Raw genomic sequence first — 57,671 nt, forward strand, 5'->3', positions numbered from 1 at the left:
ATTTCGATGGAAGAATTGCAGAAGTTGCTCGAAGACGCCGTGAAAGAAGAAGATTTTGATACAGCTCTTGAAATTCAGGAGGAAATAAAAAGAAGAAAAAAGAAAATAGATTAAGAATTTTTACATAAAAGATGAATTTAAAATTACGTTTGACCATCCTCAGCTTTCTACAGTTCGGGGTTTGGGGAGCCTATCTTACTTCCATGGGAAATTATCTTGGTTCGGTAGGGTTGGGTTCAAAAATTGGACTTTTCTACGCAATGCAGGGAATTGTTTCGATTTTCATGCCTGCTATTATGGGGATTATTGCAGACCGTTGGATTCAGGCACAGAAACTTCTTGGGATTTGCCACTTTCTTGCCGCAGCATTCTTAATCTGGGCAGGTTATTACGGGATGTCAGCAGGTGAAAATGTTGAATTTTCCAAGCTTTTCCTTCTGTACAGCTTAAGTGTTGCTTTCTACATGCCAACTATTGCATTATCAAATTCAGTGGCTTACACGGTTTTGGTTAATAATAATTTTGATACCATTAAAGCATTTCCGCCCATTCGTACGTTAGGTACGGTAGGGTTTATTGTTGCAATGCTTTTCGTAAACTTTGCAGGAATTAAGGATGGAAGTTTCCAGTTTAATTTCTCAAATCAATCAGGTTTTCCGAGTTTTCAGAATAATTACAGCCAATTCTTTGTTTCTGGTGTTTTAGGAATTATTCTTTTCATTTATTCATTTACTTTACCGAAATGTGAAATTAATAAAAATGATGAAAAACGAACTTTATCTGATGCATTAGGTTTAAAAGCTTTTGCTTTATTTAAAGAGAAAAAGATGGCGATTTTCTTCATCTTCTCAATGTTTTTGGGCGTTTCACTACAGATTACCAACGGATATGCAAATCCTTTTATTACCAGTTTTAAAGAAATTCCCGAATTTGCCAATACCTGGGGTTCAAACAACGCAAATGCATTGATTTCGTTATCACAGGTTTCAGAAACACTTTGTATTTTATTGATTCCATTCTTTTTAAAACGATACGGAATCAAAAAAGTAATGCTGATGGCGATGTTTGCATGGGTTTTAAGATTCGGATTATTCGCAACAGGAAATCCTGGTGGCGGAGTTTGGATGTTCGTTCTTTCAATGATTGTCTATGGTATTGCATTCGATTTCTTCAATGTTTCAGGTTCATTATTCGTTGATAAAGAAACCGACAAAAGCATTCGTTCAAGCGCACAGGGAGTTTTCATGATGATGACGAATGGTTTCGGAGCAACAATCGGAATGTTGGGAGCTCAGGAAGTGGTAAATCACTACGTTTTCTCGCAAACTGATCCGGCACTGCAACTTGCAGGATGGCAGACTTCATGGTATATTTTTGCCGGCTATGCCTTGTTGGTGACGATTGCTTTCGCTATTGTTTTTAAACATAAACACGATCCAAATCAATTAAAAGAAGTAAAACACTAGATTTATTTCCATGATTAAAGAAATATTACATTGCACTTTTGAATAAAAAGTGCAATTTTTTTTATTTTTAAGGCAACCATTTTCAAAAACCTGTGTCTTTTACATAGAAACTAATTAATGAAGAATTTAGAAGAGAATTTTAAACTCGCCAAAAAGCAGGATCGGAAAGCTCAAAAAGCGCTTTACGATTTGTTTTCAGCTAAAATGCTGGCGGTTGCGAATTCTTACACTAATAATATTCATGATGCGGAAGATGTTTTGATGAATGCTTTTCTGAAATGTTTCAATAAAATTAATGACTGCAAAGAGTGGAAGAGTTTTCCGTTTTGGTTGAGGAAAATTGTAGTAAATGATTCAATAACTTTTATCAGGAAAAATAAAAATATTCTGTATTCAGATATTGAAGTTGCTGATGATTATTTCGAAGAGGATTCAGATGAAAATCTTTATAAAATCAATATCGAAGAGATTTTTTCTCAAATGCCGACGGGTTACCGATTGATCTTTAATCTTTATGTATTTGAAGACAAAAAACATCAGGAAATTGCTGAAATTCTGAATATCTCAGAAGGAACCAGCAAAAGCCAGCTCAGCAAAGCCAAAAAATGGATTGCAGATTATTTAAAAGTAAAAGAAAATGGACAAAAACATACTGAAACAGTTAAAAACTGATTACGAAGACCTCGAAATAAAGCCTTCTGTCAATCTTTGGAATCAGATTGAAGATGAATTAGAAAAAGGTTCTGAAACTGTACAAAAACCACTTTTTCATTGGTGGAAATATTCTGCGATGATTGCTCTTTTGATTTCTGTAGGAGGCTTATTTTATTTTAATTCTGATAAAAGTTCAAGGTTTAGAGAAACAGTTGCTGTAAAAGAACTAACCCACAAAAACACGAAAGGTAGTGAACAATTAAAGATTATTGATGAGGATGAAATTGATTTCATTATTAAAGAAAATCCAAAACCTCTAAAACAGCAATCATTAACGAAATCATCAACCTCAATTAAAACCAAAGAAGCAAAAATTAAAGGTGATATTTCGATTTCTAAACAGAATGAACCTCAGGAAATTTTTGGAGCTTCAAAAGTTATAGCCGGTGTAAATGAAAATCAAAATTTGAAAAAAGAGGTTGCTGAAAAAAAGAAAACATCATACATCAGCGCCGATGATTTGCTTTTAGGAAGAGAATTCGACAGAACCAGACAAGAAGCGAATAACAGTAAACAATTTGGTGTTTTAGATGCTTCAAAAATAAAAATCAGACGTCCGCATTCTCTCAAGATTTTTGGTGTTAAAGTCTTTTCCGACTCTACATCCGCTGAATAATTCCATTAAAATAAACAAAAAACTGAGCTGAAAACTGTTTGAAAAATTGAACAGTATTTTAAAATTATGCTTTAAAATTTCTAAACATGAAAAATAAAATCATCGTATTTTGTGCACTATTTTCTTCATTATTTGCCTTTGGCCAGAATCAAAAAAATATTCATACTGAAATGGATGGATATACCAAAAAAATCGACAGTATTATTATTTCTGAAAAAGCAAAGATGAATATTGAACTTGATAAGCTTGATCAGGAATTCAAAGGAAAAGCTGCGGCAGAAGAAAAGCAAAAAAAGAGAACTGAAATTGCTGAAAAATATCAAAATATTCTCAATGATAAAATCGAAAGCGAAAAAGGTATTCTGGAAGATTCTACAAAAGAAATGGTAAAAAATATTGTACTGAATCCTGATAAAAGATACAGTCTTACCGTAGATCCTCAAAATGGATTATTGGGGTTTCTCAACAAAAGAGTAAAGCTTCCTAAAGATTATTTACACTCAGTAAGGCTTACGGGAAGTTTTGTATTTTCTTCACTTACTTCAGGTGATAAGCCATTTGGATATTTTAATAAAGAGTCTGACGTAAAGCGTTCAAGTAAAAATCTATCAGCATACACAACTTTGAGATATGAAAATCAGCTTGGGAATTTTACAAGCCCACTTTTTTACCGTACAGGTTTAGGCTATCGGATCGACTATTTTACTCCTGAGAATGATAAAGTATTTGCTCAGGATGGTAAAAATCTCTTCTTGCAGGATTTTACAAAAGGATATTTAAAAAGAACTCTCATTTATAATTCATACATCACAATTCCTTTAGAGTTGAGATGGGTTCTAAATCCCAAATTTACAGAATATGAAGGTGTAAAATACATTGACAACACAAAAACACAGTTTTATTTAACAGGTGGTTTCTATGGAGGAGTGAGAGCAGGAAGTACAATTTATAACAAATATTCTACAGACTACACAAAAAAAATAGTGGAAAGAGAACGAGTGATGGTTGGTGTAAATAATTTTACAGCAGGCGCAAAAATTGGTGTTGGATATGGTGGTGTAGCATTATTTATTCAAAAAGATTTTACTCCAACTTTTACCAGTGAAGCACTTATAAACAACAAATATGGACTTCATATCGGTTTAGAGTTTGTTAGTATTAATTTTTAATAATTCATAATAATTAAGTTAATGTTAAATAATAGATAATTTTTGTTTAATAATTTTATTTAAACAATATTATAAATTTCAATTATTTGATTTTAAAACATACTTACAAAAAGTATGTTTTTTTTTGTACTTTGGCATTCTAAGATTAATGATACATCTTACAATTATTAATGAAAAACTTACAGCTTTTAGGATTGATTTTAGTGGTTGTCGGAAGCTTTCTTCCACTCGTTCATGTTCCTATCATCGGAAACTGGAACTATTGGCAACTCGATCATTTTCTGGCAATTTTCTGCTGGATATTCTCTGCCTGTGCACTTTTCGGAATTGTAAACAACAGAGGAAAACTTGTGAATACATTCGCTGTTTTTCTGCTGATTCTTTTTGTATTCACTTTATTTGCCATAAAATATCAGGCTTCGAGCTACTTCAGTTTTCTGCCATTTAAATCATGGACAAAAGCTTTAGCTGGAACTGTGAAATTACAATGGGGCTGGGCAGTTGAGTTTTTAGGAGCTTTGATAATGTTATTTACAAAAAGAGCCAGGTAAAAAGTAAAAAGAGCCAAGGGTAAGAGATCAAAACACTAAGTTTTTAGGAAATTATGATCAATTGTGTAGAAAAATTAAAAATTAAAATTAAAGAAAATATGAAAGAAGTATTCATCGTTTCCGCAGTAAGAACTCCAATGGGAAGTTTTATGGGAAGTTTATCTACAGTTCCGGCAACAAAACTGGGAGCTGCTGCAGTAAAAGGAGCATTAGACAAAATTAATCTTGACCCGAAAAATGTTCAGGAAATCTACATGGGGAATGTTCTTCAGGCAGGTGAAGGTCAGGCTCCGGCAAGACAAGTTGCTTTGGGTGCAGGACTTTCAAACGAAACGCCTTCAACGACCATCAACAAAGTTTGTGCTTCAGGAATGAAGGCTGTGACAATGGCTGCACAAGCCATCAAAGCTGGTGATGCAGACGTTATCGTTGCAGGTGGGATGGAAAATATGTCAATGGTTCCTCATTATTATAATGCAAGAAACGCCACCAAATTAGGCGACGTAAAAATGCAGGACGGAATGGTGCTTGACGGACTTACAGACGTTTACAACAAAGTACACATGGGTGTTTGCGCAGAAAAATGTGCTACAGATTACAGTTTTTCAAGGGAAGATCAGGATAATTTTGCCATTGAATCTTACAAAAGATCAGCAAAAGCATGGAGCGAAGGAAAATTTGCTGAAGAAGTTGTTCCCGTATCGATTCCTCAGAGAAAAGGAGATCCGGTAATTTTCGCTGAAGATGAAGAATACAAAGCGGTAAATTTCGACAGAATGCCAACACTTCCAACCGTTTTTAAAAAAGAAGAAGGAACAGTTACGGCAGCTAACGCATCTACATTAAATGATGGTGCCTCAGCTTTGATCCTTGTTTCAAAAGAGAAAATGGAAGAATTAGGCTTGAAACCTTTAGCTAAAATCATTTCGTATGCAGACGCTGCTCACGAGCCTGAAAACTTCACAACAGCGCCTTCAAAAGCCTTACCGATCGCTCTTAAAAAGGCAGGTTTGGAAGTTTCAGATATTGATTTCTTTGAATTTAACGAAGCATTTTCTGTAGTTTGTTTGGCAAACAATAAAATCTTAGGATTGGATGCTGCCAAAGTTAACGTAAATGGTGGAGCAGTGGCTTTAGGTCATCCACTTGGAAGTTCTGGTTCAAGAATTATCGTTACTTTGATTAATGTTTTAAAGCAAAATAACGGTAAATACGGTGCTGCAGCAATCTGTAACGGAGGTGGCGGAGCTTCTGCAATCGTTATTGAAAATATGTAAGACTTATGAAATTTAAACTAGGTATCATTATTTTTTTGATTGGTTTTTTAGTCACTCTCTTAGGTGCGTGGCTAAAAATCACTCACATTACTTTGGGGCCTCTCAACGGAAATATAGGTCTAACAATCGGTACAATCGTTCAGGTTGGTGGGATTTTAGTGCTGATAGCTCAGATATTGATTAGCAGAAAAAGTTAGAATTTCTTTAAAAAATAGATTTTCAGACATAAATTTTAAAAACCAAAAGCATTCGTGTTTTTGGTTTTTTTATTTTTAAATCCTACTGTAATTTTAACAAATCAATAAAATTCCATCTTATAAAAATAAAAACTGCCGAATGTTCAGCGGTTTTTCTATTTTTGTGCAACTAATTAGTTTGAAAATGTCTGAAACTGAAATTCAACCGACTCAAAATATAAAGAATAACCCGAAAATCATGAAGGCGTGGGCAGTTTACGACTGGGCAAATTCTGTTTATTCTCTGGTCATTACTTCCGCGATTTTCCCGATTTACTATACGATTTTAACGACAGCCTACAACAAAAAAGAGTTTGTAGCCGAAGCTGGTGAAGTGCAGGAAATTCCGGTGCGTCACATGCTTAAAATCTTTGGTGATGGTTATGAGCCGGAAGCGGTTTTAAGTTTTTCTTATGCGATTTCGTTCTTTTTAGTCGTGATTTTATCACCATTTTTATCATCACTGGCAGATACCATTGGAAACAAAAAATCTTTCCTCCAGTTTTTCTGCTATCTGGGAGCAACCTCGTGTATGGGATTGGCGATGTTTACAGGGATGGAAAATGTCTTTTTAGGATTACTTTTCAGCATCACTGCAAGTGTTGGTTTTTGGGGTAGTTTGGTATTTTACAATTCATTTTTGCCGGATATCGCCACGCCCGAAAAGCAGGATTCACTCTCTGCAAAAGGATATATTTACGGTTATATCGGTTCTGTAGTTTTATTGATTATCTGTTTGGTTTTAATTCAGGTGGTTGCAAAAGGTCCGGAGCAGGCTAAAATTTATATCAGAGTGAGTTTTCTCTTGACAGGTGCCTGGTGGTTTGGTTTTTCACAATATACTTTCAAACATTTGCCGCAATTTGGCGATGTGAAAGAGAAACTTCCGAAAGATTTGGTTTTATTAAATTATAAAAATATCTTCAAAAGACACGAAGAGCAAGGTGGATTTTTTGAGGTTTTAAAAGATAATATTAGCTTTTATAAAGATGTTGCGAAAGAGAGTTTCAGAGAATTATTCCGTGTGGGAAATAAGCTTTTTAAAGACAGAGCACTGAAGTTTTTCCTCTCAAGTTTCTTCTTTTACAGCGTAGGAATGCAGACTATTTTCCTCATGGCGGTTCCGTTCGGAAGTACGGTGATTTTTCCGAAGGAAGTTGACAAGTATAAATTAATCATCACAATTCTGGTGATTCAGATTATCGCGATTTTCGGAGCATTTTTATTCTCAAGATTATCCAAAAAAATTGGAAATAAAAACGTCATCACCATTGCAGTGATCATCTGGATTGGATGTTGTCTTTCGGCATACTCTTTAAACAAAGAAAACCCAAATGTGCAGTTGCAGTTTTACGGTTTGGCAGGTCTAATTGGTTTGGTAATGGGTGGTCTTCAGGCAATGTCAAGGTCAACGTATTCTAAACTTTTACCTGAAAATTCAATGGAAAACACAACCTATTTCAGCTTTTATGATGTATTGGAAAAACTGGCAATCATTTGTGGAATGCTAATCTTCAGTGTGTTTATCCAGAAGTTTCACAACATGCAGTACGCATTTATTTCGATGTCGGCATTTTTTGCTACAGGAGCGATTCTGATCAGATTCTTAAAAACCAAGATATAAGTTCTGAAATGGCTTAAAATTTGTTAATATTCAGCAGAATTGTAGTAACTTTGCATAAAGATTTTAACACAGAATGACGAACCCTTTATTTTACGCTAAAATTATCCTTTTCGGAGAGTACGGAATGATAGAAGACTCACAAGGTCTTGTAGTTCCTTACAGCTTTTATAAAGGCACATTGAAGTTTTCAGATTCTGAATCAGAGTTTGAGAAGAAATCTAATTTTCATTTACAGAAATACGCAGATTATCTGCAGAATTTAGCTCTTCCCGAGCAGTTCAGATTGGATATCAGCCGCTTTAAGGAAGATATTTCAAACGGACTTTTCTTTGATTCAAATATTCCTCAAGGTTACGGAGTAGGAAGTTCAGGTGCGTTGGTTGCCGCTATTTTCGAAAAGTATTGCTTTACTAAACACAATCCTGACAGCATTTCTAAAGATGATTTAAAAAATATCAAAGCTATTTTTGGCGAAATGGAAAGCTATTTCCACGGAAAAAGTTCTGGCATGGATCCCTTGATCTGCTACATGAACCTTCCGATTCTTATAGAAAATAAAGAAAATTTAGGCAAAGTTGCCATTCCAAAAGGAGAAGAAGGAAAAGGCGCAATTTTCCTGATTGATTCAGGAATTACTGGCGAAACCGGACCAATGATTCAGATTTTCTTCGAAAAAATGAAAACTGAAGGTTTCCGTAAAACTTTGAAAGAAGAGTTTATCAGATACAACAATGCCTGCATCGATTCTTTTCTTAAAAAAGATATGAATCCTTTCTTCAGAAACCTGAAAAAGCTTTCTCACTGGGCTTATGAACATTTCCGTCCGATGATTCCGGAAAGTATTTTCAACATCTGGAAAAAGGGTCTTGATTCTAATGCTTATTACCTTAAACTTTGCGGAAGCGGAGGTGGAGGTTACATTTTAGGCTTCACAAAAGACTACGAAAAAGCAGAAAAAATGCTTGATGGCTTCGATAAAGAAGTGATTTACAGATTCTAAAATTTTTTCAGGAATGAGTTCTGAAAAAAGTAATCCCATACCATTAAATCCTCCGGTAAAATCTTTGTTTTACAGACTTTCGCAGTTCGTGGGATTTTTATTGGGAGCGCGTTTTTTTGTCGCCATTCTGCTTACTTTTGCACTTTACGTTTCTACATTTTTCCTGTTTAATCAGGACGAAAATTTCAGCAGTTTTGTATTCGATTTTAAAGTACACGGGATTATTTTCTGTACAGTTCTCACGATTTTAGCTGGAGGCATTATCAATCAGTTTTACGATGTGGAAAAAGATCATGTTGTAAAGCCTTTCAGAAGCAGGATTCAGAGCTTTTTGAAGCAAAAATATTTTCTTTACATTTATCTTTTTCTTTCGATTATTTCCTTGGGAATCGCAGCTTTTATCTCTTACCGAGTTTTGCTGTTTTTTATATTTTATCAGTTTGTCATGTGGTATTATAGCCATAAACTGAGCAGAATTTTGATTGTCAACAACCTCACTTTTGTAGCATTGACGCTTTATCCTTTCTTTGGAATGATGGTTTATTACCAAACGTTTTCGAAAAAAGTTTTACTGATGGCCATTTTTCTGTTTTTAATTTTACTCATTATTGATATTGTAAAAGATACACTGACGAGAAAAGTGGATGAAGTTTTCGGTTACATCACAATTCCGAACTTCTTTTCAAAAAAAATAACGTCTGCAATTATTATTTCACTTATCATTATAACAATGCTCGTTTCGGCGAAAATCGTTGATAAAAGCGGACTTACAGGCTTTATGGCATATTATTTTGCCGCAGGTCTGTTTGTTTTTATTACCTGTATTTTTTTGCTGATCAATTCTACGAGACGAAACAAATTCATTACTCTGAATATTCTTAGGTTTTGGGTCTTTATCGGTATTATTTCAATGTTGCTGAATGGAATTTATGGTAAAATCTAAAATATAGTTTTACCAGCATTAATGATTTGTTTACATTTGCAAAAATCTAATCTAACTTAAATAATGTCCATTTTTAACGACACTAAAGTTGCATTTGCTGATAAAAGCGATGCGCAGTTAAGAAAAGCGTACTGGATGTTCAAAATGATTGAGCAGCCTGCCCTTACAAGCCTTGGAACTTCAGTTCTTAATTTCACTGTTCATAATAATTTTCCTTTCGTAAAAAGTGTTGTTAAAAGAACACTTTTCGAGCAGTTTTGCGGTGGCGAAACGCGTGAAGAAAGCATGAAAGCGGTAAAGCAGCTTTTTAAAAGAGGCGTTGGGAGTATTTTCGATTACTCAATTGAGGGTAAGGAAGATGAAGCAACTTTCGATGCTGTATGTCAGGAGATTAAAGATATTATTAAATTTTCTGTAGGAAATCCTGCCATTCCTTTCATCGTTTTTAAACCGACTGCATTCGGACGAATTGATCTGTATGAAGCTGTTGGAAATGGTTCTGAACTTACTTCAAGCCAGAAAGAAGAATGGGCAAGAGTGGTTAAAAGATTCGATGAAGTGTGCAAACTTTGCCATGAACACAGCAAAAAAGTGATGGTAGACGCCGAAGAAACCTGGATGCAGGATGCGGCAGATCAGCTTTGCGAAGAAATGATGGAGAAATACAATCAGGAAAAACCAATTGTCTGGAACACGATCCAAATGTACAGAACAGGTCGTATTGAATATATGGAACAGAATCTTAAGCATGCAAAAGAGCGCAATTATTTCATTGGTTATAAAATCGTTCGTGGTGCTTACATGGAAAAAGAACGTGCGAGAGCTGTAGAAAAAGGTTATGCAGATCCGATTCAGCCAACCAAAGATGCTTCAGATAAAAATTACAATGCAGGAATTGATTTTGTAATGCAGAATTTAGATAAAGTTTCAGCATTTTTCGGAACTCACAATGAGGTTTCTTCAGAATTGGTAATGGATAAAATGAAGGCAGCAGGTCTTCCAAACGACCATCCAAACATCTATTTTGGGCAACTTTACGGGATGAGCGATAACATTAGTTTTTTCCTGTCTGATAAGGGTTATAATGTTGCTAAATATTTGCCATATGGACCTGTGAAAGATGTTGTTCCGTATCTGACAAGAAGAGCGAGAGAAAACACTTCTGTTGCCGGACAAACCGGAAGAGAATTGGGTTTAATTAAAAAAGAACTGGACAGAAGAAATAAATAATTTTTTCTAAAAAATATTAATAGCTCGGTCGCAAAGACTGAGCTTTTTTCGTTTCTATATTTGGAAGGTTAATTTATTATTAAATGCAATTAAGGTTCAAAACTTTCAAATTTTCCGTTTTCGTAGAACAATACGATACGCTTTATCTTATTCGTCTGATTTTCAATAACTTGATTAACAATTTGTTCATTTGATTTTTCTAATCGCTGAGAATCGAATATTTCAGTATTGGCTTTACTCTCGTAAGTTTTAAAAGATTCTGACGGAGCTTCTGCTACGAGAGATTTTTCTGGTTTTGGATCCTCTTCAATTTTTTCTTCTTCTTCTTCCTCATTTATAAGAGTGAAAAGATCGGGGAGAGAAGTTGGCTTAAATTTCTCTTCTACCATTTCTTCTTCAGCCGGAAGTTCAGATTTCAGCATTTCGCCATCACCGTTAACTAACCAATCCCACAAAATCTCCGGAAAACGGGATTTTATTTTAATGATAAATTCCAGAGACGGTTTATTTCGTCCAGATGTCACGTGAGAAATCGATGAGCGCTGCACGTCAACTTCATCAGCAAATTCTGAAGGTGTAAAACCGGAATACTCTATAACCTGCGAAATTCTTTCGTTTAAACTCATACAAAAAGTATAAAATTACTAATTACAAATGTAAACAATTAGTTTACAACATGCAAATACAAATGTAAACGGTTTAAAGTCTAAATCAGATACAAATGTAAACTTGCTAATTCACTACAAATCAATAAATTATAAATATCCAAATAATTTACCTTGATAAATTCAAGTTTTATTCCACAGAAATTTTATTCGACTTTAATGTTAAAGTAACAGATGAAGTAATTTATTTAAGTAAATTTTTTCTGCGTATTAAATAGATCATATTTACATTAAATTTCTCTTAAGCACTTCTATCACTCGTTTTTTGATGCTCTGATGTCACATGGAGTAGGAGACGAGATAAAACTACTTTAAATAGGGTTTCCATAAAATTATATCGAGCCCATAAATCAATTTAAAGCTTGGAGACTACCAATGGAAAGGAGTTTTAACATAAATTAAGTTTTAGTAGATCTAATTATCTTTGTTATTCTTTAATATATATTACCCATTTTATTTAAAGCTATTTATTTACAGTCATTTTAGAGTTTTCAACAATATTCTTTTTAATTTACTTTTGTAATAAGCAGTATAACTATAACGTGTTCCACAATTTAAATGTTTAATATTTTTACACTCAAATCAAGATAATCACCTATTTAAACACTTAAAGTAAATATAAATTAAAGCTTAACTTAGATTTTATAAATATTTGATTTATAGAAAACTAAAACTTTATAATTAAATATAATTTAATTAACAATTTTACCCACAGACAAACTGTCAATTTACATTGTTTAACTAAGTTACAAATGTTAATTTTTTACTTTTCTGAAATTGTAGTATTTTTGAACAATGTAAATTAATGCACAATGAATTTTGAAGAGTTTTACAAACCTAATCCTGACTTTCCAAACCGCTATATTTCTCCTGAAAAATTATTTTTTCACCTACAGAACAATTACAGCGATTTAATTACTGAGATTGGCAGATCATATCTTGACCAACCGATTTACTGCCTGAGTGTAGGAAATGGTTCTGTGAATATTATTGCATGGTCGCAGATGCACGGAAACGAGTCTAATGCGACGCATGCGATGTTGGATTTGCTTTTTAGTCTGGAAAATGAAAGTGAAATAAAGAATACGCTGTTGATTCAGATAAAACTCGATTTTATTTTCATGCTTAATCCGGACGGATCACAGAGATGGACACGGTTAAACGCTCAGGAATTGGATCTTAACAGAGATTTCCATGCAAATCAGAGTTTTGAACTGCAGCATCTGAAAAAAGTTATTGTTGAAGGAAACTATGATTATGCCCTTAATCTTCATGAGCAACGTACAATTTTTACAACAGATTCCATCCACCCAGCAACGCTTTCGTTTTTGGCACCATCCGAAGACGCAGAAAGGAAGATAACTGAAAACAGAAAGAAATGCATGGCGGTCATCTCGGAAGTCAATGATGCGTTGCAACAGCTCATTCCGAACCATGTCGGTCGGTATTCTGACGAGTTTTATCCCACTTCTACCGGAGATAATTTTATTAAAGCAGGCTTGCCCACAATACTTTTCGAAGGCGGACATTTTCAGGATGATTATCTGAGGAAGGAAACAAGAAAATACTATACACTCGCTTTGTATTATGCCCTAAATTCAATGGCAAAATTAAAGGGAGAGACTTTGGATTGGGAAAAGTATTTTAATATTCCTGAGAACATAGAATCGCATTATGATCTTATTTACAGAAACGTAAAGTTGAATACTGACCACGAATGTATTTTGGATATCGCCGTTCAGTATAAAGAGACGTATGAGGAAGGAACTGATGAAATCACTTTTGTTCCGTATGTCGCAGCAGTCGGCGATGTGAAAAAGAGACAGGGCTGGAAAGAGATCGACTGTACAGGAAAGAAATTTATTTCAGAAACAAAATATCCGAAATTAGATGAAGTCGTAAGCTTCAAAATTGAATAAAAAAATTAGGCGAAACCAAAAGTTCCGCCTTAATTTATTGTCTTTTTTTAATATTAGTTCACTACTTTAATTCCTGTAGCTACAAATCTGATTTCTTCTTTCGGCTTTGTAATCGCATCGATCTCAGACTGAGATTTTTTAGCATCGGTTGCATAGTGTTTTTGTTCGTCTACGGAGATTGTTTTTACCTCTGCAGTTCCGTCCATCACTACGTTTTTACCTTTCAAAGCGGTTGGAACGAAGAATGCGTAATCTTTCATTTTTACAAAAAATTCAGAATTGTCTTCAGTTTTGATTGTCAACCAACATCCTTTTTTCTGGCAAACATCAGTTACAGTTCCTTTTACAGCAACTTTTTCAATTTTCTTTTCTTTTTTAAGCTTTTTTCCAAGCTTGTCAACGTTTATTGCTTTAGATTCAGATTGTGAAGCAACAGTTGATCCGTAAGTATCTCCCACAATTGCGTTTCCTGCTGGTGGACCTGCTTTCGGAGATTCCTGTGCAAAGGCAAAAGTAGATGCGCTTACTGCCAGAACTAATATTAATGATTTAATTTTCATAAAAATAATTTTTACAAAAATACTAATATTTATGAATACAATTAAAAAAGAGATTAAAATCATACATTTTATTAATAATTTTTCATCCGGAGGGCTATAATTATAATTTAAGACATGCTCATTTCATGGTTTTTATTAAATTCGTCAAAAAATAAAAAGATGGATGCCAACGAAGTTTTAGAATATTGTTTAGCCAAAAAGGGAGTTACAGAAAGCTTTCCTTTTGATAATGAAACTTTGGTTTTGAAGGTAGGAAGCAAAATGTTTCTGTTGATGTCTCTGGAAAAACAGCCACTTCAGATCTCAGTAAAAACCGATCCCGAGTGGAGTGAAGAACTTCGAGAACAATATCCGCAAATTACAGGAGCTTATCACATGAATAAAACCCACTGGAATTCTGTTTCTTTAGATGGTTTAAAAAAGGATTTGATTTTAAAACTGATTGATCATTCGTATGAACTTGTGTTTAAATCTTTGACTAAAAAAATGAGAGAGGAAATCGAGAATTTAATAGTTTAAATTTTTCACAAAATAAATCTAAATATTTTTAATGAATAGTGATTAATAATTGTTTATAATTTTCAGCAAACAAGGTGGTTAACATAATATATTTGTCAAAAAAAAGTGACAAACCCTATTGTGAATTATTTTTTTTTTTTTTTTCTTTGGAGAGTTGAAACCAAATGCGCAAAAAGTTTAAACACAAAACTAATTTTAACATTAAAAATTTATTAAATGAAAAAAATCATTTTAGGACTGTTCTTAACAGTAGGAGTATCTGGATTTGCTTTGGCAGGTAATTCAGATAATTTAAGTAAAGAGATTTATGTCGAAATAGGAAAAGACCTCGATATGGAATCAAAAAATTTAATTAATAAAATTGAAGTAGAAGAATTTCTTAGAAAATCTTGTTCTACTCAATTTGTAACAAGAAGTTATAATTGCGATGGTAGCAGCACACCTTCAACAACAGCTTATTTGACATATGAATGTGGAGCATCTCAACCTGAAGGAGAACATACAGTTATCATTTCGCACGTGGATGGATGTCCTTTAGGACCTGATCCTCACCCTGAATATCCGTAAATATTGAAGTCTCTTAAAAATTTCTTGTAACCAATATTTAATAATCGATGCAAACAAAAATATTTAATTTCATCATTTTATTAATGGGCGTTAATTTGTTTTCCCAAGCAACTATTGTCGAATATCAATTTAAATCATCGTATGATACTGGGAGAGAATTTCTAATCTTTGATGAAATTAATACTTTTTATTTCGATTACGTTGAGAAAGATAATTTACCAATAAAATCGATTTTAGAAAATTACAACATAAGCAGAGGTGGACAGAAGATGTTTAAAAAATTAGATGATATTAACTCTGTTAAATTGATAAAAGCCTTTCCAAGAACTCGAGAGCAGTTTCTAATAGAAGATATTAAGAATAAAATAAATTGGAAAATTGGTAAAGAAAAAAAAATCATAGTCGGCTATACCTGCTACAAAGCATCAGGCGAGTTCAGAGGAAGAAAATATATTGTTTGGTTTACCAGCGAAATTCCAGTTTCATTAGGTCCTTGGAAACTTGATGGTCTTCCCGGCCTGATTTTAAAAGTTGAAGATATAGATGGGGTTAATGGATATGAAGCCATTGAAGTTATGAGTAAATCTTTATATAAGATTCCACAAAGTGTTTCTGACTTCTTAAATGATTATGATCCAAAAAAAATTGCCAAATATCAAGATTACATTATTAAAGAGGATGCTTATCTAAAATCAATTCAGGAACAAAGTCTTTCAAATTTACCTAAAGGTATTACAAACTATACTATTCCACATATTAGATCTTTAATGAGAGAATTAAATTTTGAATGGAACAATTCTGAACCTGAAAAACATAAATGAAATACTTATGTTTACTTTCTTTCATATTATTCTTAAATATCTCCGCGCAAACAGAGATAAGAGGTGTAGTATTTTCAGAAGATAAGCAGGAGATTTCAAGAGCCAACGTGATTCTACTGGATTCACAGGATAACATTACAACTTTCGTCTTTAGCAATAAAGACGGAAGTTTTTTATTGAACACAGATCAATTTGGTAGCTTTAAGTTACAATTATCTGCAATAGGCTACATCACCAAAAAAATTCCGCTTTCCATAATTAAAAGAGGTGAAAATTTTGATTTCAAAAACATACATTTGGAAAGGCAGAATGTGAAAGAAATTAAAGAAGTTGTAATTTCAAGGTCAACTCCGATAAAGATAAATAAGGATACAATAGAATTCACTGCCAAAAATTTTGCAAATGGAACAGAACAGAATGTTGAAGAGTTACTGAAAAAGCTTCCAGGCATTAAGATTCAAAATGATGGAAAAATAAAATTTGGAGACAAAGAAGTAGAAAGAGTGATGGTGGAAAATGATGACCTTTTTGAAAGAGGATATCAGACGCTCACGCAAAATATGCCATCAAAACCGGTGGAAAAGGTTCAGGTTCTTAAAAATTATTCTAAAAACAAACTTCTGAAAAATATTGAAGATTCAGAAAGAATAGCACTAAATCTTACTTTGAAAGAGGATGCCAAAGGAAAATGGTTTGGCAATGTATTACTGGCTTCTACCAGTTATGTGGAAGATATGAGGCAGGGAAAGTTTAATCTGATGAATTTTACAAAACGTAAGAAAATATATCTGCTCGCCAATGCAAATAATTTGGGATTAAACGAGATGAAAGGAGTAGAGTATCTCATCAACCCAAGTTCTGATAATGATGCAGAGAATGTTGGAACAAATATTAATACGCTTTCAACAGTCAATTTACATCAGAAAAATTTTCAGTTTGATGACAAACGCACTAATTTTAATAATGATAAACTTGTCTCATTTAATTATATTTATAATTTCAAAACCAATTGGAAGTTGAAATTTGTTACGATTTTCAACGAAACTGAAAACAGAAATTATATTAATTCTCTTTACAAATTTAATTTTGACGGATTGGATTTTGTGAATGTTGAGAGTAAAACCTGGAAACAGAACAATAGAAATATTATCGGAAAACTGGAAATTTCAAAAGATTTTAAAAACAATTCCAATATTCAGTTTTATAATAAAGTATCATCATTAAATGAAAACAATAACAACATTTTTTTATTTAATCAACAACTCAACAACCAAATTGGAGAAAACAGACTTTTTGCTAATGAAAATCGCTTAACTTACACCAGAAAGATAGATTCTTCCAAAGCTATAGTTGCAGTAGCAAGATACATTTTTCAAAACCGACCTTATGATTTTACCGACGAAAATGATGTTTTTGCAAAAATTCTTAATAATCCAAATGCTCAGAAAATAAATCAGACAATCGATTCTAAAATGAATTTTGCCGGAGCAAAAATTTCCTATCTGAAAAAGTACGCAGAAGAACACAATTTGGAATTACAGTTAGGGAATGAATTCCGAAAAGATATAATGAATTCTGATTTACAATTATTGACGTTAAATAATGAAGTGATAAATTTTGACCGCAGAGATTTTATAAATCAAACAGATTATCTTCAGAACACCGTTTTTGCACAGGCAAAATATAACAAAAAAAACAAAAGATGGAATTATGGATTTACCATTTTAAACCAGATGATTCACTCTGACTTAAATCAACATAAACAAAACGGTTTTTATATTGCTCCATCTGCAAATATTGGATATCAAAACAGAAAAACAGGAAATTTTAATATGAACGCAGGAAGAAAATTTTCAACCATTTCTATTAATGATGTTTACACTCATTATATCTATCAAGGGAATCGAAACTTTCGTAAAAACAATACTGATTTTACTGTTCTGCCAAGTTACAATCTGGGATTCAGTTATAATTTAGGAAGTCAAATGTCTGAATATTTAAACTTCAATATCAATTTTTTCCGAAATGAAGATTATCTGTCTAGCAATATGATTGTGAATCCTGATTATACTTTTAATCAAACAATTTTAGTTAAAAATAACAGTAATTTATCTTCCGAACTGGAGTTGAGGAAATATCTGAAATTTGTAAAATCCAGATTTAGTATTTTAGCGTCTTACAATCTTTCTGATTATGAGAACAGTATAAATAATCAGCCATTAATCCAAACAAAATTTACAAACTGGAAGTTAGGTGTCGAAATGAAATCCGGATGGACAAAATTTGTTAATTACGAATTTGGATATGATTGGATATTTAATAAAATTACTTCTGAAGTAAATTCAAATAGTTACATGGATCAAAAGGGATTTGCTAATCTGTATTTTACAATTAATCCCCAATTCAGAATAGAATCTTATCTTGAATATTATAAATTTGGAAATACTGATCAAAAAACCACACAGTTTTGGGATATAAAGATTAATTATATTTCGAAAAAGTATGATTTTAATATTTTTGTTCAAGGAAATAATCTGCTAAACTCGAACAGTATTCAAAGATATTCAATCAATAATATTAGTGAAAGTTTGTATACTCAGAGATTGATGCCTCTCCATATTGTTTTTGGAATTAATAAAAATTTTTAAAACCCAAACTCCTTAGTCAACCTCTTATCCTCATTCAATCTCTCAACCAACTTTTCAATCCCTTCAAACTTAATTTCCTCATGAAGAAAATCTCTGAATTTCACAGTGATTTTTTCTTCATAAATATCACCTTCAAAATCAAGAATATACACTTCCACAGTTAATTTTTCACCATTAACGGTAGGGTTTGTACCGACGCTGAGCATTCCTCTGTATTGTTGATCTTTCATAAAAACTTCAACAATGTAAGCGCCTTTTTTAGGTAAAAGTTTCAGAGTTTCTGTTTCAATATTGGCAGTTGGATAACCGATTGTTCTTCCCAGTTTTTTCCCGTGAACTACAGTTCCGGAAACAGAGTAGGAGTAACCGAGCATTTCGTTAGCTTCAGTAATGTTTCCATTTAATAAAGCATTCCGGACTTTGGTAGAGCTGATGTTATTTTCATGAATATTAATCGCTTCCATTTGTTCGACCTGAAAATCGAGTTCTTTTGAAAGTTTTTGAAGCAACTCAAAGTTTCCGCTTTTGTTTTTTCCGAAGACATGATCGTAGCCAACAATTAAATATTTTACATTTAATTTTTCAACTAAAATCTGTCTTACAAATTCTTCTCCGGTAAGATTTCTGAATTCTTCATCAAATTCTTTTAAGAAAAGGTTTGTAATACCGTACTTTTCTATGAGAACTTTTTTTTCGTCTAAAGTATTGAGGAGCTTTAAGTCTTCCTGAGGATTAAAAACAAACCTAGGATGTGGCCAAAAGGTAAGAATTGCAGTATCAAGATCTTTTTCAGAACCAATTGTTGTAAGCTCATCAATGATGCTTTTATGCCCCAAATGAACCCCGTCAAACATTCCCAAAGACAACGCCAACGGCTTCTGAGACTGATAATCGCTAAAATTTTTGAAAACTTTCAACCTGAAAAAAATTTGACTGCAAATATAAAGATAATGTAACAATGTACCAATGTAATAATGTACCAATGTTTTTGGTTTCTAAATGATTGGTAAATTGCTAGACAGGTACATTGGTAAATTAGTAAAAAAGTATGATAAAAATCTTTTTTTTAGCAATTGCGTGTTTATGAAGAATCATTATATTTGCACCAAGAAAAAATTTAGCAATGGCAAACCAAATAAAAGGTAAAATTTCTCAAATTATTGGTCCGGTAATCGACGTTGTGTTTTCAAACGTAGAAGCGGTACCAAGCATTTATGATGCACTGGAAATTATTAAACAAAACGGTGAAAAAGTAGTATTGGAAGTTGAGCAGCACATTGGCGAAGATACAGTAAGATGTATCGCTATGGATGCTACAGACGGTCTTCAGAGAGGTCAGGAAGTAATCGGATATGGTAATCCTATTACAATGCCGATCGGTGATGCTGTAAACGGAAGACTTTTCAACGTTGTAGGTGATGCTATCGACGGACTTCAGAATATTTCTAAGGAAGGTGGTCTTCCAATTCACAGACCAGCTCCGAAATTTGATCAACTTTCAACTTCTGCAGAAGTTTTATTCACAGGTATTAAAGTAATCGACTTGGTTGAGCCTTACGCAAAGGGAGGTAAAATCGGATTGTTCGGTGGTGCAGGTGTAGGTAAGACGGTATTGATTCAGGAGTTGATTAACAATATTGCAAAAGGACACGGTGGTCTTTCTGTTTTTGCCGGTGTAGGTGAAAGAACGAGAGAAGGAAATGACCTTTTGAGAGAGATGCTTGAATCTGGTATTATTAAATACGGTGACGATTTCATGCATTCTATGGAAAACGGTGGATGGGATCTTTCTAAAGTTGACCTTGAGGTTATGAAAGAATCTAAAGCTGCTTTCGTTTTCGGACAGATGAATGAGCCGCCAGGAGCAAGAGCGAGAGTAGCACTTTCCGGTCTTACTTTAGCTGAATATTACAGAGACGGTGGTGAAACAGGACAGGGTAGAGACGTACTTTTCTTCGTTGACAATATCTTCCGTTTTACACAGGCTGGTTCTGAGGTATCTGCACTTTTAGGTCGTATGCCTTCTGCGGTAGGTTACCAACCGACTTTGGCATCTGAAATGGGTGCGATGCAGGAAAGAATTACTTCTACAAAAAACGGTTCAATTACTTCAGTACAGGCAGTTTATGTACCTGCGGATGACTTAACTGACCCTGCTCCTGCTACAACGTTTGCTCACCTGGATGCAACAACTGTATTGGACAGAAAAATTGCTTCATTAGGTATTTACCCGGCTGTAGATCCATTGGCTTCTACGTCAAGAATTTTGGCTCCGGAAATCATTGGTGCAGAACATTATGACTGTGCTCAGAGAGTAAAAGAAATTCTTCAGAGATACAAAGCGCTTCAGGATATTATCGCGATTCTTGGTATGGAAGAACTTTCTGAAGAAGATAAATCTGTAGTTTACCGTGCAAGAAAAGTTCAGAGATTCCTTTCTCAGCCTTTCCACGTTGCAGAACAGTTTACAGGTATCCCAGGATCTTTGGTAGACATCAAAGATACCATCAAAGGTTTCAACATGATTATGGATGGTGAATTGGATCACTTACCGGAAGCTGCTTTCAACCTGAAAGGAACTATCGAGGAGGCAATCGAAGCTGGAGAAAAAATGTTGGCGGACAACGCTTAAATAATAACAATTTGAGATTTGAAATTTGAGATTCGATAAGTAATTTCAAATTTCAAACATCAAATTTCAAATTTGTTTAGATGAATATAAAAATTTTAACACCGGAACACGTAGTTTTTGAAGGAGAAGTAAGTTCAGTTTTGCTTCCCGGGAAAAATGGTGAATTTCATATCATGAAAAATCACGCAGGAATCGTTTCTTCACTCGTTGGTGGTAAAGTAAAACTTTTTACACAGTCTGTGGACGAAGCTTTTGCAAAAAACCTTACCAAGGAAAATGATAAAGATTCTATTTTTTCTTTCCCGATCAAAAGCGGTGTTGTAGAGTTTAATCATAACAAAGGAATCATCCTTTGCGAATAATTAAATTGAAAAGCTAAATATATTTTCAAGGAAAGTGTAACTTTGTTACACTTTTTTTTATTCAACCAAATCATAATCTGTCTTCATGAGAATATTTTTCGCAATTTTATTTTCGGTCTGCAGCGCTGTTTTTAATGCTCAGGTAATTAAAACCAAAAGAGGAATTGTAACGATAGACGGCGTTCACGTTGCCAAAGTGAATTACAAAAGTGGAATCTACACTTTTATGGATCTCAAGGAGACGCCTATGTACACCATAGAATTTGTCGACAAAAGTGTAACCGATTCTGTGCGCGACAGTTACATCAAACTCAACCGGATTTACAATCAGGATAAAACATTGGAGATGGATTATATTTCGCCTTCTGCATTTTCCGGTGAAGAAAAATCTGCGGTTTTCACCTGTATCAAAGAATTAAAAGTAATTGACAACAGAGGAATCAATATTAAAAATCTGGATGCTATTTTTACAAATTCCCCCAAGCGTAAATTTGATAACCGTACGAAAGACGCATACAGCATCAAGTCTAAAGTTGACAAATTAAACATTACAGTCAACAATGTTGGAGAAATATTAAGTAACGGAAAACCAGTAGGTTACTTTACCAATCTGCCCGTGAGTTTTGGTTCTGAAGAGACAATTTCAGATAAAACATTTGTAGATATTGAAATTTACGATGCCAAAAGTAAGTATATCGGAAGGTACATCACGACGACAAAACAACTCAAAAGTGCAGGAGGAAAAACATTCACTTTATACAGGGAAATGTCGGGTCGGGCATCAATTTTGAAATTCCCCACTTACAAAGCCATCGCCGAGAGAATGGCAATCATGGATCCCAATTTTATAAAACCGCAGGAAAAAATTATTGTTGGTGAAGTGACAAAAGATGGAATTGAAAAAGATAAAAAATAAATTTTTAACTATCTTCTCCAAACCACAACACACCAATTTTTGTAGGAGTAATTACGATAAATCCGTAGTCATACCAATAATTTAAACTTATACCTGTCCAACCAGTCATATCAAATTCACTGATGTTTCCGTTTTGATTATCGGATTTTTCCCAATACGAATTAGTGTAAACTTCTTCGAAATCTTTTAGGTCCTCAAGAAAAATATCTAAATATTCTCTACCTCTCTCCCAAGACATAAAATGATCATTATATTTTGTTTCCTTTATTATCGCAGAAATAATTATATCTTTAATATTAGAAAAAGATATTTTTGACAAATAGCTTTTATCAATTTCATTAGTTTGTTTGAAAAAATAGCTATAGTCTCTTGTTGAGAAAATAAAATCTCGTAGAGGATCACTTTGTAAAGTCCGCTCGAAAATATAACAAATGACCTCTCCAACCTCTGCACCGTAAGAGGTTACATAATGGGATTCAATATTTTTTTTAAGCTCTATCATTATTTTATAAATTCAAAATAACTCCATTCTCCTTCAGCTGCTGCATCTGTTTTGAAAACCAGAATAATTCAAAGTCTTCAAAATTTTCTTCGAATTGATTTTTAAGTTGCTGAAGTGTAAATTTTTGCGACTGATCCACATAATTTTTCTTCATCATTTTCATCAACCATTCTGCGTGATCAGGCTCCAGATCGATGCTTACGACATTTGTCTTTAGATGGACTGTAATTTTGGTGTACGGATATTCAGTTTGTTTTTTCTTTTTTAAACGATTCTCAGCGATTACATTTTTCGCCAAAAACAGGATTTTTGAATTGCCTTTAAATTTAAAATCCTCTTCCTCCAGCAAACAATCATGAATATAATCTGGATGAACTGTTGTACGTGGAATTTTAAAATCAAACCAATCCTGCAAAGGAATTTCAAAATTAATTCCGTGCATGTAATTGAAAAGAGATTTTTTCAATCCAAAACTAAATTTGCCATGATCAATTCCGGTTTTGTCTGTAAAATCAATATCGTTGTTGGCAAATAAAATTTCCTGCTTGATAGGTGTTACTCCAAATTCTTCCGGATTAAGTCCAACCGGAGAATGTGCCGTCATCGCAAACTGATGCCAAAAAGCACTCTGCAGAATTCCCATTTCAAAAAGTTGGCGAACCATTTCCAAAGAATCAACAGTTTCCTGAATTGTCTGAGTCGGGTAGCCATACATCAGATAGGCATGAATCATCACTCCTGCTTCCGTGAAATTTCTTGTCACTTTGGCAACTTGTTCTACAGAAATTCCTTTATCTATTAATTTTAGTAATCGGTCACTCGCTACTTCCAATCCACCGGAAACGGCCACGCAACCTGAGAGTTTTAATAAAAAACATAAATCCCGCGTGAAACTTTTTTCAAAACGAATATTGGTCCACCAGGTTACGACCAGATTTCTTCTCAAAATTTCAAGAGCAACTTCACGCATTAAAGCTGGTGGAGCGGCTTCATCTACAAAATGAAATCCCGTTTCTCCTGTTTGGGCAACCAGTTCTTCCATTCTGTCGACCAGAATTTTGGCAGAAATGGGTTCGTAAATTTTGATATAATCAAGAGAAATATCGCAAAAAGTACATTTTCCCCAGTAACAGCCGTGTGCCATTGTGAGCTTATTCCATCGTCCGTCGCTCCACAAACTGTGCATTGGATTGGCAATTTCGATCACAGAAATGTATTGATCTAACTGTAAATCAGTGTAATCGGGAGTTCCGATGTCTGCCTGCTTATAATCGTGACGTTTGGAATTATTTTTATAAACAACCTCTTCATTTTCAAGTAAAAAGGTTCTTTTAAATTCTAAATTTTCTGCTTTATTTAAATTTTCGCAAAGCAATTCCAAAGGAACTTCTCCGTCATCCAAAGTGATGAAATCGAAAAATTCAAAAACTCTTCTGTCTTTTATTTCCCTCAGTTCCGTATTCGGAAAACCGCCACCCATCGCAGTTTTTATGTGAGGATATTTTTCTTTAATTAATTTTGCACACCGAAAAGCAGAATATAAATTTCCAGGAAACGGAATAGAAAAACAGACTAATTTGGGTTCAACAAGTTTCAGTTTTTCATCCAAAAGTTCTAAGGTAATTTCATCTATAAAAGTTTTTTTGCCTAAAATTTTAGCGTACAATTCATCAAAAGAATTGGCAGATTTACCCAATCTTTCGGCATATCTGCTGAAGCCAAAATCAGAATCTACAGCTTCAACTATATAATCAGATAAATCTTCTAAATATAATGTAGACAGATGTTTAGCCTTATCCTGAAGTCCCATATTTCCGAAGGCAAATTCCATGTCATCCAGCTGATTGAAACGGGAAGCTTCGGGTAAAAAATTCATCGAACAAATCTGTCTAGCGAGTGTAGGATTTTTCCCTTGTAAAAATGAAATGACCTGATCTACGGTTTTGATATATTCATCTTTTAAACTGAAAATCCGCTGTGAATTTTCTGAAAGATTTTGAATTGAAATTTCCTCACGAAATATTTTTGTTAAGCCTCTTTTTGAAAACAATTCCAAGATTACCTCAATACCCAAATCTGTCTGGTAGCTCGAAATGTTTTTTGTATTTAAAAAACCTTTGATATAAGCTGTGGCAGGATAGGGCGTATTGAGTTGCGTAAAAGGCGGAGTTATGAGAAGCAGATCTTTCAACAAAAATTTTTTTGCAAATTTACGTTTTATAATCAGAATGATTGATTCCTTTTTATCCGGATTAATATTTTAGGTTGAAAAATTGATTTAAAAGTTTGATTTTTGGATCGTTTGTTTTTAATCTTACTACAAAAATCAGCAGTCATTTTGTCATTCCGTAGGAATCTAAACTGCTTTAATTTGAGTATGTTGAGATTCCTACGGAATGACAAACAAACTCTTAAAAATTAGTTAATTACTAATTGCAGACATTCGTAAATGGTTTTAAAGCATCAAGTATTTTGATGTTAAATTTCATTTTCAAATTTTTTCAGGCATACAAATTTAGAATTATTAAGTAAAATTCTTGAATAATGTCTTTAAAACAATAATGCTAAATTTTATTTTCATATAAAAATTTCTAAATTCACAGTATGAAATTTTCCCATACGATTTTATCAGCAGCATTTTTGGCATTTTCATTCAATGTAAAAGCGCAAAATATTGAAAATGAAACAATTTTAAAACCTTTTTTAGAAAAATTAAATAAAGATCAGGTTACCCAAATTCTTTTTATCGGAGATTCTCACATTCAGGCTGATCATTTGACAGGTTATCTCAGAAAGAAATTTCAGGATCAGTACGGAAATGCAGGTCGCGGTTTGGTTTTTCCGTATCAGGTTGCCAATACCAATGGTGCTGAAGATTTTTCGTCGGTGAGTAATCAGCCTTGGGAAACCTTCCGGTTGGTGCATGAACAAAAGGTTTTTCCACAAATCGGAGCTGCCGGATTTGTGATTGGAAATAAAGAAGATTCTTTTTTAGAAATCATTTTTAAAAATCCTGAAGACAGTTTTGATAAAGTGGTGATTTACAATGATGCTAAAATGAATGGAGGAAATTTTTCTCTTTATTCTGAAAAGCAATCTCTGAAAGATTTTGTTCAGAAAAAAACAGAAAAGCTGAATCACACAGCTTCAGCGAATCAAACTTTTCATGAAATTGTGTCTCAATACAATACAACTACTACAAAATTACGTGCCTTGAACGGCGACAAAATTTTAAATCCGAAAGCAGGCTCAGCTTATAAAGTTGAAAGAAATTTTTTAATTTATAATCCTGATTTTGAACAAAATATAAAAGAAATTGGTTCATATAAATTCGACAGTACCAAAACTGAAATTGATTTTAAAAGTCCTCAGAATGTATTTTTACTAAAAACAAATAATCCTCAGGGCAACACATTTTATGGTTTCCAGTTTCTGAAAAATGTGAAAAAAGGAATTGTTTTCAATACGGTCGGCGTGAACGGAGCCACTTATTCTGACTTTTTAAAATTCCCGCTTCAGCTGGAACAGCTTTCAAAAATGAAGTCTGATGTTCTCATCATCGCTTTGGGGACGAACGAAGCTTTCGGAAAAGTTGAAAAGGAAGAATTTCAAAAAAATGTATCTGATGTGATTTCCAAATTCAGAAATGAAAATCCAAATTTGCCAATTTTACTGATTGGTCCGCCTGATAATTCGCCAAAAGAAAACCGAACGATTGAAGTGATAAGCTGGATTGAAGAGAGCGCAAAACAAAATAATACCGCTTTTTTTGATCTCTTTGAAGCAACAGGTGGAAAAGGATCTTTCAAGAAAGCTCAGGTAAGAAAAGAGGCGAGTGGTGATGGAGTTCATTATCTGAAACCCGGCTACGAAAACCACGCTGAAGCGATTTGGAAAGCGATAAAAAAACCTGCAGAGAATTGATTCTGCAGGTCTTTATGTTTTTAGTATTTGTAAAAATTAAATCATTTATTTTTTAACTTTTAAATTACTGGATTCAAAGCCATTCGCCAAGAGCCAATTGCTATAAACTACTTAAAACTGAAGGTAAATCGGTAAAACCTGTTCGGCAGATTTAAAGTATCCGTAGAGAATTAAAAATCCAAAAAATACTAAAATGTATGCTGCCAGAGGAATTGTTTTTAATTTTAAAACTCCTTTTTCTGCCCAGTCATCAGGAATCAGGTGAATCATCATCGCAAAAACAATCATCCAGATTACTTTTTTGTAATTATCATAGAACGGCAAAAATACTTCTGCATCAAAATTATAGATGATCTGATTGATCATCGTTATAGCCGAATCATAATTTTCCGCTCTGAAAAATATCCACCCAAAACATACAAAATGGAATGTAAAAACTCCCATCACAATTCTGTAAACCAAAGAATTATTGATTCCGGAAAGTGCTTTTCCGGTCAGAAGCATCCATATTTTATGCAAACCAAGTCCAATACCGTGAATGGCTCCCCAGATGATGAAATTCCAGCTTGCTCCGTGCCAGAATCCGCCTAAAAGCATCGTCGTCAGAAGGTTGAAATTAGCAGCAATTCCTTTTGAGTTTTTGGTAATAATCGCAGGAAGGAGAAAAATCAGAAGCAGAACTATCGAAACTAAAGATGCGTATATGTAATTTAATTTAAACAAATTGACCGACATTAAAAATGCGCCGACTAAAAATAAGGTCACAAAAATAATCGAAGCAATAGAAAATTTTCTGTTTCCACCCAAAGGAATATAAAGGTAATCTTTGAGCCATGAAGACAGTGAAATGTGCCATCTCCTCCAGAATTCCGTAATATTTTTACTCTGATAAGGCGAGAAAAAGTTGGCCGGAATTTTAAATCCTAGCCAAAGTGCAATCCCAATCGCAATATCACTGTAACCGCTGAAATCACAATAGATTACCATCGCATAACCATAAACTGCAAACAGATTTTCGAGTCCGGCGTGAAGTGAAGGTGTATCAAAAATATAATTAACTAAATTAAGTGTGATATAATCTGAAATCACCAGTTTTTTTATTAAACCTGAGACGATCAGATAAAATCCCATCGCAAAATCACGTTCAGAGATGATATAGGGTTTATTGATCTGCGGAACGAAATCGTGTGCTCTTACAATCGGTCCCATCATCAGTTTCGGGAAAAATGAGAGGAAAAGTAAATAATCTGTAAACTTTTTTGCAGGTTCAAAATCGCCACGGTAAACGTCGATGGTGTAGCTTAAATTTTCAAACGTGAAAAACGAGATCCCGATTGGCAAAATAATATGCAAAGGATGAAGTTCTGTCGTAAAAATTTCATTGGAAATTGTAATGAAAAAATTGGTGTATTTATAATAAAATAAAATCGCAAGGTTGATCACAATACTTAAAATCAGAAGCGAGGTCTTTCCGGATTTTACCTTTGACCTGTAAATAAGATTGGATAATGCAAAATTAATGAGCGCTGAAACTACCACCAATCCTACAAACCATCCGCTCGCCTTATAAAAAAAGTAGAGTGAAAAAAAAGTGAAGACATACCTTCTTGCGGTATGATGATTTTTTAACAGAAAAAAAAGCAGAATAAAGAGTGTGAAAAAATACACAAAAAACCCATTATTGAAGAGTAAAGGATTTTTTGGATCGTAGAGAAACTGGTTTAGAAAAGCATTCCAGTCAAATGAAGAAAAAAAGTTTTCTAACTGTTTCATTTTGTGTTCGAGCTAGTTGGTTTGTATTTTTTGTAATCTTTAATCAGCGCCTGATATATTTTTTGAGCTAGAACATCTGTTCCTCGGGCATTTGGGTGAATATAATCTTTATTTGCCAAAGGTGGATCCTGTAAGGCCCAGTTGACGATAGAATTTTTTCCACCCATTGTTTCAAATAGATTGAAAAAGGCTAAATTATAATCGAAGGCAAGTTTCGCCTGAGTTTCGAGAACATTGGGCAAGCCGGTGGCCGTTTCGTAAGTTCCGTTATACATAAAGGCTCTGTCGGCGCTGCTTACGAGTAAAATATCAGTTTTAGGAAAAGCTTTGTTGAATTTTTCCAAAACAGGTTTCATATTTTTGGTGTAAAAAGAGAAATCTTTTGTATCGGGCTTCCAGAGAAGGTTTACACCATATTGCATGACAATTAAATCATAATGGTTGGCACTCTGAACGGCTTTTAAAAAGTCTTCATCGATTTTTTTAAATTCAATTCCGGTAATTCCCCTGAAAGAAAAATTGTCAAGGATAATTCCGTTTTCTGATTCAAAACTCATCCCGTACACCTGCAGCCCTGAAGAATTGTTTCTTAAACTGACCGTTTTTAAAGTATCTGAAGAAAGCATCTGAGAATTTACCATTGAATTTCCCTGAATCGAGATATTGGAACCGTTAAAATTAACGTTGGCACCCGAAGCGTTTCCGAAAATCAGATATTTTTGCAGTGAGGGAACGGAGCCAACAGATTTGTCAGTTAACGTAGAATTTCCACCGCCGCTGAAGCTGAAACCGGAAATGTACATATTAGAAGCTCCCTTATCCATAAAGTTTATAGTCTTCCAGCCAGATCCTTTAATAGAAGCTGTTTTTCTAAAACTTCCGACATTGGTTTGCACTGGAAGAAAACCGACACCGTAACCGCCGAATTCTTTTTGAAGCAACTGACGTAAAGTCTGGGTCAGCAAATCTCCTTCAATCATGCTGTCGCCGAAATAAGCAATTCTCAGTTTCCCTTTTCCCGTCGATTTGATCTGATGAAGTTTTTCCGAAAAATAGGGAAGTACATTCACATTTTGATCCTTGTAAAAACGGGTTACAAGATTCGGTTTTTTGTAAAGCTCAAAATCAGTCGCTAAATTTTTATTTGAAGGGTTGTTTTTCTTTATTTTATCGGCATCTGCATCTTTGTTTTCATCTTTTTTAAAAACATCAGTAATAAGATTTACTTTTTCAAAAGGTTCCCATTTCCATCCAAAGGCGAGGCAGATTACTGAAACAGCAAAGTATATAGTGAAGCAAATGGTAATCAGAGATACCACCCGCCAATTTTTATTTTCAAACATAAAATTTTAGGGAAATTTAGAATGCTAATTTAATCAGTTTCAGTATTCCTTACAAGATGAAATAAAAAAAAGCTTCAAATATTTTTGAAGCTTTACTTTTTTCTTTTTCCTTTCCCAATTATTGAGAATTTAGTCCTTGAGCTGATATTTGTGAATGATGGAATTAATTCTTCTCATCCATTCTCCGGGCTGTGTAGAGTAGCCTGCGTTGGCAATTGCTTTTACCCATTTTCCGAAGTCCTCAGTGCCTTTCAGGGCGGTGTAGTATTTCTTTTTTACGATCAGTTTGCAAAATGCCTCGTAACTTTCTTCTTTGGACTCAAATTGCTTGTATTTTGAACCGATACTGTTTTTGCCTACAATCCCGAAATGATTATTTAATGCTTTGGAATTTCTGCTTGTTCCGCCTCCTGTTTCTACAAATGCTATTGCAAGTATTACAGAGCTTGGTATACCGTACTTGGATGATAATTTTTCTGCGAGAGTTTTGTTTTTCTGTATATAGCTTTGTGTCTGTGCATTTACCTGTAAAGAAACGAAGCTGAATACCAAACTCAAAATTACAATTCTTAAGTACGTAAAACTGTGTTTCATAATTGTATGTTTTGAAATCATGGTTGCAAATTTACCCCTACACGATCTAACAGCCTAATTTTTAACAGAATATAACGCCCAATCGGCGTCCTGTGAAGATAATTAGTTAAAAAATGTTAAAAATTAGGATTTATTAAATGTTTAAATTTAATAGCCATTAATGTTTTATTTCTCTGAATATTATTTAATTAATGTTTAAATTTTATCAAATAAATAAATTTTGTAACGAATTTAACTGATTTTGTGATATTTCACTTTTTTCAAAATATTAGAAGTTTAATCTTAATTTAAATAAGAATTTCAACCATTTTGTTCAAAATTTACTGTCAGTAATTCTCTAAAACCATTTGATATTTAATAAATTAGGTTTTGTTATCCGGATTTTTATTTACATAAAAAAACCACCGGAAACTCCGATGGTCAGTTATATTGATGAAAAATCAAGTTTAGTTTTGCTTGTACTCGATGTTCATTTCTTTTTCCATTTCTGCATAAACACCAGTTTCCAGTTTTTCTTTGATGCCTTCAAAAGCTGCCAAAGTTTCATTGATTTCTGAGTCTGTATGCGATGCTGTAGGAATTAATCTTAATAAAATCATTCCCTTTGGAATTACCGGATATACCACCACGGAAGTGAATACACCGTAATTTTCTCTTAAATCTTTGGCTAAAAGCGTAGCCTCAATAGTTGTTCCTTTAATGAAAACCGGCGTTACACAAGTATCCGTATTTCCAAGGTTGAAACCTCTTTCTTTTAATCCGTTCTGAAGTTTAGTTACGTTTTCCCATAACTTGTCTTTAATTTCCGGACGGGTTCTTAATAATTCCAATCTCTTCAAACCTCCGATTACCATTGGCATTGTTAAAGATTTAGCAAAAATCTGCGAACGAAGATTGTACTTCAAAAACTGAATAATTTTATGATCTCCAGATAAAAATGCTCCAAAACCAGCCATTGATTTAGCGAAAGTAGAGAAGTACACATCAATCTGATCCTGACATCCCTGCTCTTCACCAGCTCCCGCTCCGGTTTTACCCAAAGTTCCGAAACCGTGTGCATCGTCAACCAAAAGTCTGAAATTGAATTTAGATTTTAAATCACAGATTTCTTTAAGTTTACCCTGCATTCCTCTCATTCCGAAAACGCCTTCGGTGATTACTAAAATTCCGCCACCGTTTTCTTCAGCTACTTTTGTTGCTCTTGCAAGGTTTTTTTCTAAACTTTCAATATCATTGTGTTTGAAAGTAAAACTTTTTCCCATGTGCAGACGAACACCGTCAACGATACATGCGTGAGAATCTGCATCATAAACGATCACGTCGTGTCTCGTTACCAACGCATCGATACACGAAACCATTCCCTGATAGCCAAAATTCAAAAGATAAGAAGCTTCTTTTTGTGTAAACTCTGCAAGCTCTTTCTCCAGCTGCTGGTGCTGCTGGGTTTCACCTGACATTGCTCTTGCTCCCATCGGATAAAACATTCCGAATTCTGCCGCTGCTTTTGCATCAGCTTCCAAAACTTCAGGATGGTTGCACAATCCCAAATAATCGTTGGCGCTCCAGAAAATTACTTCTTTACCTTGAAATTTCATTCTTGGGCCAATAGGTCCTTCCAGTTTCGGAAAAACAAAATATCCTTCTGCATAATCTGCAAACTGACCCAATGGTCCCGGATTTTGTTTTATTCTTTCAAATATATCTACCATTTTTTTGTAAAGGGTTTAATTGTAAATTTTAACGAACAAATTTAGTTAAATTATATAGAATGAAAAAAGCCTTTTGTTTTTTTTCAAAAGGCTTTTATTTTATTTCTTATTTGATGATTTCTGTTTTGAAAACTTCATCATAATTATGAAAGCAATTGTTGATGAATCCCTGTTCTTCCATCCATTTGTCGCTGTAGACTTTTGTGATGTATCTTGAGCCGTGATCAGGATAGATTAAAACAACAAGATCATTTTCTGCAAACTGATGAGAATTGGCGTATTGAATAAGCCCTTGAGTAACGGCTCCAGTCGTATAGCCTCCCATGATAGCTTCTTTCAAAGCGATCTCGCGGGTTCTGTAGGCAGACATTTCGTCGTTCACTCTCACGAACTCATCAATTTTATCAAACAAAAGGGCAGAAGGGATCAGATTTTTTCCCATTCCTTCAATCTGATAAGGATGTACGTCTTCTTTGTGAATTTCTCCTGTCTCGTGGAAGCTTTTCAAAATAGAACCGTCAGCATCAACACCGATAATTTTGATGTCTGGATTTTTTTCTTTTAAAAACTTTGCAGATCCTGATAAAGTTCCGCCTGTTCCCGTGCAAGCAAAAAGGTGAGTGATTTTACCCTGTGTCTGCTCCCAGATTTCAGGACCTGTGGTCTGATAATGGGCATCAACATTCAGCTCGTTGAAATACTGATTGATGTAAACCGAGTTGGGTGTTTCGGCTGCAATTCTTTTTGCAACTTCGTAGTATGATCTCGGATCATTTGCCGGAACGTTGGCCGGGCATATATAAACCTGCGCGCCCAAAGATTTCAGGTAGGCAATTTTCTCCGCTTTCGTTTTGTCACTCACGGCGAGAATACATTTGTATCCTTTTATAATACAAACCATAGCAATAGAAAATCCGGTATTTCCGGAAGTGGTTTCCACTACTACAGATTCACTGTTCAATAAACCTTTTTTTTCTGCGTTTTCTATAATATGAAGAGCAATTCTATCTTTGGTTGAATGTCCAGGATTACATGATTCTAACTTGGCATATACGGTTGCTGGGATGTCTTTTGTGACAGTGTTAAGCTTCACCATAGGAGTGTTTCCTATAAGGCCAAGAATATTATCGTAAACATTACTCATTATTTTATTAATTTTTTCAATAAAAATCTGACCGCAAAAATACAAAAAAATAAATAATCTCTAAACTTTTGTTTGAAACTACAGCAATGATGTTTAAAAATCTATGTTTAAGTTTTGCAGTTTTCTGATTTCGCAGCCAAAATTTACGCCATTTTTTTTAAATTTTGTTAAAATCAGTATAAAATCATCTAAAAATCTTATTTTCGCATGATTGATTTAATACTATGAAAAACTGGACTTTCAGGCAATGGAATACCGTTCTCGGATGGGTGATATTCGCCATTGCATTTATCACGTATCTCTCAACCATAGAACCTAACTTTAGTTTTTGGGATTGTGGAGAGTATATTTCTTCTGCCGTAAAACTTGAAGTGACCCACGCTCCGGGCGCCGCGCTTTTTCAAATCGTTGGTGCTGTGGCAGGAATTTTTGCTTTCGGTAAAGGTGAAAATTATTCGATTGTGATTAACGGAATGTCTGCGCTTTTCAGTGCTTTCACCATTCTCTTTCTTTTCTGGACGATCACGCATTTTGTGAGAAGACTTCTGAATAAGGATTTTGAAGAAATCAACAGACACCAGGAGATTGCTATTCTTTTTGCAGGCGTAATCGGATCCTTGTGTTTCACATTTTCAGATACATTTTGGTTTTCGGCTGTGGAAGGAGAGGTGTATTCTATGGCCTCAATGTTTATAGCATTATTGGTTTGGTTGATTACCAAGTGGGAAAACGAATATCTTGCAGCAGATGCTGACCGCTGGATAGTATTAATATTCTTCATTGTAGGTCTTTCGGTAGGTGTTCACATGATGTGTATGTTGGCAATTCCTGCTGTTTGTCTTGTTTACTACGCAAGAAACTATGAATTTACTTGGAAGAATTTCCTTGTTGCCAATGGTGTAACGCTTTTAATTTTAATTATTGTATTTAAACTGATTTTCCCGCTTATCATGACAATGTTCGGAAGACTGGAAATATTCATGGTAAACGGATTAAGTCTTCCTTTCCACTCCGGTACAGTTGCAGGATTTATTGTGATGGTTGCAGTTTCTTATTTCATTATTAAATATGCAAGAAGAGCTAAAAAGAAAATTTATCAGACGATTGCACTTTCATCGGTATTTATGGTTATCGGTTTCTCCTGCTGGATGGTTATTCCCATCAGAGCCAACGCAAATCCGCCGATGAACCTTAATGATCCGGATACCGCAATTGGTATGCTTGATTATTACAACAGAGAACAGTACGGTGACTGGCCAACAATTTACGGACAAAACTATACTGCATTTTTGGATGCCAACGGTATCGAAAAAAATGACGACGGAAGTTTTAAAACCAATAAAACCGGGGAAATCTACGAAAAAGACGAGAAAACCGGAACATACAGAAAAACAGGTGACAGATTCAATTACGTTTTCAATAAGGATCATGTGAGCCTTATGCCGAGAATGTATAATGAAGATAAAGCTGTGATGGCAAATTATATGGCAATGTACGGCGCACCAAAGTTTGAGTTTAATTTTGACAATCCGGATATTGCAGACAGCCCTGAAGCCCAGGAAATATTTAACGAACTTCAAGCTAAATATGATAATAAAGATATTTCGGTTTCAGATTATTTAAAAGTAAGACCTTATAATTTAATTAAAGTTCAGAGACCTTCTTTTGTAGATAACATGCATTATTTTATCACGTTCCAAAACGGATATTATTTTGTAAGATACCTTTTCTGGAACTTTGCAGGAAGACAGAACGACCTTGAAGGTAATCAGGAAATTACGAGAGGAAACTGGATTTCCGGAATTCCGTTTATTGATAACGCTTTGTATGGTGACCAAAATGCAATGCCTTCGAAATTCAGAAATGAAAGTACGGTAGCATTTTTCTTCTTACCAATGCTTTTGGGTGTTTTGGGATGCTATTTCCAGCTCAACAGAGATTTTGGAAGATTTTATGCGCTATTATCTTTATTCATTTTAACAAGTATTGGAATTGTTTTCTATACAGGAATGAAGCCTTACGAACCACGAGAAAGAGATTACGCAACAGTAGGTTCTTTCTACGCATTTGCCATTTGGATTGGTTTGGGAGCAGGAGGAATTTTATGGTACTTACAGGCCAAAGTGAAATCTAATTTAGCGAATATCGGTTTTGGTGTTGTTTTACTTGGAATTCCTTTAATGATGGGCTTCCAAAACTATAATGTTCACGACAGAAGCGGTCGTTATACGGCTTACGATTATTCTTATTCTATGCTGAAATCTTTACCTAAAGACGATATTTTATTTGTTTATGGAGATAATGATACGTATCCGGTTTGGGCAATGCAGGAAACCGAAAGATTCAGAGATGATGTAAAAGTGGTTAATTTTACCCTTCTTTCAACACCTTGGAACATCGATCAGGTAAAAAGAAGAACGTATAATGCAATGCCTGTTCCTGGGCAGTTAACGCACGAAGATTACAGAGATGGAGTAAATGATCAGATTTACATCATGAAACCTGGCGACTGGAAAAATGTTTTTGAAACTCTTCAGGCAAAAGGAACAGCAGAAAGCGTTATCAAAGCCTTTCAGGGATATCTTGTGAAAGATTCAATGACGATTAAGGAGGCTGTAGAATTTATTAAAATTCAGTCTCCTGAAAAAGATGAAGTTTTAAAGGAAATATTTGGTGGAGAGAAATACGAAAAATATAATTTCCTTCCGGTAAATAAGTTTGTAATCCCGGTAAACAAAGCTAATGCAGTAAAATCAGGAACAATTTCTGCAGCAGATTTACCAAACGTTGTAGATCACATCACTGTAGATTATAAGGCAAATACTTTGTATAAAGGGAACCTGATTATGTTTGATATTCTGGCTAATTTTGACTGGAAAAGATCACTCAACTTCTCATCAGGTGGTGTTTATGATCCTGAAAATATTTTCTACTTAGATGAATATCTTCAATTCGACGGTTTCAGCTACAGATTGGTTCCAATTCATACACCAAGAAGCAGTGACGGTGAAATGGGAAGAGTAGACGGAAATTCTTTATACAACATTGTGAAAAATTTCAAATGGGGTAATTTCAAAGATCTGAATGTTCACTTCGATGAAACTGCCACTTCCAATATCATCAGCTACAGACAGTCTGCAAACAGAGCGGCAGCAGCCTTAGCGTTACAAGGTGATAAGAAAAGAGCTTTGGAAATTCTTGATTTAGCTTCAAAAGAAATTCCTGCTGAAAAATACAATGATCCAAGATCTCTGAGCTCAATGGTGAATGGTTATATCATGGCAGGACAAGAGAAAAAAGCATTGGCGCTTGCTGAAAATCTGAAGAAAGCAATTTTTGAAGAGTACGATTTCTATCTGACTTTAAATGCTGCTGAACAGAGAAACATCGGCAGACAGATGAGATCAAAACCTGCAGAATATTCTTTGGTGGTGACTGCGGTTACCGATGCTTACAGAAAATTGGGTCAGAATCAGAAAGCTTACGATTATCTTGTAAAATCTATGGAGCCTATTGACAGGAAATTCAATGCTTTCATAAAAAAGGCCCAGTCGATGGGGAAAGAGAAAGCAAAGAATGAAATTGAAGCCAATGCGCAAAAAATTACTTCCTATTATTCTTATTTAATGGATGTCATAGAGCCAATTGATTCTAACCTTGCCAGAAAAAAAGAAGAGCAGATTAACAATTCACTCTTCAAGGCAATACAGTAATATTTAAAACGGAACTTCGGTTCCGTTTTTTTTTGTTTTGACGGTAAAAAATATAAGGTTTATATTTGCAAAAACAACGAACACGATGACCGAATCCGGACAGAAGAAGCTTCCCATTTACGCATTTTTTATTGCCCTCACAGTCAAAATATTTTTCCTTCTTACGCATCACATTCAGGAAGATGCTTTCATTACATGGCGGGTAGCGCAAAACCTGATGGATTACGGCGTGATCGGTTTCAACGGAGCTACGAAAATTTCAGCTTCCACGACACATCTTTATGTTTTTGTTTCTTATTTTTTCAATCTTATTTTCGGTAAGGAAAACTTTATAGAGCCGTTATTAATCTTTAATTCGATACTTTTTACCATCGGAAGTGTACTGCTTTCGCATCTGCTTTTTAAAGATAACAGACACAAGGCTATATTCATTATACTTTTCGGCTTGTTGCCGCCTTCCATTAAAATCTCAATTCTCGGGATGGAATATGGAATCCTCTTCTTTCTGGAAATGGCTTTGCTGTATTACGGTTTCAAAAAAGAGAAGAAATGGGCACTTTTGCTGTTGCCGATGCTCATTATGTTTACCAGAATAGATACTGTAATTTTTCTTGGAATTACATTTATTGTAGATGTAATCTGGACAAAAAAAATCCGATGGAATTATATTTTTGGTGGAATTTTAGCGCTCGCAGTTTCACTTTCTTTCAATTGGTTTTACTTTGGAGAAATTGTTAATAACACGATTGTCGCAAAGAAATTGAGATATGACGGTCAGTTTAATTTAAAACAGAACTGGGAATATTTTAATCTGAATTACGGTAATTTCTGGGGAATGATCAAGCTTCCGAAAGACTTTAATCCGTTCACGATTGTCATTGCGATTTTTGAGTTGCTGTGTTTTATTTTCCTTGTGAGACAGAGAAACAACAGAAACTATTTTCTTTGGATTATCTTTATTTTTGCTTGGATAAAACAAATCGTTTTCCTGTCCCAAAAAAGTCTTTTCGATTGGTATTATTGGGTTCCGCAGATTCTTTTATTCGTTCCGATTATCATTTTCGTTCTTGAAATTAAAGAAAAAAGAAATCTTTGGCTTTCACTCTTCATCTTTATTTACGTTGTACCAATGATTGCATTTCAAACTGTTCATTCTTTGGCAACAGGAAACGGAGAATGGAATTACAGAAGACACATCGGGCTTTATCTGGATATTTACGAAAAAGATAAAAACCAGTGGATTTTGCTCGAACCAGCCGGTTATGTTCCTTATTTTTCACATTTAAAAACAATTGATGAAGTAGGTTTGGTGGATAAAAATATTCAGAATGAAATTGTAAAAGACAAAGAAAATTATTGGATCAATACGGTGAAAAACAGAAATCCGAAGTATTTGCTTTCGTATAAAAACCTTTTCGCAGAGAAAGATTCAGCGTATTATCAGCAAAATTATAAATTAATCAAAGAATTTAGAGTTAAAGACCATTTACAGAGTCAGAATGCAATTTTAGAGAAAATATACCGTTTAAAGCCGTCAGGTACAGATTATAACCTTTACGAGAGATTAAAAAAATAGAATTCTACGCAAATTTTATGAATCTATGTTAATGTTTTAATATTTAAGCGATATGGTATTTAAAATCCTTTGTAATTAAGGCTTTTATTGCTAAATTTGTATCTTGAATTTTTACTAAATGACTCAAAACGCAGAATCGGATGATCAGATAAAAAAGGTAGGATTTTACATAAAATCTCTTAAAGAAATTATTGCCATCAATAATCAATCGCGTCTTTTTGTCAATCACCAGTATTTTGCAATCATTATTTCTGCCGAAGAATTTACTTTAAAAACTGATGTTGGCGAGAGAATTGTAAGCTCAAGCTCAGTAGTCTACGTTGGTCCGGGAAAAACTTTTGAACTGTTGGGCGATGTATCAGACAAAACTTCATGCATTGTTTTCAGATCTTGTTTTTACGAAAAAACACCTCAGGACAGTTTCTTTATCAATTCAAAAATATTCTTCAATTCTACATCTAATTTTTTTGTAGTTCCTCTTTGTCAAAATTGCTTCAGTGAGAAAAAAGCATTGTCGAAAAGAGTAGAGGCTTTTAAATTGCGTGATGAAAGTCTGTATGTTTCTGCTGCACATAATTTTATAGAGTCTCTTTTGTTGCATGCCTTTCAGTCTGAAGAGGTTGAAGTGATTATTGATGACGAAAAATTTGAATTTGTTTCTTACGTCAACCGTTTCAGAGTCTTGTTGCAGAGAGATTTTAAAGTACAGAAAAAAGTTTCTTATTACGCTTCAGAATTGCAGGTTTCATCACGGAAATTGACAGAAATGTCTGAATACGTGAGCGGAAAAAAAGCGAAACAGTTGATTATTGAAAAAGTAATAAAAGAATCTGAAAATGCTTTAAAATTTTCGTCAAATACCATCTCAGAAATTTCTTATAATTTAGGTTTTAACGACGAAGGAAACTTTACTAATTTTCTGAAAAAACACACCGGCAAAATACCAAGTGAAATGCGCGAAGTAGGGTAGTGAAAGATTCTGCGGCTTGCTTTTTGAAGTTTTAATTTTGTTTTAAAATCAAATTATGCAAATCGATTGGAATGAACTTATTTTAGGCTCCGAAAGCTGGGATTTTCTGCTACAGATTATTTTCCGTACTGCAGTGATGTTTCTTGTAATTATCTTCGGAATCAGGCTCTTAGGAAAAAGAGGTGTAAAGCAACTCTCTGTTTTTGAACTCGTTGTTATTATCGGATTGGGCTCAGCGGCCGGTGATCCGATGTTTTATCGGGAAGTCGGTCTGTTATCATCAATATTCGTTTTTGCAGTCATTATTTTATTTTATTCTTTGGTCGTTTATCTTATCGGAAGATCCAAAAAAATTGAGATTCTTCTCGAAGGCAAACCTGTTTTACTCATTGAAAATGGAGTTTTTGCCATTAAAAATTTTAAAAAAGAAAAATTAGGCAGCGATGAATTTTTTGCCGAGTTAAGAATGAAAAGCATTTCACATTTAGGACAGGTGGAGTCTGCGATAGAAGAAACTTCTGGCGAGATCAGCGTATTTTTTTATGAGGATGAAGACTTAAAATATGGTTTGCCTGTACTTCTGCATTCTCTGGAAAAATCTACAACTGTTTTCTCAGAAGAAAAGCATTATTCATGTACTTTTTGTGGATTTACTGAAGTAAAAAATCCAAACGACGATAACACCTGTAAAAACTGCGGAAAACACCATTGGATACCTTCAATTAATAAAAGACGAATTACATAAATAAAAAAAGTTCTGAAAATAATCAGAACTTTTTTTATTTTGGAAGCATTTGCAGTTTATACGATTGCTGTATTTTCCTTTTTCAAACTGTTAAAAATTGGTTTTCCAATAAGGCTCGAAAAAATATTCTGAACTTCGTGAATATATTTGCATCTCACAGAGTTACCATAAATCTTTAAGCCTTCCAAAAGCTTTTTCGCTGTCAAATCAAAGTCATATTTGATAAACTGTTCGGGTCTTTCATATCTAATTCTTTGCTCTGAACTGTAAGTCTTTAAAAAACCAAGCTTCTGCAACCAATCTTCATCAATTAGAATCGGTTTTATAGATTCTGCCGGAACTTTAAAGCTTTCCAAATCATTATCAATTTTTACGAAATACTGACCTTCTTTCGGCTGCAAAATTTCCTTTACTGAATAAATCTGGTTATTATACTGTACCAGATTTGTGATTTTTAGATCTGTAATATTCATAGTAATCTTTGTATTTATGGTGTACAGACGATATTACAAATTATATGCCCCAAATAATATTTTGTGGTAGCTTTACAGATTTTAATCACCTTTTAATGCATTTCTAACCTTAATTTTCGTTTACCGCCTTTTTGTAAACTTCGAGTGCACGTTCACGGGCTTTTTTGTGGTCAACCATTGGCTCAATGCTGTAATCTTTTGGTAGAAATTCAGAACGGTATTTTCCGTCTTTATCAAATTTTTTCTGCTGTTCTTCAGGATTAAAAATTCTGAAATAGGGTGCTGCATCACAACCGCAACCAGCTGCCCATTGCCAATTTCCGTTGTTGGAAGAAAGTTCATAGTCTAACAATTTTTCTGCAAAATAAGCTTCGCCCCATCGCCAGTCAATCAAGAGATGTTTGGTAAGAAAACTCGCAGTTACCATTCGTACTCTGTTGTGCATAAAACCTGTTTCGTTCAGTTGTCTCATTCCCGCATCAACCATCGGATAACCAGTTTTGCCTTCGCACCAAAGCTTAAATTCTTTTTCATTATTCCGCCACGGGATATTTTCGTATTTTTCTTTAAAACTTTTGGTAACGACCTTCGGGAAATGATATAAAATCTGCATAAAAAATTCTCTCCAAATGAGTTCACTGAGCCATGTTTCATTATGTTGAGAGGCAAACTCAACGCATTTTCTGACAGAGATAGTTCCGAAACGCAAAGCAACTCCAAGACGGGTTGTAGCATTCAGTCCGGGAAAATCTCTTGTTTTATTGTATTCTTCAATGAGTTTTTTGGATAGAGTAGGTTCAGAAAATTTTAAGTCTGTTTTTTCAAATCCGATTTCTTTTAAACTTAATATTTTAAAAGATTTATTCTGATAGAAATTTGAAAAATTGGTTTTTTCATTCTGAAATTTAATTTGTTTAAAAGCTTCTTTCCATTTTCTTGAGTACGGTGTATAAACGGTGTAAGGCAAGCCGTCACTTTTTACGACTTCATCTTTTTCAAAAATAATCTGATCTTTAAAATCAAACATTTTTATATCATTTTTCTCCAGAAATTTCCTGATTTCGTCATCTCTTTTTATTGCCTGCGGTTCATAATCTCTGTTAACAAAAACAGCTTCCAAATCAAATTCCTCAGTTATTTTTTTAAATGCATCAAGTGGCTTATCAAAATAAGTTTTAATACTGCTTCCATGCTCTTTCAATTCATCATTCATTTTTTCCAGAGCCTGATGAAAATAATCAACTCTTTTGTCAGATTTATTTTCAAGATGCGAGAGAATTTCCTTATCAAAAATAAATACAGGTAAAACTTTATTTTCCTGATTTAAAGCTTCCAAAAGTGCTGTATTATCGTCTAAACGCAAATCCCGTCTAAACCAGAATATATTTATTTTGCTCATATTTTTTAAATTTTAAAAAGAAAAAAAGATTCCAGAGAATCATTTCAAGTCCGTAGAAAAAGTCTTCGACAGGAATCGTCAGAATTCTGAATCCCATAAACTCATCAGGATTATAATTTACAACCGGCGAGGGCAATCCCGTTCCGGTAAGCAGACCGTTCACAACCAAAAATCCCGGACTTAAAATAATATAGATTATGACAGCTTTTCCCAGCCAGTCGGCTTTCAGAATATATTTTAAAACTAAAATACTCAATGCACAGGTTACAAATGCCGTGAAAGTATAGAGTTGCTCATAAAAGTAAGTGGCAAGTGCGAGAAGTACGAACGTTATTATATGAAGAAGTACATTTTCAATCTTTTTCACCCAAAGAAAACTGAAAAATTTGTCTAAACAGAAATAAGTGAATACACACGAAAACGGAATGCAGATAAAAAAGAGAATTTCTTCAATAGGAAGATTATAAATACGCAGACCAATTGTATATTCATGACTGAACCACCAGACTTTTTGTGCCGTAAAAATCATATCCCAGACAATAAAAAACATCGCAACAAAAAGCGATGACAGTATAAATGCCCTGAAATATCTGCTGAACTTAATTTTAGAATGAAATGAAAAAATAAAACAGATAATTACTGCAAAAAAATTAATCAGTAAATAAGTAAACTGCATCATTTTTTATCTTTTTTAAAAAACATTTTAAAGTATTTTACAGGAACCCACAAAAAACCAAAACATTCGCCATGCTCCTTTCCTGTGTGTTTATGATGTTGTTTGTGAGCTCTTCTGATTGCAAGCAGATATGGATTCTGCGTATTTCTTAAAATCTTAAAACGCTGATGAATAAAGATATCGTGCACAAAAAAATACGACATTCCGTAGAGCGTTATTCCCAACGCAACGTAGAAATATTCATTAAATCCGTTAATGGTTCCGAAATACATCAGGACAATCGTCGGAATTGCAAAAATTAAAAAGAAATAATCATTACATTCAATATGCCCTTCGTTGGAATGATCATGATGATCCCTGTGAAGAAACCACATAAAACCGTGCATCACATATTTATGAATGCACCACGTGAGTCCTTCCATTGTGAAAAATGTGATGATGACAATTAAAAAATTCATCTTTGATTAAATTTTGTTTCAAGAATTTTGTAGCGGTAGTTGAAGATGTTTTCAAGCTTGCTTTTCACCATAATTTTGTGGGCAATTTCGCCTAAAAAACCTAAAGGAAGTTCGTACGTAACAATATCAGTCATTAAAACGCCTTGCTCATTAGAAACAAATTCGTGATGATGATTCCAAAGTTTGAAAGGTCCTTTTTTCTGAAAATCAGTAAAACTTTTTTCTTTATCAACCTGAGTGATTTCAGTTTGCCATTTCAGTTTAATACCGAATAGAGGAGAAACATAATAGTCAATCAGCATTCCTTCATAAATTTCTTCATCATTCAATTCTGTCATAACAATAAAACTCATATCGTCAGGAGTAATATCTGACAGATTTTTTGCAGCAGAGAAAAATTTCCAAGCAGTAGAAATATTACATTGAAGCTGTTGCGTGCGTTTGAGTGTGTGAACCATAGTTTAGTTTAAATAAAAGCAATTTTATACTGAAGATAACTGCTCATCATTACAGAAATTTTTCTTCCGTTGGAAATTCTAATTCTCTTTTTTAAAATTGCGGTGGCGGGAGTTCTTCTTATTTTGTTAAACAATGAAATGTAATATCTGTAAGCAAGATACACTCCGAATTTTGAAGTTTTCGGAAGCATTTTGATGCCTTCTAATGCAAGCCTGAATTCTTCTTCAATATCTTTTTCGATCTGCCTTTTTTCTTCTATGTTGAAATTGAGGATATTAACACCCGGAAAATAGGTTCGTCCCAAAATTTCAAAATCGTCATTCATATCTCTCAGGAAATTCACTTTCTGAAATGCAGATCCAAGCTTCATGGCAAAAGGTTTTAACTTTTCAAAAGCTACCTTATCACCATTTACAAAAACATGAAGACACATCAGACCAACTACTTCGGCAGAGCCCAGAATATACTCGTCGTAAAGTTCGGAATTATAATCGATTTTCTGAAGATCCATCTCCATACTTCTCAGAAACTGGTAGATTAAATGGTGTTCAATCTTATACTGTAAAACTGTCTCCTGAAATGCCTGCATGATAGGATTTAATGAAATTCCTTCAGCAAGAGCTTCTTCCGTCTGTGTTTTAAATCTATTGAGAAGTATATTTTTGTCGTAACCATGAAAACTGTCTACAATTTCATCGGCAAGCCTTACGTAGCCATAGATTGCGTAAATTGCGTTTCTGATTTTCGGTGAAAGTGCAAGAATCCCAAGTGAAAAACTTGTGCTGTATTGCTGGGTGGTCTGTTTACTGATCTTAAAAGAAAGGTCATCAAATTTTTGTTTCATAATATTATATTAAAGGGTGGCTTGGTGTGCGGCTATTTTACCTGAAATAATCGATGGCGGAACTCCCGGACCAGGCACAGTGAGCTGACCGGTGTAGTACAGATTCTTTATTTTTTTATTTTTGAGCGACGGTTTTAAAACGGCGGTCTGGTTTAAAGTATTCGCCAAACCATAAGCATTTCCTTCGTAGGCATTATAATCTTCTTTAAAGTCGTTTAAGCAAAAACTTTTTTGATAAATTATTTTTTGAGTTAAATTTTCTGTACCAGTATGTTTTTCAATCCTTTCTATCATTTGAGCAAAATATTTTTGTCTCATTTCTTCAGAATCTTCAATTCCGGTAGCAATAGGCATAAGTAAAAATAAATTTTCACAGCCTTCAGGCGCAACTGAAGCATCGGTCTGTGACGGACTGCAAACATAGAACAATGGTTTTGAAGGCCATTTTTTGTCAGTGTAAATTTCGCTGGTGTGTAGATCTAAATCATTTTCAAAAAATAAAGTGTGATGTTTTATTTTAATTTTTTCATTAATTCCCAAATAAAAAATAAGGCAGGAAGGGGCGAAGGTCTTTGATTTCCAATAATTTTCCGTATAATTTTTTTCCTGATCCGTAAGAAGGTTCGTTTCCGTATGATTATAATCGCAGGAAGCAATGACAGAATCAAATTCAAGTGTTTGTCCGTTGACCAGAATTGATTTCACCTTTCCGTTTTCACTTATTATTTTATCTACCGCAGCATTGTTATGAAACTGTACACCCAAATCGTTACAGATACTCATCATTCCTTCAATGATTTTGTAAAAGCCGCCCATCGGATAAAAAGTTCCGAGCCTGTAACCACCGTAATTCATCAAACTGTAAAGTGCAGGAATATTTTCTGGTGATGCTCCCAAAAAAATCACAGGAAACTCCATCAAAGTTCGGAGTTTATGATTTTTAAAATATTTCCCAACAAACGTTCTAAAGTCGGAGAGAAGATCAAGTTTTACTGCACTTTTTAAAATTTTTAAAGAGAAAAATTCTGTCCACGAAAAGCAGGGCTTTGTAACGAAGTCTTTCATCCCTACTTCATACTTATATTTTGCATCCTGCATAAATTTTTCAAGACTATCTGCTGCTCCTTTTTCAATGACTTCAAATAAATCTTTCATTTCATCAAAATTCTGAGGTAAGTTTAAATTTTCATCAGTGAAAATCATCTCAAACTGAGGATTTAAAGTAACAAGCTCATAGAAATCTGAAGTTTTTTTACCAAAATCCTCAAAGTATGAATCAAAAATATCCGGCATCCAGTACCAACTTGGTCCCATGTCAAAAACAAAACCGTTTTCTGTGGTAAATTGCCTTGCACGACCGCCAAAACTGTTGTTTTTTTCGAAAATGTGAACCTCATGGCCATTTTTTGCAGCGTACGATGCCGCGGAAAGTCCTGAAAAACCTGATCCAATGATGGCAATTTTATGTTTCATAATTAATTTTTGAGATTTTTGGTATATTTTACAACTTCAATATTTCTGCCAAAATCATTTATTAATGGGCAGTTTGAAAGAAAAATGTGGTATACGGTTAAAATTTTCTCAAAAAAGTCATCACACATTTAAGAATTTTATATCTTTACAACAGATTATTCGGTGTTTCACATGATAACTTGGAACAGATTTTGGATAGAACACTAAACCAAACCTCACAAAATTTAATTAGTTTTTTTAACAAAAAAAATAATTTAATTACAGTACTTATCGAAGGAGGATTATTTTAATTGGTAATTTCAAATTTCTTTAACGGAACAGAAAGCAATTATAATGAGGAAAATACTAAACTAATGTTTAAAATTTAATTCAAACAGGTTTGATTTTTAACAGTTTTTAATTTTCAAAATGAGATATGAGTGCAAAAAGTTAAATCTTTAAAACACAGGTACAGAATTTAAAATTATTATGCTAACAATGTAGCAGACTGAATGATATGGTAAATCATATCTTTTATCTACGAAAAAAATGCAGATTGCATAAATAATAAACAAAAATGCCAAGAAAAGTAGTACAAGGTCCTATCCGTGATAAGGAAAAGACCAAACAAAAGCTCCTGGGAGCTGTAGGGAAAATTCTAAAGACCAAAGGATATTCAGGTTTGATGGTAAGTAAGATCGCTGCTGTAGCAGGATACGACAAGAAACTTATCTATGAATATTTTGGAAGCACAGATAAACTGATTGATGAGTACATTAAATCTCAAGATTACTGGAGTAACTTCAGCGGAGAAAATAATGTAGATCTTACAGACGGAGGTCAGGCATTGTCTAAAATGGCGATGTTAAACCAGTTTGAAAATCTTAAAAAGAATAAGGAACTTCAGAAAATCCTAGTTTGGGAGCTGTCTGAAAGCAGACCTGTTCTTAAAAAGATTCTTGACGAAAGAGAAATAATTGGCGAAGAGCTATTCAAAAATATTACAGATCCACACTTTGGAGACGATGCTACGAGATATCGTGCCATGACTGCTTTAATGATTGCAGGGATCTATCACTTAAATCTTTACACGGCCTACAACGGAACAACTTTCTGCGGGATTGATCTAAAATCAGAAAGCGGAAGAAAGGAAATTGAAGGTGCTATTGAAGAAATAGTAGATTATGCCTATTCTAAAAAAGCGGGAAAAAAGTAAATCTTCGTCACTGAAGATTTACTTTTTTGTTTAAAAATCTGAGGTATTAAATTTTCAGATTTAAACAATTATTCTTACTTTTGGGCAATGGAAAATTTTATAGTATCTGCAAGAAAATACCGCCCGCAGCAGTTTGACACTGTAGTAGGGCAGTCTCATATTACAGATACTTTAGAACATGCTATTGAAGAAAATCAGCTTGCTCAGGCTTTGTTGTTTTGTGGGCCAAGAGGTGTAGGTAAAACGACCTGTGCCAGAATTCTTGCCCGCAAAATCAATGAAAAAGATGGTTCAGTTTCTGAAGATGGTTTTGCTTATAATATTTATGAGTTAGATGCTGCTTCAAACAACTCTGTAGACGATATCCGTGAACTGATTGATCAGGTAAGATACGCGCCACAGGTTGGTAAATACAAGGTCTACATTATTGATGAGGTGCACATGTTGTCGTCAGCAGCATTCAATGCCTTTCTGAAAACTTTGGAAGAACCCCCTGCTCACGCTATTTTCATTTTGGCAACTACAGAAAAGCATAAAATTATTCCTACCATTTTATCAAGATGTCAGATTTATGATTTTAAAAGAATCACAATTCTTGATATTCAGGAACATTTAAGGCAAATTGCTGAAAAGGAATCTATTCAGTATGAAGATGATGCACTTTATCTAATTGCTCAGAAAGCTGACGGTGCTTTGAGAGACGCCCTTTCTATTTTTGACAGACTTTCTACATTTTCACATAAAAATATTACTTTGGCAAAAGCTGCTGAAGTGCTTAATATTTTAGATTACGATCAATATCTGAATATTGTAGATTTAGCCAGGGAAAATAATATTCCGGCAGTACTTTCTTCTTTTAATGAGATTGTAAAACGGGGATTTGATTCTCACACATTCATCGCAGGTCTCGGAAATCATTTCAGAGATTTGATGATGGCGCAGAATGCTTCTACAATAGATTTGATTGAAGTGGGTGAACAGACCAAAGCTAAATTTGCTGAGCAGGCAAAAAGTTGGAGTCCGCAATTGCTGATACACGGAATTGAAATTTGCAATCATGCAGATATCAATTACAAAAATTCTAAAAATCCGAGGCTTACCGTAGAAATAGCTTTGATGCAACTGTCTTCACTTACTGGTGGAGCAGATGTTCTTAAAAAAAAAAAATCTTAATACTGGCTCCGTTTCTTGACGAAAAGCAAGAAATAAAAAAGCCGGTTCCGGAAAAAAAACTTGAAGCAGTAAAACCTGAAATCTCTGAAGTGAAAACTTCTTCAGAGGAAATTCATGTGGCTAAAAAGGTAGCAAAACCTTTATCAAGACCTGCTTCAAAAGGTGGTTTGAGTATTTCTTCATTTATGAATCAAACTGAAACAGTTGAGAAAGAAGAAATTGTAATTACTAAAACCGAAAATCTTCCCAAAAATCATTTTACAGAAACTGATCTTCAGGCTGAATGGAATTTGCTTTTAAAACAGCTTCAGAATAAAAATGTTTTTGTTTTCAACGCAGTAAAAGGTTTTAAGCTTAAAAAAAAGGACGAAAATGTAATCGAAGTTCTTTATCCGTCAGATTCTGCGAAGACTGAGTTTGATAAAATCAGCGGTGAATTTTTCAATCATTTTAAAACAAAGGTTCATAATTTTTCAATCGAAATCGAGTACAAAAGAGACTTTGAAAATTTGAAAGTGGAAGTTTTGACTAAAAGGAAAATCTACGAGAAATTTATCGAAAAAAATCCTCTTTTGAAAGATCTTGATGATCTGATGAGATTTGATTTAACTTAAATTTTATATATTTGTTGAATAATTTTCCTCTACGGAAATAATTTAATTTAAAAAATAAATCATAATTAACTGATTTACAGATGTTATTAGAATTTTAAATGAAAAATTTTTCGAATACAACTCTGTTTTCTCACTCATCTTTTGGGTATCAGGCTGCTGAATTTATCAGTGGTTATTTTGGTTTGTTAGCTAATTATTATAGAAATTTTACTGGTTATTACCGATTTTATTGGTATTGCTAAATAAATTTCTTTTCCTAAAAACATAACTTGTTCTACCGGGTTTTTGTTTCCTTAAATTTTTTTTAACGGCAATTTCGAAAAGAATTATAACTCATTTATAATTTGAATTTTCATGTATTTAAAACAATAAAATAATTAATATGACACTTAAAGATTTGAACAGCAACTGGATTAATGATTTATCTCAACCGCTGATGATAGCTGGACCCTGCAGTGCTGAAAGTGAGGCACAAATGCTGGAAACAGCCAGACGTTTAAAAGAAACCAATGCTAATGTTTCCGTTTTCCGGGCGGGAATCTGGAAGCCCCGAACTAAGCCAAACGGTTTTGAAGGGGTAGGAGTTATTGGCCTGAATTGGTTAAAAAAAGTAAAAGAAGAATACGGTTTTAAGACGGCTACAGAAGTTGCGAACGCTCATCACGTTGCTGCAGCTTTAGAGGCAGATGTTGATATTCTCTGGATTGGCGCACGTTCTACGGTAAATCCTTTTACCGTGCAGGAAATTGCGGAAGCTCTAAAAGGAACTGAAAAAACAGTACTGGTAAAAAATCCGGTAAATCCAGATTTGGCATTGTGGATTGGAGGTTTGGAGAGGCTTTTGGGGCAGGATATTAAAAATCTTGGCGTTATTCACAGAGGTTTTTCAACGTACCAAAAGACGAAATACAGAAATAATCCCAATTGGCAGATTGCTTTGGATTTTAAAAGTCAATTTCCGAATATTCCGATGTTAATTGACCCTTCACACATCTGTGGAAACAGAACAGGTTTGGCGGATGTAACTCAAGAAGCTTTGAATGTAGGCTACCAAGGTGCAATTATAGAATCACACAGCAATCCTGATGAGGCATGGAGTGATGCTTCACAACAGATTACCCCAGAGGTTTTGGCAGATTTAATTACAAATCTAAAAGTGAGAAACTCTGATTTTGCAGGATTTGAAGGTGAAATGGGAAGACACAGGACTTTAATTTCAGATTTAGATTTCCAAATTATAGAAATGCTTTCTCAAAGAATGAAAATTTCCGAAAAAATAGGAAAGCTTAAAAAGGAAAACGATATCGCTATTTTTCAGCCGGCCAGATGGAAAGAAATCACAGAATATGCAAGTCAGAAAGCTGTAGAAACAGGGATGTCACATGATTTTATAGAGAAAATTTTTAAATCGATTCATGAGGAATCTATTGAAGTGCAAAATAAGGTGATGATTAACAAATAAATTTTGATCAGATAAAAAGTACAATTAAAGGTCTGAAGAGCTCGCTAAACAAAATGTTTTCTGCTTTTCAGACCTTAATTATTTATATTTGCATTAATATATAAAAGTGAAAGGAAAAATCATAAAATCCACGGGAAGCTGGTATCAGGTTTTAGAATTGGAGACCAATAAAATCTTCGAGGCAAGAATACGCGGAAAATTCAAGCTCATCAAAACAAGGCTTACGAATCCACTTGCTGTCGGCGATTTTGTAGAATTTCAGCTGGAGCAGGACGATGTGGCTTGGATTACCAAAATAGAACCCCGAACGAATTATCTGATTAGAAAATCGGTCAATCTGTCCAAAGAAGCGCACATCATCGCTTCAAATATTGATATTGCCTGTTTTATTTTCACTTTAAAACATCCTGAAACGTCTCTTGGTTTTTTAGATCGATTTTTAGCATGTTGTGAAGCTTACAATATTACACCGCTGATTTTATTCAACAAAATGGATGTTTTGAGTGAAGAAGAGATAGAGGATGTAAAAGATATTGAATTTCTTTACAACGAAATTGGTTATAACAGTTTGGAAATTTCGTCATATTCAAAATTGAATTTAGATGATTTACAAAACTTATTAAAAGATAAAACTTCTGTATTCTTTGGTCATTCCGGATGTGGTAAGTCAACTTTAGTTAATGCATTGCAACCTGATTTGAATTTAAAAACCTCGGAAATTTCAGATACGCATCTTAAAGGAAAACATACCACAACTTTTGCGCAGATGCATTTCTGGCATTTTGGCGGAAATGTAATTGACACTCCCGGTGTGCGTGAGTTTGCAATGATTGATGTTCAGAAAGAAGAAATACAACATTACTTTCCGGAAATATTCAAAAAGCGTGAAGAATGTAAATTTCACAACTGTCTTCATATTAATGAACCAAAATGTGCTGTTCTTGGTGCTCTGGAGACCGGCGAAATACAACATTCTCGATATGCCAACTATATCAAGTTGATGGATGAGGCGGAAGAAGAAGCCCAAAACAATTTTTAATTTCTCATAATATTATTGGTTTTTCAATGTTTCATAATGAAATGTTGAGATTTTATTTGCTTAAATATTTATAATTGCTAAATTGATAATAAAATAGCGATATTTATGCAAATAAAAAACCCAGCCGAAGCTGGGTAAAAACTAATAACCATGAAAACTCAAATTAAACATGAGAATCGGAATGTAATAAACAATTACTGTGCCAAAGGAATGTGACGTATTTCTTAATAAAAGTTATTTTAATGTTAAATAAAACTTAAAAACAGAATTTTCAAAAATTTTTGTATTTTTGTGCAAATAATTAAAAAAATATTATGTCTAACATTACGTTCACTATGATTAAGCCTGATGCGGTTGCTGACGGTCATATCGGTGCAATTTTAGGAAAGATTTCTGAAGGAGGTTTCAAAATTAAAGCTTTAAAATTGACTCAGCTTACAGTTGCTGATGCAAAAAAATTCTATGAAGTACATTCAGAAAGACCTTTCTACGGAGAATTGGTTGAATTTATGAGTTCAGGGCCAATTGTTGCAGCTGTTTTAGAAAAAGATAATGCTGTGGAAGATTTCAGAACTTTAATTGGTTCCACAAATCCTGCTGAAGCTGCTGAAGGAACAATCAGAAAAATGTTTGCAAGAAGCATTGGCGAAAATGCAGTGCATGGTTCAGATTCTAATGAGAATGCTCTTATTGAAGCACAATTCCATTTTTCTGGAAGAGAAATTTTCTAAGAAAAATTTGAATAAAATATACAAATCCGGCTTAGTCCGGATTTTTTTTGTTTCAATATCTGCCAAAATGTACATAACTGATTTAGTGATAAAATACCGTGTTTTTACGGATTGACTTGCATTTAAAAGTTTGCAGATATTTGTAATGAAGTAAATGAGAATTTATTTTCACCAACTAAAAACTAAAGTAAACTGTAACCACAAGAATTCTCCAAACCCGAGATGACAAAGGCTGCCAATTGGCAGCCTTTTTAGGATTTTATTGTAGACTAAATTTAAACTTTAAGAAGTTCAATCATTCTTTCCGGACTTTCTGCTGAAAAAACAGCATTTCCTGCTACTAAAACATCGGCTCCTGCATCAAAAAGTTTGGAAGCATTATCGATATTTACGCCACCGTCAATCTGGATCAATGCTGTTGAGTTATTACTTAAAATGAGATCTTTTGTTTCTGCAATCTTTTTGTAAGTGTTTTCAATGAATTTTTGTCCGCCAAATCCAGGATTCACACTCATTAGTAAAACCAAATCTACATCACCGATAATATCTTCAAGCATTAAAACCGGTGTTGAAGGATTTAAAACAACCCCAGCCTTAGCTCCTAAACTTTGAATATGATGAATAGTTCTGTGCAAATGTGTACACGCTTCATAATGAACCGAAACCAAATCAGCTCCGTGATTGATGAATTCTTCAACATACTTTTCGGGTTCAACGATCATTAAATGCACATCAACAAATTTTTTGGCATGTTGCTGAATCGTTTTCATTACAGGAAACCCGAACGAAATATTTGGGACAAATCTCCCGTCCATTACATCCACATGTAACCAGTCTGCCTGGGAATTATTGAGCATTTCGATGTCCCGTTGTAAATTTCCAAAGTCCGCAGACAATAGGGAAGGCGCTATAAGCTTAGTTTTCATTTTACTTTCTATTTACTTTTATCTTTTTACATGAGTCTTTTACCTTTTAATGATACTTCAGTTTCATCTCAGGTTTAATTTCTAAAAGAGTTTCGTAGATTAATTTAATTACATTTCCAACGTCTTCTTTAGATACCATTTCCACTGTTGTGTGCATGTAGCGTAAAGGCAGAGAAATTAATGCACTCGGGACGCCACCATTTGAGTGGGCAAAAGCGTCGGTGTCAGTTCCTGTTGCACGGCTTGCTGCAGCTCTTTGGTACGGGATTTTTTTCGATTTGGCAGTATCGATAATCAATTCTCTTATTTTATGATGTACGCTTGGAGCAAAAAATACCACCGGGCCGTCACCACATTTCTGATCGCCTTCTTTCTTTTTCTCAATCATCGGAGTTGTGGTGTCGTGCGTAACATCTGTTACGATGGCGATATTTGGTTTGATGGTATCTGCAATCATGTCTGCCCCGTAAAGACCCACTTCTTCCTGAACGGAATTGGTAATATACAAACCAAAAGGAAGTGTTTTTTTGTTTTCCTTTAAAAGTTTTGCAACTTCAGCAATCATGAAACCGCCAATTCTGTTGTCTAAAGCACGGCAGACAAAATAACGGTCGTTCATTTGAAAAAACTCGTCAGGATAAGTAATCATGCAACCTACATGAATTCCCATTTCTTCAACCTCTTCCTTTGAGATTGCGCCGCAGTCTATGAAGATGTTTTCAATTTTTGGAGTAGGTTCGTTTTGATTAGCACTTCTTGTGTGAATTGCCGGCCATCCGAAAACACCTTTTACAATTCCTTTTTCACCATGAATACTTACTACTTTTGAAGGAGCAATTGTCTGGTCTGAACCACCGTTTCGGATAACATAAATCAAACCGTCATCTGTGATATAATTTACATACCATGAGATTTCATCGGCGTGAGCTTCAATTACTACTTTGAATTCTGCTTCAGGATTTATAATTCCGTAGCAGGTTCCGTAATGATCAACTTCAATTTTGTCGACGTAAGGTTTGATGTAATTCATCCAAACTTCCTGACCTTTATGTTCATAGCCGGTAGGTGATGATGTGTTTAAGTATTGTTCTAAAAACTTTAGAGACTTCTTTTCGAATTTCATATAGAAAGGAATGATTTTTGCGTTGATTTTTTTTGATACGAAGTGTAAAAATAATGATTTTAAATAAAATTTTCTTCCCTTTTCTTATTTTTTTTGCAATCTCCACCCACGCTCAAGTAGTTGATACTCTGGGAATCATGCCTTTAAGTAAATATCCGCAAGATCAGCTTAAAACTGATGAGTTTGGCCAGAAATATTTCTATGACGAAAGGCAAAAAGCAAAAATTTATGACATTAATGGGGAAACAGTAGTGATAATGGATGAGCTGAGACTGGTCAATAGGCCAAAATTCAACAATCAGCTTGATAAGAATTTTTATCACTTTTTAAATAAAAAACTGTACAGGGTTTATCCGCTTTTTCTTACAGCTCTTCAGCAATACCGGGATATTCAGGCTGATATGCAGGATATGGATTCTGCAGCTAAGCGCAAATTTGTAAAAGACCGTCAGAATATGTTGGCTGACCAATATGAGAAGCAGCTGAGGGATTTAACTACAACTGAAGGCCAGGTTTTCGCAAAACTGATGAGCCGTGCTACCGGGAAAAATGTTTTTGAAGTAATTAAAGAATTGCGAGGTGGATGGAGTGCTTTTTGGTGGAATGTAAAAGGTAAAGTGGCAGATATTGATTTGAAAGAAAAATACAATCCACATAAAAACAGAACAGATGAGTTTTTAGAATCTCTGTTACAATCCAACTGGAACTCGGGCTATTTGCAACCATATCCTGGTGCTAAAGATTTTAAATCTCCACGATAAAAATAATTCCTGTAAAATTTTACAGGAATTTTTCTTTTAATTTATCAAAAACAATTTTATCTACGGGAAGTGGGAAAGGATTGTCTGCTCTGTCAATGTCGATCCATTCTGTTTTTTCGATGCAGGGATCCATGATCAGGAAATCTTCCTCATTTATAATTTTTACTAAATAATATACTGTTAAAAGCTGTTCGTTTTCCCGAAATCTTGAAGTCAGAAAATGTTCCTGAGTGTAAAAGTGATCAATAATTTCAATTTTTACATTGAGCTCTTCATCAAATTCTCTGTGGAGGCAGTCGGTGAGTCCTTCGCCTAATTCAAGTCCACCCCCGGGAAGTTTCATCAACGGCTCGCCCGCATATTCTTCAAATAAAGTAAGCACTTTTTTATCTTTCACAGCACAGGCGTAAACCCTGACATTGATTTTATCTACCATATATTAATATTTGTAATGCTAATTTAAAGATTTTGTTTTGTATAAAACCTCAAAAAACCAATTATTCATCGGATCAATCTGAAATTAATAATCTGAAATCTTGAATTTTAAATATTGAATCTAAGCCTTCCATGCATTAATCATTTCTCTCTTTCCTGGAGGTCCAGGCACTTTTTCAACACTAAAGTTAAGTTCCTTTAAAGTCCTTCTCACGCTACCTTTTGATGAGTAAGTTGTTAACAATCCGTTCATGTTCATTTTCTCGGAAACCATTTCAAATAAAGGCTTTTCCCAAAGATCGGGCTGTACTCGTGCTCCAAAACAATCAAAATAAACAAGGTTTATTTTTGGTAAGTCTATGTCTTTCAGGTCAAAAAAGTCGCATTGAATCTTTTTTAAATTAAATCCCGGAACAATTTCATTTAAATTTTCCCAATCAGTCTGATGAATTTTTTGATAAATATTTTTTAATTCTGTGTTATCGAAAAGTTCAAAATACGCCAAATCATTAATTTCTGATTCATTAATTGGATATTTTTCGAGGGTAAAATAATTGATCTTATGATTTTTGTCAGTTTTTAAATATTCATTAATAGTAACTAAAACGTTCAAACCTGTGCCAAAACCGAGTTCTAAAATATTAATTTCATAATCATTTACTAAATTTAATCCATTTTTGATAAACACGTGTTCTGCTTCCTGTAGTGCACCATGGTGTGAATGGTAGTTTTCATTTAAATCATTAATAAACAGTGTTTTGCTTCCGTCGTTTGTTGTCTTGACTTCTCTTTTCATGCTTTTTTTGTCAAATTTAACCTAAAATTTTTATATTTAAAAAATTATATTAAATTTGTAGAACATCATAAAAAATTTAAGAAATGATAATTCAAAAGACAGAAAACTCCAGAATTTCAACATTCGACCCTAATAACTTTTCATTCGGAAATGTTTTCGCTGATCACATGGTGATTTGTGAGTACGAGAATGGAAAATGGGGTGATGTGAAAGTGGTTCCTTACGGTCCGATTCCTTTTACTCCGGCAATGATGGGAGTAAATTACGGACAGGCTTGTTTTGAGGGTATGAAAGCCTATAAAGACAAAGACGGACAGGTTTTCCTTTTCAGGCCCGAAAAGAATTTTGAGCGTATCAATAAATCTGCAAAGCGTCTTGCAATGCCTGAAGTTACTGAAGAAATGTTCCTTGACGGATTGAAAGCTTTAGTAAACATAGATAGAGAATGGATTCCACAAGGTGAAGGTAATTCGTTATATATAAGACCTTTAATTTTTGCTACAGAGGAAGCTCTGAAAGCAAGAGTTGCCAATAAATATATGTTTGCAATCGTGGCTACACCGGCAAAAATGTATTACACAGAACCGGTTTCGGTTAAAATTTCAGATCACTATTCAAGAGCGGCAAGCGGTGGTGTAGGTTCTGCAAAAGCAGCAGGAAATTATGCAGCTTCTTTCTATCCAACTCAGTTGGCGATCGAGGAAGGTTATGACCAAATCATCTGGACAGATGACGCTACCCACGAATATTTCGAGGAAAGTGGAACAATGAATGTTTTCGTTAGAATTAATGATACAATTTACACACCACCGACTTCAGAGAAAATTTTGGATGGTGTAACGAGAGATAGTTTCATTCAACTAGCTAAGAAAAGAGGTTTCGATGTGAAAGTTGAGCCAATCAAAGTAAAAGATGTAGTTGCTGCTCAAAAAGACGGATCTTTAAAAGAAGTTTGGGGTGTAGGAACTGCTGTAGTAACCACTGTTTTCCAGGCATTGGGATATCAGGGTGAGAAATTGGAGTTGCCAAGACTTGCAGACGAAGAAAGCTTCGCTGTAACACTTAAAAATGATTTGGTAAATCTACAAAACAACCTTTCTGAAGATCCTTTCGGATGGAGAGTTTTGGTAGAGAAGAATATTCTTGAAACAGTTTAATCAACTAAAAAATAAATTTAAAGCCAAGGTTTTCTTGGCTTTTTTTGTT

The 57,671-nt window shown here is 34.1% G+C and carries 53 protein-coding genes (1 of these 53 cut by a window edge); 32 read left to right on the plus strand and 21 right to left on the minus strand.

Features of this window, described 5'->3' with window-relative positions:
• From AC2A1G_RS15085 to AC2A1G_RS15135, 11 genes are all read left to right on the plus strand, one after another.
• On the plus strand, window positions 1-114 hold the final stretch of the coding sequence (locus AC2A1G_RS15085; RefSeq protein WP_484047737.1) for a bifunctional nuclease family protein. The gene continues 486 nt to the left of window position 1, outside the view; only the last 114 of its 600 coding nucleotides appear in the window; its start codon lies off the left edge, out of view; its stop codon occupies window positions 112-114.
• Between the two features lie 17 nt (window positions 115-131).
• Window positions 132-1,466 (plus strand): MFS transporter, encoded by a 1,335-nt coding sequence (locus tag AC2A1G_RS15090; protein ID WP_484047738.1) that lies wholly within the window; start codon window positions 132-134, stop codon window positions 1,464-1,466.
• A gap of 117 nt (window positions 1,467-1,583) precedes the next feature.
• Complete coding sequence (locus tag AC2A1G_RS15095) at window positions 1,584-2,138, plus strand: RNA polymerase sigma factor (RefSeq protein WP_484047739.1); 555 nt, start codon at window positions 1,584-1,586, stop codon at window positions 2,136-2,138.
• Window positions 2,104-2,796 carry a hypothetical protein gene (locus tag AC2A1G_RS15100; protein WP_484047740.1) on the plus strand — a complete coding sequence of 231 codons (693 nt, stop codon included), beginning with the start codon at window positions 2,104-2,106 and terminating at the stop codon, window positions 2,794-2,796. Before AC2A1G_RS15095 ends, AC2A1G_RS15100 begins: the two co-directional genes overlap by 35 nt.
• An 86-nt stretch (window positions 2,797-2,882) precedes the next feature.
• Window positions 2,883-3,965: a hypothetical protein gene (locus tag AC2A1G_RS15105; protein WP_484047741.1), complete on the plus strand. Its 1,083-nt coding sequence runs from the start codon at window positions 2,883-2,885 to the stop codon at window positions 3,963-3,965.
• A gap of 170 nt (window positions 3,966-4,135) precedes the next feature.
• The gene (locus AC2A1G_RS15110; RefSeq protein ID WP_484047742.1) at window positions 4,136-4,516 is read left to right on the plus strand and encodes a hypothetical protein; all 381 of its coding nucleotides are present in this window, start codon (window positions 4,136-4,138) and stop codon (window positions 4,514-4,516) included.
• 98 nt (window positions 4,517-4,614) lie between these two features.
• Complete coding sequence (locus tag AC2A1G_RS15115) at window positions 4,615-5,793, plus strand: acetyl-CoA C-acyltransferase (RefSeq protein ID WP_484047743.1); 1,179 nt, start codon at window positions 4,615-4,617, stop codon at window positions 5,791-5,793.
• 381 nt (window positions 5,794-6,174) lie between these two features.
• Window positions 6,175-7,653, plus strand: coding sequence for an MFS transporter (locus tag AC2A1G_RS15120; RefSeq protein WP_484047744.1), 1,479 nt, complete (start codon window positions 6,175-6,177; stop codon window positions 7,651-7,653).
• Window positions 7,654-7,726: 73 nt separating this feature from the next.
• Window positions 7,727-8,653, plus strand: a complete 927-nt coding sequence (locus AC2A1G_RS15125) for a mevalonate kinase family protein (RefSeq protein WP_484047745.1) — start codon at window positions 7,727-7,729, stop codon at window positions 8,651-8,653.
• A gap of 13 nt (window positions 8,654-8,666) precedes the next feature.
• Entirely contained in the window at window positions 8,667-9,596 is a 930-nt protein-coding gene (locus AC2A1G_RS15130) for a UbiA family prenyltransferase (RefSeq protein WP_484047746.1), read from the plus strand.
• A gap of 63 nt (window positions 9,597-9,659) precedes the next feature.
• The gene (locus AC2A1G_RS15135) at window positions 9,660-10,826 is read left to right on the plus strand and encodes a proline dehydrogenase family protein (protein ID WP_484047747.1); all 1,167 of its coding nucleotides are present in this window, start codon (window positions 9,660-9,662) and stop codon (window positions 10,824-10,826) included.
• Between the two features lie 89 nt (window positions 10,827-10,915).
• Here the strand turns inward: AC2A1G_RS15135 and AC2A1G_RS15140 are convergent, their stop codons facing one another.
• Window positions 10,916-11,452, minus strand: coding sequence for a helix-turn-helix domain-containing protein (locus AC2A1G_RS15140; RefSeq protein ID WP_484047748.1), 537 nt, complete (start codon window positions 11,450-11,452; stop codon window positions 10,916-10,918).
• A gap of 851 nt (window positions 11,453-12,303) precedes the next feature.
• On the opposite strand from AC2A1G_RS15140, the gene AC2A1G_RS15145 reads away from it, so the two are divergent.
• On the plus strand, window positions 12,304-13,410 hold the full coding sequence (locus AC2A1G_RS15145; RefSeq protein WP_484047749.1) for a M14 family zinc carboxypeptidase: 1,107 nt from the start codon (window positions 12,304-12,306) through the stop codon (window positions 13,408-13,410).
• Between the two features lie 53 nt (window positions 13,411-13,463).
• On the opposite strand, the gene AC2A1G_RS15150 is transcribed toward AC2A1G_RS15145, so the two are convergent.
• Entirely contained in the window at window positions 13,464-13,970 is a 507-nt protein-coding gene (locus AC2A1G_RS15150) for a DUF4920 domain-containing protein (RefSeq protein WP_484047750.1), read from the minus strand.
• A 159-nt stretch (window positions 13,971-14,129) separates the two neighbouring features.
• Here AC2A1G_RS15150 and AC2A1G_RS15155 point away from each other — a divergent pair, with 159 nt between their 5' ends.
• From AC2A1G_RS15155 to AC2A1G_RS15170, 4 genes are all read left to right on the plus strand, one after another.
• Window positions 14,130-14,489 (plus strand): MmcQ/YjbR family DNA-binding protein, encoded by a 360-nt coding sequence (locus AC2A1G_RS15155; protein WP_484047751.1) that lies wholly within the window; start codon window positions 14,130-14,132, stop codon window positions 14,487-14,489.
• Window positions 14,490-14,705: 216 nt separating this feature from the next.
• Entirely contained in the window at window positions 14,706-15,056 is a 351-nt protein-coding gene (locus tag AC2A1G_RS15160; RefSeq protein WP_484047752.1) for a hypothetical protein, read from the plus strand.
• Window positions 15,057-15,103: 47 nt separating this feature from the next.
• On the plus strand, window positions 15,104-15,877 hold the full coding sequence (locus AC2A1G_RS15165) for a GLPGLI family protein (RefSeq protein WP_484047753.1): 774 nt from the start codon (window positions 15,104-15,106) through the stop codon (window positions 15,875-15,877).
• The gene (locus AC2A1G_RS15170) at window positions 15,874-18,525 is read left to right on the plus strand and encodes a carboxypeptidase-like regulatory domain-containing protein (RefSeq protein ID WP_484047754.1); all 2,652 of its coding nucleotides are present in this window, start codon (window positions 15,874-15,876) and stop codon (window positions 18,523-18,525) included. Before AC2A1G_RS15165 ends, AC2A1G_RS15170 begins: the two co-directional genes overlap by 4 nt.
• On the opposite strand, the gene AC2A1G_RS15175 is transcribed toward AC2A1G_RS15170, so the two are convergent.
• Window positions 18,522-19,442 (minus strand): bifunctional riboflavin kinase/FAD synthetase, encoded by a 921-nt coding sequence (locus AC2A1G_RS15175; RefSeq protein WP_484047755.1) that lies wholly within the window; start codon window positions 19,440-19,442, stop codon window positions 18,522-18,524. The two genes, AC2A1G_RS15170 and AC2A1G_RS15175, sit on opposite strands and share 4 nt — an antisense overlap.
• A gap of 206 nt (window positions 19,443-19,648) precedes the next feature.
• Between AC2A1G_RS15175 and atpD the strand changes: the two genes are divergently transcribed.
• The 3 genes from atpD (at window position 19,649) to AC2A1G_RS15190 (ending at window position 22,435) form a co-directional block, all read left to right on the plus strand.
• A complete protein-coding gene (gene atpD / locus AC2A1G_RS15180; RefSeq protein WP_484047756.1) occupies window positions 19,649-21,157 on the plus strand; it encodes a F0F1 ATP synthase subunit beta in 1,509 nt (502 codons plus the stop codon).
• Window positions 21,158-21,237: 80 nt separating this feature from the next.
• The gene (locus tag AC2A1G_RS15185; RefSeq protein WP_484047757.1) at window positions 21,238-21,519 is read left to right on the plus strand and encodes a FoF1 ATP synthase subunit delta/epsilon; all 282 of its coding nucleotides are present in this window, start codon (window positions 21,238-21,240) and stop codon (window positions 21,517-21,519) included.
• An 85-nt stretch (window positions 21,520-21,604) separates the two neighbouring features.
• Entirely contained in the window at window positions 21,605-22,435 is an 831-nt protein-coding gene (locus tag AC2A1G_RS15190; RefSeq protein ID WP_484047758.1) for a hypothetical protein, read from the plus strand.
• 4 nt (window positions 22,436-22,439) lie between these two features.
• Here AC2A1G_RS15190 and AC2A1G_RS15195 read toward each other — a convergent pair whose 3' ends face one another.
• Together AC2A1G_RS15195 and AC2A1G_RS15200 are read right to left on the minus strand one after the other, a co-directional pair.
• Window positions 22,440-22,937 carry a hypothetical protein gene (locus tag AC2A1G_RS15195; RefSeq protein ID WP_484047759.1) on the minus strand — a complete coding sequence of 166 codons (498 nt, stop codon included), beginning with the start codon at window positions 22,935-22,937 and terminating at the stop codon, window positions 22,440-22,442.
• 4 nt (window positions 22,938-22,941) lie between these two features.
• The gene (locus AC2A1G_RS15200; RefSeq protein ID WP_484047760.1) at window positions 22,942-25,128 is read right to left on the minus strand and encodes a B12-binding domain-containing radical SAM protein; all 2,187 of its coding nucleotides are present in this window, start codon (window positions 25,126-25,128) and stop codon (window positions 22,942-22,944) included.
• A 413-nt stretch (window positions 25,129-25,541) separates the two neighbouring features.
• On the opposite strand from AC2A1G_RS15200, the gene AC2A1G_RS15205 reads away from it, so the two are divergent.
• Window positions 25,542-26,861, plus strand: coding sequence for a GDSL-type esterase/lipase family protein (locus tag AC2A1G_RS15205; RefSeq protein WP_484047761.1), 1,320 nt, complete (start codon window positions 25,542-25,544; stop codon window positions 26,859-26,861).
• 111 nt (window positions 26,862-26,972) lie between these two features.
• On the opposite strand, the gene AC2A1G_RS15210 is transcribed toward AC2A1G_RS15205, so the two are convergent.
• The 5 genes from AC2A1G_RS15210 to AC2A1G_RS15230 form a co-directional block, all read right to left on the minus strand.
• Window positions 26,973-28,634 carry an MBOAT family O-acyltransferase gene (locus AC2A1G_RS15210; RefSeq protein ID WP_484047762.1) on the minus strand — a complete coding sequence of 554 codons (1,662 nt, stop codon included), beginning with the start codon at window positions 28,632-28,634 and terminating at the stop codon, window positions 26,973-26,975.
• Window positions 28,631-29,977 carry an SGNH/GDSL hydrolase family protein gene (locus tag AC2A1G_RS15215; protein WP_484047763.1) on the minus strand — a complete coding sequence of 449 codons (1,347 nt, stop codon included), beginning with the start codon at window positions 29,975-29,977 and terminating at the stop codon, window positions 28,631-28,633. Before AC2A1G_RS15215 ends, AC2A1G_RS15210 begins: the two co-directional genes overlap by 4 nt.
• Before the next feature lie 129 nt (window positions 29,978-30,106).
• Complete coding sequence (locus AC2A1G_RS15220) at window positions 30,107-30,571, minus strand: glucosaminidase domain-containing protein (protein WP_262147815.1); 465 nt, start codon at window positions 30,569-30,571, stop codon at window positions 30,107-30,109.
• Window positions 30,572-31,017: 446 nt separating this feature from the next.
• The gene (locus AC2A1G_RS15225) at window positions 31,018-32,280 is read right to left on the minus strand and encodes an aminotransferase class I/II-fold pyridoxal phosphate-dependent enzyme (protein ID WP_484047764.1); all 1,263 of its coding nucleotides are present in this window, start codon (window positions 32,278-32,280) and stop codon (window positions 31,018-31,020) included.
• Between the two features lie 106 nt (window positions 32,281-32,386).
• Entirely contained in the window at window positions 32,387-33,424 is a 1,038-nt protein-coding gene (locus tag AC2A1G_RS15230; protein WP_262147811.1) for a PLP-dependent cysteine synthase family protein, read from the minus strand.
• A gap of 224 nt (window positions 33,425-33,648) precedes the next feature.
• Between AC2A1G_RS15230 and AC2A1G_RS15235 the strand changes: the two genes are divergently transcribed.
• The 4 genes from AC2A1G_RS15235 to AC2A1G_RS15250 all read left to right on the plus strand — a co-directional run bounded on the left by AC2A1G_RS15235 (window position 33,649) and on the right by AC2A1G_RS15250 (window position 40,428).
• Entirely contained in the window at window positions 33,649-37,137 is a 3,489-nt protein-coding gene (locus AC2A1G_RS15235; protein ID WP_484047765.1) for a protein O-mannosyl-transferase family, read from the plus strand.
• Between the two features lie 85 nt (window positions 37,138-37,222).
• On the plus strand, window positions 37,223-38,713 hold the full coding sequence (locus AC2A1G_RS15240) for a hypothetical protein (protein ID WP_484047766.1): 1,491 nt from the start codon (window positions 37,223-37,225) through the stop codon (window positions 38,711-38,713).
• Between the two features lie 118 nt (window positions 38,714-38,831).
• Complete coding sequence (locus AC2A1G_RS15245) at window positions 38,832-39,683, plus strand: helix-turn-helix domain-containing protein (protein WP_484047767.1); 852 nt, start codon at window positions 38,832-38,834, stop codon at window positions 39,681-39,683.
• 55 nt (window positions 39,684-39,738) lie between these two features.
• A complete protein-coding gene (locus AC2A1G_RS15250; RefSeq protein ID WP_484047768.1) occupies window positions 39,739-40,428 on the plus strand; it encodes a DUF421 domain-containing protein in 690 nt (229 codons plus the stop codon).
• 56 nt (window positions 40,429-40,484) lie between these two features.
• Here AC2A1G_RS15250 and AC2A1G_RS15255 read toward each other — a convergent pair whose 3' ends face one another.
• The 7 genes from AC2A1G_RS15255 to AC2A1G_RS15285 all read right to left on the minus strand — a co-directional run bounded on the left by AC2A1G_RS15255 (window position 40,485) and on the right by AC2A1G_RS15285 (window position 46,210).
• Window positions 40,485-40,901: a hypothetical protein gene (locus tag AC2A1G_RS15255; RefSeq protein ID WP_484047769.1), complete on the minus strand. Its 417-nt coding sequence runs from the start codon at window positions 40,899-40,901 to the stop codon at window positions 40,485-40,487.
• Window positions 40,902-41,010: 109 nt separating this feature from the next.
• A complete protein-coding gene (locus AC2A1G_RS15260) occupies window positions 41,011-42,300 on the minus strand; it encodes a cryptochrome/photolyase family protein (protein ID WP_484047770.1) in 1,290 nt (429 codons plus the stop codon).
• Window positions 42,272-42,979 carry a lycopene cyclase domain-containing protein gene (locus AC2A1G_RS15265; RefSeq protein ID WP_484047771.1) on the minus strand — a complete coding sequence of 236 codons (708 nt, stop codon included), beginning with the start codon at window positions 42,977-42,979 and terminating at the stop codon, window positions 42,272-42,274. Before AC2A1G_RS15265 ends, AC2A1G_RS15260 begins: the two co-directional genes overlap by 29 nt.
• Complete coding sequence (locus tag AC2A1G_RS15270) at window positions 42,976-43,434, minus strand: sterol desaturase family protein (RefSeq protein WP_262147795.1); 459 nt, start codon at window positions 43,432-43,434, stop codon at window positions 42,976-42,978. Before AC2A1G_RS15270 ends, AC2A1G_RS15265 begins: the two co-directional genes overlap by 4 nt.
• Window positions 43,431-43,892 (minus strand): SRPBCC family protein, encoded by a 462-nt coding sequence (locus AC2A1G_RS15275; protein ID WP_484047772.1) that lies wholly within the window; start codon window positions 43,890-43,892, stop codon window positions 43,431-43,433. The genes AC2A1G_RS15270 and AC2A1G_RS15275 overlap by 4 nt, the downstream gene beginning before the upstream one ends.
• An 8-nt stretch (window positions 43,893-43,900) precedes the next feature.
• The gene (locus AC2A1G_RS15280) at window positions 43,901-44,737 is read right to left on the minus strand and encodes a phytoene/squalene synthase family protein (RefSeq protein WP_484047773.1); all 837 of its coding nucleotides are present in this window, start codon (window positions 44,735-44,737) and stop codon (window positions 43,901-43,903) included.
• A gap of 9 nt (window positions 44,738-44,746) precedes the next feature.
• The gene (locus AC2A1G_RS15285; protein ID WP_484047774.1) at window positions 44,747-46,210 is read right to left on the minus strand and encodes a phytoene desaturase family protein; all 1,464 of its coding nucleotides are present in this window, start codon (window positions 46,208-46,210) and stop codon (window positions 44,747-44,749) included.
• Window positions 46,211-46,766: 556 nt separating this feature from the next.
• Here AC2A1G_RS15285 and AC2A1G_RS15290 point away from each other — a divergent pair.
• From AC2A1G_RS15290 to AC2A1G_RS15315, 6 genes are all read left to right on the plus strand, one after another.
• Complete coding sequence (locus AC2A1G_RS15290) at window positions 46,767-47,405, plus strand: TetR/AcrR family transcriptional regulator (protein WP_484047775.1); 639 nt, start codon at window positions 46,767-46,769, stop codon at window positions 47,403-47,405.
• An 87-nt stretch (window positions 47,406-47,492) separates the two neighbouring features.
• Window positions 47,493-48,578 carry a DNA polymerase III subunit gamma/tau gene (dnaX, locus tag AC2A1G_RS15295; RefSeq protein WP_484047776.1) on the plus strand — a complete coding sequence of 362 codons (1,086 nt, stop codon included), beginning with the start codon at window positions 47,493-47,495 and terminating at the stop codon, window positions 48,576-48,578.
• An 89-nt stretch (window positions 48,579-48,667) separates the two neighbouring features.
• A complete protein-coding gene (locus AC2A1G_RS15300) occupies window positions 48,668-49,192 on the plus strand; it encodes a hypothetical protein (protein WP_484047777.1) in 525 nt (174 codons plus the stop codon).
• Between the two features lie 382 nt (window positions 49,193-49,574).
• Window positions 49,575-50,654 carry a chorismate mutase gene (locus AC2A1G_RS15305; protein ID WP_484047778.1) on the plus strand — a complete coding sequence of 360 codons (1,080 nt, stop codon included), beginning with the start codon at window positions 49,575-49,577 and terminating at the stop codon, window positions 50,652-50,654.
• A 106-nt stretch (window positions 50,655-50,760) separates the two neighbouring features.
• Window positions 50,761-51,693, plus strand: coding sequence for a ribosome small subunit-dependent GTPase A (gene rsgA / locus AC2A1G_RS15310; protein ID WP_484047779.1), 933 nt, complete (start codon window positions 50,761-50,763; stop codon window positions 51,691-51,693).
• Window positions 51,694-52,004: 311 nt separating this feature from the next.
• Window positions 52,005-52,424 (plus strand): nucleoside-diphosphate kinase, encoded by a 420-nt coding sequence (locus AC2A1G_RS15315; protein ID WP_262152546.1) that lies wholly within the window; start codon window positions 52,005-52,007, stop codon window positions 52,422-52,424.
• Between the two features lie 275 nt (window positions 52,425-52,699).
• Here AC2A1G_RS15315 and rpe read toward each other — a convergent pair whose 3' ends face one another.
• The gene (gene rpe / locus AC2A1G_RS15320; protein WP_484047780.1) at window positions 52,700-53,350 is read right to left on the minus strand and encodes a ribulose-phosphate 3-epimerase; all 651 of its coding nucleotides are present in this window, start codon (window positions 53,348-53,350) and stop codon (window positions 52,700-52,702) included.
• Between the two features lie 46 nt (window positions 53,351-53,396).
• The gene (gene chrP, locus AC2A1G_RS15325) at window positions 53,397-54,473 is read right to left on the minus strand and encodes a chryseobasin maturation metalloprotease ChrP (protein ID WP_484047781.1); all 1,077 of its coding nucleotides are present in this window, start codon (window positions 54,471-54,473) and stop codon (window positions 53,397-53,399) included.
• 53 nt (window positions 54,474-54,526) lie between these two features.
• On the opposite strand from chrP, the gene AC2A1G_RS15330 reads away from it, so the two are divergent.
• Window positions 54,527-55,234, plus strand: a complete 708-nt coding sequence (locus AC2A1G_RS15330) for a DUF4294 domain-containing protein (protein ID WP_484047782.1) — start codon at window positions 54,527-54,529, stop codon at window positions 55,232-55,234.
• A gap of 19 nt (window positions 55,235-55,253) precedes the next feature.
• Here AC2A1G_RS15330 and AC2A1G_RS15335 read toward each other — a convergent pair whose 3' ends face one another.
• Together AC2A1G_RS15335 and mnmC2 are read right to left on the minus strand one after the other, a co-directional pair.
• On the minus strand, window positions 55,254-55,670 hold the full coding sequence (locus tag AC2A1G_RS15335; RefSeq protein WP_484047783.1) for an NUDIX domain-containing protein: 417 nt from the start codon (window positions 55,668-55,670) through the stop codon (window positions 55,254-55,256).
• Window positions 55,671-55,790: 120 nt separating this feature from the next.
• The gene (gene mnmC2, locus AC2A1G_RS15340) at window positions 55,791-56,465 is read right to left on the minus strand and encodes a tRNA (5-methylaminomethyl-2-thiouridine)(34)-methyltransferase MnmC2 (RefSeq protein WP_484047784.1); all 675 of its coding nucleotides are present in this window, start codon (window positions 56,463-56,465) and stop codon (window positions 55,791-55,793) included.
• 83 nt (window positions 56,466-56,548) lie between these two features.
• Between mnmC2 and AC2A1G_RS15345 the strand changes: the two genes are divergently transcribed.
• Entirely contained in the window at window positions 56,549-57,622 is a 1,074-nt protein-coding gene (locus AC2A1G_RS15345) for a branched-chain amino acid aminotransferase (protein ID WP_484047785.1), read from the plus strand.
• Window positions 57,623-57,671 lie beyond the last annotated feature (49 nt).

Source organism: Chryseobacterium sp. HNCC26DJ240, assembly GCF_057180485.1.

What these genes read in the sequence shown, in the direction of transcription:
- AC2A1G_RS15155 (WP_484047751.1), top strand. Translation starts at nt 14,130, where the DNA reads ATGGATGCCAACGAAGTTTTAGAATATTGTTTAGCCAAAAAGGGAGTT.
- rpe (WP_484047780.1), bottom strand. Translation starts at nt 53,350, where the DNA reads ATGAAAACTAAGCTTATAGCGCCTTCCCTATTGTCTGCGGACTTTGGA.
- AC2A1G_RS15095 (WP_484047739.1), top strand. Translation starts at nt 1,584, where the DNA reads ATGAAGAATTTAGAAGAGAATTTTAAACTCGCCAAAAAGCAGGATCGG.
- AC2A1G_RS15210 (WP_484047762.1), bottom strand. Translation starts at nt 28,634, where the DNA reads ATGAAACAGTTAGAAAACTTTTTTTCTTCATTTGACTGGAATGCTTTT.
- AC2A1G_RS15285 (WP_484047774.1), bottom strand. Translation starts at nt 46,210, where the DNA reads ATGAAACATAAAATTGCCATCATTGGATCAGGTTTTTCAGGACTTTCC.
- chrP (WP_484047781.1), bottom strand. Translation starts at nt 54,473, where the DNA reads ATGAAATTCGAAAAGAAGTCTCTAAAGTTTTTAGAACAATACTTAAAC.
- atpD (WP_484047756.1), top strand. Translation starts at nt 19,649, where the DNA reads ATGGCAAACCAAATAAAAGGTAAAATTTCTCAAATTATTGGTCCGGTA.
- AC2A1G_RS15305 (WP_484047778.1), top strand. Translation starts at nt 49,575, where the DNA reads ATGACACTTAAAGATTTGAACAGCAACTGGATTAATGATTTATCTCAA.
- AC2A1G_RS15130 (WP_484047746.1), top strand. Translation starts at nt 8,667, where the DNA reads ATGAGTTCTGAAAAAAGTAATCCCATACCATTAAATCCTCCGGTAAAA.
- AC2A1G_RS15330 (WP_484047782.1), top strand. Translation starts at nt 54,527, where the DNA reads ATGATTTTAAATAAAATTTTCTTCCCTTTTCTTATTTTTTTTGCAATC.
- AC2A1G_RS15215 (WP_484047763.1), bottom strand. Translation starts at nt 29,977, where the DNA reads ATGTTTGAAAATAAAAATTGGCGGGTGGTATCTCTGATTACCATTTGC.
- AC2A1G_RS15195 (WP_484047759.1), bottom strand. Translation starts at nt 22,937, where the DNA reads ATGATAGAGCTTAAAAAAAATATTGAATCCCATTATGTAACCTCTTAC.
- AC2A1G_RS15205 (WP_484047761.1), top strand. Translation starts at nt 25,542, where the DNA reads ATGAAATTTTCCCATACGATTTTATCAGCAGCATTTTTGGCATTTTCA.
- AC2A1G_RS15170 (WP_484047754.1), top strand. Translation starts at nt 15,874, where the DNA reads ATGAAATACTTATGTTTACTTTCTTTCATATTATTCTTAAATATCTCC.
- AC2A1G_RS15220 (WP_262147815.1), bottom strand. Translation starts at nt 30,571, where the DNA reads ATGAAACACAGTTTTACGTACTTAAGAATTGTAATTTTGAGTTTGGTA.
- AC2A1G_RS15090 (WP_484047738.1), top strand. Translation starts at nt 132, where the DNA reads ATGAATTTAAAATTACGTTTGACCATCCTCAGCTTTCTACAGTTCGGG.
- AC2A1G_RS15165 (WP_484047753.1), top strand. Translation starts at nt 15,104, where the DNA reads ATGCAAACAAAAATATTTAATTTCATCATTTTATTAATGGGCGTTAAT.
- AC2A1G_RS15100 (WP_484047740.1), top strand. Translation starts at nt 2,104, where the DNA reads ATGGACAAAAACATACTGAAACAGTTAAAAACTGATTACGAAGACCTC.
- mnmC2 (WP_484047784.1), bottom strand. Translation starts at nt 56,465, where the DNA reads ATGAAAAGAGAAGTCAAGACAACAAACGACGGAAGCAAAACACTGTTT.
- dnaX (WP_484047776.1), top strand. Translation starts at nt 47,493, where the DNA reads ATGGAAAATTTTATAGTATCTGCAAGAAAATACCGCCCGCAGCAGTTT.
- AC2A1G_RS15160 (WP_484047752.1), top strand. Translation starts at nt 14,706, where the DNA reads ATGAAAAAAATCATTTTAGGACTGTTCTTAACAGTAGGAGTATCTGGA.
- AC2A1G_RS15105 (WP_484047741.1), top strand. Translation starts at nt 2,883, where the DNA reads ATGAAAAATAAAATCATCGTATTTTGTGCACTATTTTCTTCATTATTT.
- AC2A1G_RS15110 (WP_484047742.1), top strand. Translation starts at nt 4,136, where the DNA reads ATGAAAAACTTACAGCTTTTAGGATTGATTTTAGTGGTTGTCGGAAGC.
- AC2A1G_RS15135 (WP_484047747.1), top strand. Translation starts at nt 9,660, where the DNA reads ATGTCCATTTTTAACGACACTAAAGTTGCATTTGCTGATAAAAGCGAT.
- AC2A1G_RS15245 (WP_484047767.1), top strand. Translation starts at nt 38,832, where the DNA reads ATGACTCAAAACGCAGAATCGGATGATCAGATAAAAAAGGTAGGATTT.
- AC2A1G_RS15190 (WP_484047758.1), top strand. Translation starts at nt 21,605, where the DNA reads ATGAGAATATTTTTCGCAATTTTATTTTCGGTCTGCAGCGCTGTTTTT.
- AC2A1G_RS15115 (WP_484047743.1), top strand. Translation starts at nt 4,615, where the DNA reads ATGAAAGAAGTATTCATCGTTTCCGCAGTAAGAACTCCAATGGGAAGT.
- AC2A1G_RS15280 (WP_484047773.1), bottom strand. Translation starts at nt 44,737, where the DNA reads ATGAAACAAAAATTTGATGACCTTTCTTTTAAGATCAGTAAACAGACC.
- AC2A1G_RS15275 (WP_484047772.1), bottom strand. Translation starts at nt 43,892, where the DNA reads ATGGTTCACACACTCAAACGCACGCAACAGCTTCAATGTAATATTTCT.
- AC2A1G_RS15150 (WP_484047750.1), bottom strand. Translation starts at nt 13,970, where the DNA reads ATGAAAATTAAATCATTAATATTAGTTCTGGCAGTAAGCGCATCTACT.
- AC2A1G_RS15345 (WP_484047785.1), top strand. Translation starts at nt 56,549, where the DNA reads ATGATAATTCAAAAGACAGAAAACTCCAGAATTTCAACATTCGACCCT.
- AC2A1G_RS15145 (WP_484047749.1), top strand. Translation starts at nt 12,304, where the DNA reads ATGAATTTTGAAGAGTTTTACAAACCTAATCCTGACTTTCCAAACCGC.
- AC2A1G_RS15230 (WP_262147811.1), bottom strand. Translation starts at nt 33,424, where the DNA reads ATGAGTAATGTTTACGATAATATTCTTGGCCTTATAGGAAACACTCCT.
- AC2A1G_RS15125 (WP_484047745.1), top strand. Translation starts at nt 7,727, where the DNA reads ATGACGAACCCTTTATTTTACGCTAAAATTATCCTTTTCGGAGAGTAC.
- AC2A1G_RS15260 (WP_484047770.1), bottom strand. Translation starts at nt 42,300, where the DNA reads ATGAGCAAAATAAATATATTCTGGTTTAGACGGGATTTGCGTTTAGAC.
- AC2A1G_RS15250 (WP_484047768.1), top strand. Translation starts at nt 39,739, where the DNA reads ATGCAAATCGATTGGAATGAACTTATTTTAGGCTCCGAAAGCTGGGAT.
- AC2A1G_RS15120 (WP_484047744.1), top strand. Translation starts at nt 6,175, where the DNA reads ATGTCTGAAACTGAAATTCAACCGACTCAAAATATAAAGAATAACCCG.
- AC2A1G_RS15255 (WP_484047769.1), bottom strand. Translation starts at nt 40,901, where the DNA reads ATGAATATTACAGATCTAAAAATCACAAATCTGGTACAGTATAATAAC.
- AC2A1G_RS15225 (WP_484047764.1), bottom strand. Translation starts at nt 32,280, where the DNA reads ATGGTAGATATATTTGAAAGAATAAAACAAAATCCGGGACCATTGGGT.
- AC2A1G_RS15265 (WP_484047771.1), bottom strand. Translation starts at nt 42,979, where the DNA reads ATGATGCAGTTTACTTATTTACTGATTAATTTTTTTGCAGTAATTATC.
- AC2A1G_RS15270 (WP_262147795.1), bottom strand. Translation starts at nt 43,434, where the DNA reads ATGAATTTTTTAATTGTCATCATCACATTTTTCACAATGGAAGGACTC.
- AC2A1G_RS15140 (WP_484047748.1), bottom strand. Translation starts at nt 11,452, where the DNA reads ATGAGTTTAAACGAAAGAATTTCGCAGGTTATAGAGTATTCCGGTTTT.
- AC2A1G_RS15235 (WP_484047765.1), top strand. Translation starts at nt 33,649, where the DNA reads ATGAAAAACTGGACTTTCAGGCAATGGAATACCGTTCTCGGATGGGTG.
- AC2A1G_RS15185 (WP_484047757.1), top strand. Translation starts at nt 21,238, where the DNA reads ATGAATATAAAAATTTTAACACCGGAACACGTAGTTTTTGAAGGAGAA.
- AC2A1G_RS15240 (WP_484047766.1), top strand. Translation starts at nt 37,223, where the DNA reads ATGACCGAATCCGGACAGAAGAAGCTTCCCATTTACGCATTTTTTATT.
- AC2A1G_RS15335 (WP_484047783.1), bottom strand. Translation starts at nt 55,670, where the DNA reads ATGGTAGATAAAATCAATGTCAGGGTTTACGCCTGTGCTGTGAAAGAT.
- AC2A1G_RS15290 (WP_484047775.1), top strand. Translation starts at nt 46,767, where the DNA reads ATGCCAAGAAAAGTAGTACAAGGTCCTATCCGTGATAAGGAAAAGACC.